This is a genomic window from Paracoccus sp. NIOT.M2S5SZ12 (assembly GCF_057748165.1).
Window position 1 is genome coordinate 220155 of record NZ_JBYLFR010000003.1, and the last position, 42027, is coordinate 262181.

Consider the following 42027-nt stretch of genomic DNA (forward strand, 5'->3'; position numbering starts at 1 on the left):
TCCTGGTCATCACGCATTACCAGCGCCTGCTGAACCACATCCAGCCCGATGTGGTGCACATCATGTCGAACGGCCGCATCATCAAGTCGGGCGGCCCCGAGCTGGCGCTCGAGGTCGAGGAGAACGGCTATGGCGATCTTCTGGCGGAGGCCGGCTGATGACCGAGATGGCCGTCAAGACCAAGGCGCCCGAGCCCGCCGACCGTCCCGCAAGCGCGCTTGACGCGCGGCTGGCCGTGCTGGACCTGCCGCAGGGCGGGTTCGCCGCGGCACGCGCCGACGCGCTGTCGCGCCTGCGTGCGATGGGGCTGCCGGGACCGCGCGACGAATACTGGCGCTATACCGACCCGCGCCCCTTCAACGCGCCTCAGGCGACCGCGCTGCCCATCGACGGCGGACCGGAATCGCCGCTGTTCGCGGAGCGGGACAAGCTGACGCTGGTGTTCGTCGACGGCGTCTTTGACGCTGACGCCTCGGACCCGCTGGCGCTGGAGGGAATCGAGATCGAGACCCTGGCCGCCGCCCGGCCCGGGCATTGGGCCGAGGGCCTGTTCGGCACGCTCGAAGCCGTCGGCCAGACCCCGGTCAAGCGGCCCTTTGCCACGCTGAACACCGCCGCCGCCCGCGACGGCGTCCTGATCCGCGTGACCGGCACGCCCTCCAAGCCCGTGCATGTGCTGCACCGCCGCGCGGCCGAGGCCGCCGACGCCATGTGGCACCATGTCATCCGCGTCGAGAGCGGCGCGGTCCTGACCCTGCTGGAGAGCGGCATGGTCGGGGCGCGGTCGAACGGCGTGATCGAGGCCGATCTGGCCGACGGGGCGACGCTGCACCACATCACCGCCAAGCGCGCCGTGGACCCGAAGGTGGGCCTGTCGCATCTGTTCGCCCGCGTGGGCGCGGAGGCCGTGCTGAAAAGTTTCGCCCTGGTGGTGAACGGCACCACCATGCGTCATGAGGCGGTCGTGGACATCGTCGGCGACGACGCGGTCGCGCATGTCGCAGCGGCGGTTCTGGGCGATGGCGGCGTGGGTCCGTTCCATCACGACGACACGGTCTTCGTGACCCATGGCGCGCTGCGCGGCGAAAGCCGTCAGGTGTTCAAGAAGGTCCTGAAGAACGGTGCCACCGGCGTGTTCCAAGGCAAGATCCTGGTCAAGCCCGGCGCGCAGAAGACCGACGGCTATCAGATCAGCCAGGCGCTGCTTCTGGACGAGGCCAGCCAGTTCCTGGCCAAGCCCGAGCTGGAGATCTATGCCGATGACGTGAAATGCTCTCACGGCTCGACCACCGGGGCGATCGACGAGGATGCGCTGTTCTACCTGCGCTCTCGCGGGGTGCCGCATGACCGGGCGATCGTGTTCCTGGTCCTGTCCTTCCTGGCCGACGCCCTGGAGGAGGTCGAGGACGAGAGCCTGCGCGACGAGATCAACGAACGGCTGGACGCGTGGCTGACCGCCCGACCCCAGATCTAGGTCCGTCGCGCGGCGGCATGGTGCTGCGCGTGCTGGAAAGCTGGTGGGCCCCGCGCCGGGTGGTGCGGGGCCTTGCCGACATGCCCGACCGGGTGCAGCTGCCGGTGCTGATGCTGGCCATGCTGATCACGCTGGTCGCGCAGACGCCGGGCCTGTCGCGGGCCGCGCAGCTGGACCCGTCGGTGCCGCTGGACGCGCGCATCGCGGGTGCGGCCATGGGCACCATGTTCATGATGCCGCTGATCGCCTATGCCGTGGCGGCGCTGTCGGGCCTGCTGATCCGGGCGACGCCCTGGCGGCTTGAGCCGCGGCACGCGCGGCTGGCGCTGTTCTGGGCGCTTCTGGCGGCGGCGCCCGCGACGCTTCTGGCGGGGCTGGTCGCCGGGCTGATCGGCCCGTCGCCCGCCCTGACCCTGACCCGCACCGTTGCGGGCCTGGGTTTCCTGTTCATCTGGGGCGCCGGGATCGCGGCGCTGGCGAGACGCAAATGACCCGTGACGACTTCAAGACCTTGGCGGTCCAGACCCTGCGCCAGCCCGAGGAGGCGGCGCGGTGGCTGATCGCGCTGAACCTGCCCATGCCGGTGCGCTGGATGGCGCTGGTGCTGGCCGTGGCGCTGTCGGGCATCCTGGCCTTTGCCGCGACGGCCATCCTGGGCGCGCCGCAGGACGATGCCGCGCCGGTCATGGCGATCACCGGCCAGCCCCTGGTCCTGGCCGCGACGCAGCTGGTGGCCATCGTGCTGGGCGCGGGGCTGATGGCGGGGGTCGGGCGGATGTTCGGCGGCCGGGGCCGGTTCGAGGACGCGCTGATCCTGACCGTCTGGATCGAGGTCATGCTGCTGATGGTGCAGCTGGCCCAGATCGTCCTGTCGCTGGCGCTTCCCGCGCTGGCGGGGATGCTGGGCATCCTTGCGGTCGCGCTGTTCCTGTGGCTGACGGTCCAGTTCACCAAGGCACTGCACGGCTTCACCAGCGGGCCCAAGGTGCTGCTGGTGATGTTCGGCACGCTGCTGGTGATGGGTTTCATCCTGTCCTTCTTCATGGCCGCGCTTGGCCTCATGCCGGAGATGCCGCAATGAGTTTCGATGTCGAGGCCGTCCGGGCCGATTTCCCGATCCTGTCGCGGCATGTGAACGGCCGCCCGCTGGTCTATCTGGACAACGGCGCCAGCGCCCAGAAGCCGCGCGTGGTGATCGACGCGATCACCCGCGCCTATGAGGGCGAATATGCCAACGTGCATCGCGGGCTGCATTACCTGTCGAACCTCGCGACCGAGAACTATGAGCGGGTGCGCGCGATCATCGCCCGTTTCCTGAACGCCCCGCGCGAGGATGAGGTGATCTTCACCTCCGGCTCGACCGAGGCGCTGAACCTGGTCAGCTATGGCTGGGCCGCGCCCAACCTCCAGGCTGGCGACGAGATCCTGCTGTCGGTGCTGGAGCATCACGCCAACATCGTGCCGTGGCACTTCCTGCGCGAACGGCAGGGCGTGGTGCTGAAATGGGTCGAACCCGAACCCGACGGCAGCCTGCCCGCCGAGAAGGTGCTGGCCGCGATTGGGCCGCGCACCCGCATGATCGCGGTCACGCACATGTCGAACGTGACCGGGACGGTGGTCGACATCGCGGGCATCCGCGCAGGCACCGACCTGCCGCTGGTCGTCGACGGCAGCCAGGCGGCTGTGCACATGCCGGTGGACCTGAGCACCCTGGGCGCCGATTTCTACTGCGTCACGGGGCACAAGCTCTACGGGCCGTCGGGATCGGGCGCGATCTGGATCCGGGCCGACCGGCAGGCCCAGATGCGGCCCTTCTTGGGCGGCGGCGACATGATCCGCACGGTCGGCCGTGATGCAGTGACCTACAACGACCCGCCCCTGAAGTTCGAGGCCGGGACGCCCGGCATCGTCAACCAGATCGGCCTGGGCGCGGCGCTGGAATACCTGATGGGTCTGGGCATGGAGAACGTGGCCGCCCATGAGCGCAGCCTGCGCGACTATGCCCGGCAGCGGCTGAACAGCCTGAACTGGCTGCAGGTGCAGGGCGACGCGCCGGACAAGGGCGCGATCTTCTCCATGACGATGGCGGGGGCGCATGCGCATGACATCTCGACCATCCTGGACAAGAAGGGCATCGCGGTGCGGGCCGGCAGCCATTGCGCCATGCCCCTGATGGAGCATCTGGGAATCACCGCCAGCGCGCGTGCCAGCTTTGCCATGTACAACACGCAGGCAGAAGTGGACGCGCTGATCGAAGGATTGACCTTCTGCCACGAGCTTTTCGCCTGAATCTTGCAAAGATTCGGGCGGTCGCCGAAGAAACCTTGTCCGGATTACCGTTCCGCCGCATCGCTGAGGAAAGATAGCGATGGAGGCGGCGATGGCCGAGGTTCTGGTTCTGGGTGCGGGCATGGTCGGGGTCACGACCGGATTGGCGCTGCAGGCGCGCGGGCATGACGTCACCATCATCGAACGCGGCGTGCCGGGACGCGAGACCAGCTATGGCAATGCCGGCCTGATCCAGACCGAGGCGGTCGAGCCCTATGCGATGCCGCTCGCGCCGGGCGCGCTGTTCCAGATCGCGCTTGGGCGCGGCTATGACGTGAAATGGACGCCCTCGGGGCTGCTGTCGCAGCTGGGCGCGGTCGCGACATACGCGCTGAACTCTCTGCCCGCGGCGCATAAGCGCGCCTCGCTTACTTGGGGCAAGCTGATCCGCCAGTCGACCGAACGCCACGGCCCCCTGATCGCGGCGTCGGGCGCGGACAACATCATCCGCCGCAACGGCTATATCGAGATCCACCGCACCCCCGCCAAGATGGAGAAGGCCCGCCAGACCGCCGAGCGTTTCCGCACCGAATTCGGGGTCGAGGCGCGGCTGATGACCGGAGCCGAGCTGCGCGCGATGGAGCCGTCGATCCGCATCGAGGTCGAGGGCGCGACGCATTGGTCGGACAGCTGGAACTGTGCCGATCCAGGCGGGCTGGTGGCCAGCTATGCGGCCCTGTTCCAGAAGCAGGGCGGGCGGATCGTGAACGGGGACGCGGGCGATCTGCACCGCCACGGTGCCGGCTGGCGCGCCGACGAGGTCGAGGCGGAACATGCCGTGATCGCGCTTGGGCCGTGGTCGCCCATGCTGACGCAGCGCTTCGGCCTCAAGGTGCCGATGGTCTACAAGCGCGGCTATCACCGCCATTACCACACGGAGATGCCGCCCCATCACCCGATCGCCGATTTCGGCAATTCGGTCGTCCTGTCCCCCATGCGCCGCGGGTTGCGCATCGCCACCGCGGCCGAGCTGACCCCCCATCCGCGTCTGTCGCCCCCGCAGCTGAAGCATGGCGAGAAGGCCGCACGCGAGCTGTTTGACATCGGCGCCCCGGTCGAGGCCGAACCCTGGACCGGCCGGCGGCCCTGCATGCCCGACATGCTGCCGCTGGTGGGTCGGGTGCCGGATCAGCCGAACCTCTGGGCGCATTTCGGCCATGGGCATCAGGGCTTCACCCTGGGTCCGGTCACCGCCGAGATCCTGGCGGATGAGCTGTCAGGCGGGGCAGGGTGGTCGGAACTTCAGCCCGCGCGGCTGAAGCGCGGTTGAATTCCGGGCCCGCGCGACACATCTTGGGGGCAAGCCGAACGGATCAGGAACCCCCGGACAGTCATGGGTCACAACAACACCAACGCGCCCGTCGCGCGTCCGATCGAAGTGACCCGCCCCAAGCTTGAGGGCGGGAAGCGCTTTGTCCTGCAGAGCGAATTCGCCCCCGCAGGCGACCAGCCGACCGCCATCAGGGAGCTGGTCGCGGGCGTCGCCGCCGGAGAGCGCGACCAGGTCCTGTTGGGCGCGACCGGCACGGGCAAGACCTTCACCATGGCCAAGATCATCGAGGAGACGCAGCGCCCCGCGATCATTCTGGCGCCCAACAAGACGCTGGCCGCCCAGCTTTACGGCGAGTTCAAGGGCTTCTTCCCCGAGAACGCGGTCGAGTACTTCGTCAGCTACTACGACTATTACCAGCCCGAGGCCTATGTGGCCCGCAGCGACACCTATATCGAGAAGGAGTCGCAGATCAACGAGGCCATCGACCGGATGCGCCACAGCGCCACCCGCGCGCTGTTGGAGCGCGATGACGTGATCATCGTTGCCTCCGTCAGCTGCATCTATGGCATCGGTTCAGTCGAGACCTATTCGGCGATGACTCAGGACATGGTCGTGGGGCAAAGCTATGACCAGCGCGAATTCCTGGGCCAGTTGGTTGCCCAGCAGTACAAGCGTCTGGATACCAGCTTTCAGCGCGGCGCCTTCCGGGTGCGCGGCGATCTGGTCGAAGTCTGGCCCGCCCACCTGGAAGACCGGGCGTGGCGGTTCGACTTCTTCGGCAACGAGCTGGAGGCGATTACCGAGTTCGACCCGCTGACCGGGGTCAAGACTGACAGCTTCAAGCAGATCCGCATCTATGCCAGCAGCCACTATGTCACGCCGCGCCCGACGCTTCAGCAGGCGATCAAGGGCATCAAGCAGGAACTGGCGATGCGGCTGAAGCAGCTGACCGAGGAAGGCAAGCTTCTGGAGGCGCAGCGGCTGGAGCAGCGCACGAATTTCGACATCGAGATGCTGGAGGCGACCGGCGTGTGCAACGGCATCGAGAACTACTCGCGCTATCTGACCGGCCGTGCGCCCGGAGAGCCGCCCCCCACGCTGTTCGAGTTCATCCCGGACAATGCCATCGTCTTTGCGGACGAGAGCCATGTCAGCGTGCCGCAGATCGGCGGCATGTATCGGGGCGACTTTCGGCGCAAGTTCACGCTGGCCGAACATGGCTTCCGCCTGCCCAGCTGCATGGACAACCGCCCTCTGAAGTTCGAGGAATGGGACGCGATGCGGCCCCAATCCGTCTTCGTGTCGGCCACGCCCGCGCAATGGGAGATGGACCAGACCGGCGGCGTCTTCACCGAGCAGATCATCCGTCCCACCGGCCTCCTGGACCCCAAGATCGAGATCCGCCCGGTCGAGATGCAGGTGGACGACCTGCTGGACGAGGTGCGCCGCGTCACCGCCGCGGGTTACCGCACGCTGGTCACCACGCTGACCAAGCGCATGGCCGAGGATCTGACCGAATACCTGCACGAGCAGGGCATCAGGATCCGCTACATGCACAGCGACATCGACACGATCGAGCGCATCGAGATTCTGCGCGACCTGCGCCTTGGCGCCTTCGACGTGCTGGTGGGCATCAACTTGCTGCGAGAGGGTTTGGACATTCCCGAATGCGGGCTGGTGGCGATCTTGGACGCCGACAAGGAGGGGTTCCTGCGCTCCGAGACCTCGCTGATCCAGACCATCGGCCGGGCGGCGCGCAATGCCGACGGGCGGGTCATCATGTATGCCGACCGCATCACCGGCAGCATGGAACGCGCCATGGCCGAGACCGAGCGTCGCCGCGCCAAGCAGATCGCCTATAACGAGCAGCACGGCATCACGCCCCAGACCGTCCGAAAGAATGTCGAGGACGTCTTGGCGGGCCTGTGGCAGGGCGACACGGATCAGTCGCGCGTGACCACCAAGGTGGACAAGCCGCTGATCGGCGCCAATCTGGCCGCGCATCTGGACGCGATGCGCACCCAGATGCGCAAAGCCGCGGAGAACCTGGAGTTCGAGGAGGCCGCGCGCCTCCGCGACGAGGTCAAGAGGCTGGAGGCCGTCGATCTGGCCATCGCGGACGACCCCATGGCCCGCCAGTCGGTGATCGAGGAGGCCGCCGAGGCCGCGGTCAAGTCGTCGGGACGATCGACCGCGGGCAGGGCGGGTCAACGCGGCGGCAACAAGCGCTCCAAGCGCGGCCGCTAGCCGCAGGCGACCGCGACGATCCAGCCCTTCGGATCGAGGAACATGGTCAGCCGCGACGGGCGATAGTCGCGGGTCATCACCCCCTCCGCGCCGCCGTTGGTCGAGGTCACCTCGCGCTTGGGCAGGTTGGGCGGCAGGTAGACCTCGCCGATGTTGCGGCCCACGAGTGCCTGATGCTGTGCCGCGTCGCAGCGCGTCGCGGCGACATCGTACGGGCTGACGCCGCAGGCGCCCAGGGCCAACGACAACGTGAGGGCCCCGAGGATCGGCGCCTTTGCGGCAAGACGGGCAGGTGCGGTCATGATCACGTCCCTCTCATGTGACATCGTGTCGTTTTAAGGCCAACATGCGGCGGCGAAACTGGTTCCGGAAGGTCACCCATGAAGTCTAGGACATTATTTCTGCTTGCGGCAATGATGCTGACCCCTGGCCTGGCTTCCGCCTCCTCGGACGACGCATGGGAGGCCCTGCGCCTGCGCCTGATCGAGACCTGCGGCGAGGCCGCCCGCGCCGCCGCACCGGAGGCCCGCGTCGCCGTCCACGCCAACGAGTTCGGCACCGAGATGACGGCGCTTGCCCTGGTGGTGACCACGCGCGAAGGGCAGGAAGAGCCTGAACTGTCGGTCTGCCTGCACGACAAGCGGACGGGCGCGACGGAACTCAGCGCGCCCTTTGCCCAGATGCCCGATCTGGCCGGTGCCGGCGACGCCGGGCCTTGAAGCGCGGCGCGGTTTTGGCGATATAACGATCAGACCCGATCCGAAGGAAATCCCATGCTCGTGCGCATCTATCAGCCCGCCCGCACCGCGATGCAGTCCGGCACCGCAAAGACCAAAGGCTGGGTGCTGGAATTCCCGCCCTCCGACGCGCGCGAGGTCGATCCGCTGATGGGCTGGACCAGCAGCGGGGACACCCAGAGCCAAGTCCGCCTGCGCTTCGACACGCGCAAGCAGGCCGAGGACTATGCCCGCGAGCGGGGCTTGGAGTTCGTGGTGCAGGAACCGCATCGCCGCGCCGTGAACGTCCGCCCGCGCGGCTATGGCGAGAATTTCGCGACCGACCGCCGCGCGCCTTGGACGCACTGAACGGAGCATGGTTGCTGCGGGGCAGGGGCATCTGCGCCCGGTTCGGCGCAAGCGTTTCGCAAGCCATCGACTTATCGCTGACCGCCTTCGGGCGGTCATCTGCTTTTCAGGACAGGCCATGACCATCGCGCATCTCGTCACCCATTCCGGCGGCTTCCATGCCGACGAACTGCTCTCCTCCGTGATCCTGACCCGGCTTTTTCCGCAGGCCCGGATCGTTCGGACGCGCGATACAGACTGGACCACGCCGGCGCCGGACCGGGTGATCTATGACGTCGGACGCGACTACGACCCCGCGCGGCTGATCTTCGACCACCATCAGAAGAACCCGCCGCTGCGCGACGATGGCCAGCCTTGCAGCTCCTTCGGGCTGATATGGCGGCAGTTCGGCCGGGATTACCTCCGGGCCTCCGGCATCCCCGCGCGGGATGTGGACGCAATCCACGCCGGCTTCGATACCGATTTCGTCCTGCCCATCGATCTGGTGGACAATGGCGCGCTGTCGCCCAACGGGCCACTGGCGGACCTCTCGCTGCCTCTGCTTCTGGAAAGCCTGAAGCCCGTCTTCGACGACCGCACCCCCGAGGCGGATGATCTTGCCTTCGACCGGGCGCTGGTCATCGCGCGCGCCTTCGTCGAGGCGGCGATCGCCCGCAAGGCCGCCAAGCTGCGGGCCGAGGCCGTGGTGATGGACGCCATCGCCGCCGCAGGCGACAGCCCGATCTTGGAACTGCCAATGGGCATGCCTTTCCGCGCGGCCATCGACAAGGCAGGCGCCGATCACCTGCTGTTCGTCGTCCATCCGCGGGAGACGGATTGGGCAATCACCGGCATCCGCCGCGATCCCGAAGGCATCGCACTGCGCACGGACTTGCCGGAGGCATGGGCAGGTCTGACCGACGCGGCGTTCGAGGCCGCATCGGGCATTCCCGGCGCGCGGTTCTGCCACAATGGGCGCTTCATCGCGGTCGCTGCAGATCGGCGGGCAGCGATCCAACTTGCGACTCTGGCGGTCCAGGATGCGGGAACAGTGCAGCAGGCATAATGAGCGCTTATGGCCCAATGACAGCCAGAATTCTGATGGGACTGTTTGGATAGTAGCGCTTTCGGCGATAATAGGCTTTGAAGCAGCGCGGAAGAGCGAAGAACCTGAGGTGTGAAAGCGGTATAACCACTGCGCAGGTATGGTACCAATAATCTGTATTATGTTATATAATACGCGTGTCAAGTTACGCACCATTACCGGACGCCTTGCATCGACCGGTTTGAAACGCCAGAAACGACCAGAACTATGACAGGACATCGCATGGCCGTATCACCTCCAGTCTGCGACTTCGACGCTCCGTGGCACGACTTCGACCTGACGGACCGCGACGGGCGCAGCGTATCGCTGCGCGACGTGGCCGGGCCCAAGGCGACGCTGATCATGTTCATCTGCAACCACTGTCCCTACGTGCGCTCGATCTTGGATCGCATCGTCCGCGATGCTCATGCGCTGATGGACGAAGGCGTGGGTGTGGCTGCGATCTGCGCGAACGATGCCAAGGCCTATCCCGACGACGCTCCAGATCGCATGACGCGTCTGGCACGGGAATACGGGTTCCGCTTCCCGTATCTTCACGACGCGACGCAGGACGTGGCGCGGGCCTATGGTGCGGAATGCACGCCCGATTTCTTCGGATACAACGCCGACGGCCTGCTGCAGTATCGCGGGCGTCTGGACGCATCCTCGCGCGTCGCCGCGGCTCCGGATTCGCGGCGCGACCTCTATCTGGCGATGCGTCAGATCGCCGAAACCGGTCAGGGGCCGCGCGACCAGATCGCGTCCATCGGCTGTTCGATCAAATGGAAGGTCTGATCATGCGCGACCGCTGTCCCATCATCTTCGACCTGGACGGCACGCTGATCGACAGCGCGCCCGACATCCACGCCTGCGTGAATACAGTCCTGCGCCAGCATCAGGTGCCGCCCTTGCCTCTGCCGCGCGTGCGCAGCTTCATCGGTGGCGGGGTCGAGTTGCTGTGGACGCGCATCATCGCCGCCTGCCACATCGACCCGGTCCATCGACCGACGCTGATCGCGGGCTTCATGGCCCGCTATCACGACGCGACCGCGCTGACCCGGGTCTTTCCCGGCGTGGTCGAGGCGCTCGGTGCACTGTCGGATGCCGGCCACCCCTTGGGCATCTGCACCAACAAGCCGCTGGTCCCGACGCGCCATGTCCTGGAGCATTTCGGTCTCGCACAACTGTTCCCGGTGGTCGTCGGTGGTGACAGCCTGCCGCAGCGCAAGCCCGATCCCGCACCCCTGCGGCTGGCGTTCCAGCAGTTCGGGTGCGATCCGGCGTTGCCGCGCGGATTGTTCGTGGGAGACAGCGAATTCGACGCCCATTGCGCGGCGGCCGTGCCCGTGCCGCTGCTGCTGTATTCCGGCGGATACCGGATGACCGCGGTCGAGGACCTGCCGCATCAGGCGGTCTTCGACCGGTTCGAACAGCTGCCCGGTCTGGTCGGTGCAGCGATCGCGGCCTGAGGCGCCCGGCTTGACATTCGGGGCGCGATCGCGCCAGACCGACATCATCCGATCATGAGAGGCCCCACGATGGATCTGCGCCAAATCAACCCCGACCTCGCCGTATCGCCGCAGATCCTGCCGGAGGACGTGCCGGCACTGGCCGAGGCCGGCTTCAAGGTGCTGATCAACAATCGACCCGATGACGAGGTCGGCCCCGAGATCGATCACGACGCCATGGCCGAGGCCGCGCGGCAGGCGGGGATGCGCTATCACTACCTGCCGTTCCATCCGGGCCAGATCACGCCGCAGCTGATCGGCGACTTCGCCGAGGCGACCGCGGGTCAGGGGCCGGTGATCGCCTATTGCCGGTCGGGCAACCGCTCCACTGTCCTCTGGGCGCTCACGCAGGCCGGAAAGCTGCCCGAGGATGAGATCCTGGCCAAGGCGGCGGCCGCGGGTTACGATCTGTCGGGGGTCCGCCCGCTGATCGCCTCGCTGTCCAGCTGCAAGGGCTGAGGCGCAGGGCGCCCTGCCCCGCACCCCCTGCCCCGGCCTTCAGGCCGGAACGACCAATGCCCTCTTGACATTCGCGGTCCACCCGATAACGCGCTGATCGCCCGCGCGAATCGCCGGGCGTTTCATGACGCTCGGCTTGTCGCCCATCATCTGGACCGGATCGGTGGCGCGCTCCTCCTCGGACATGCCCCGCCAGGTCAGGCTGGCGCGGTTGATGATCTTGTCGCCGAAATCATCGACCAGAGCGCGGCGCTCATCGGCGCTCAGCGGCTCCTTCTGGACATCGCGGAAGGCCACGGTCCAGCCATGCTCCTCCAGCGCTGCCTGCGCCTTCTGACAGGTTGAGCAGTGAGAAAGTCCGAACATCGTCAAGGTTTTGGACATGGTTTCTCCAGAATTCAAAGATCAGATCAGCGGCACGAAGGGAACGCCGCAGGCGGTCAGGGCAAGCGTGGCGATCAGGGCAAGGGTCAGGCGCATCAGATCTCTCCCGTTGGTTCTGGGTTGATCTATCTCGAACCGCGGGCCGCTCCACAAGCTACAAATCGTCGCTGCCGTGGTCGTGAAACTGCGCTCGCACGCGTCGCATGGACCACCAGACCGCCAGAACCGTCACCGGAGTCAGGCCCGCGACCATCAGCGCCTTGTCCAATCCGGACAGACCGGCCAGAGGTGCCAGCGCATAGGCCAGCAGCCCGACCGCGTAATAACTGATCGCGACGACCGACAGCCCTTCGACCGTGTGCTGCAGGCGCAGCTGCAGGTCGGCGCGGCGGTCCATGCGGCGCATGATCTTCTGGTTCTGCGCGCTGCGCTCGACATCCACGCGGGTGCGCAGCAGCTCGCTGGCGCGGGCGGCACGTTCCAACATGGTGGCCAGCCGCCGTTCGGCGGATTTCGCCGTGCGCATGGCCGGCTGATAGCGGCGGCGCAGGAACTCCGTCAGCATCTGGCGATCCTGGAACCGCGTCTCGCGCAGCGCGGCGGCGCGGTCCTGCACGATCGCCTCATAGGCGCTGTTCGCCCCGAAGCGGAAGGAATGCTGAACCGCCTGCGCCTCCAGCTGGGCCGAGACCGCCAGAAGATCGTGCAGCAGTTGATCGGCGGGCTGCGCGTCGTCGGTCATGCGCTCTAGGATGGCGGTCAGGCGCGGCTCCAGCTCGTTCAGGCGGCGGCCCAGATCGCGGGCGCGGTCCAAGCCCAGCATTGACATGGCGCGATAGGTCTCCAGCTCCACCAGCCGGTGGATCAGACGCCCGATCCGGGCCTCGCCGGTGCCGGGACGGACGAAGACGGCAAAGCGCATGAATCCGTCCGAATCAATGCGGAAATCCCCGGCGACCAGGGCGCTCTGGTCCAGCACCCAGATCACCGCCAGACTGTCCTGCGCGAACCAGCCATCCAGCTCCGGCAGCAGGTCGGACGGATCGTCGGGCAGCTGGGCCACCTGGATCATCACGGCCGCGACGCGCCTGCCGGGGGCGTCGTCCTGCCAAGCTTCGGGAAAGATCGCGGCCGCGGACGGATCGAAGGGCCGGATCGGCAGACCCGGCACCATCGCCATATAGGTCACGAACTCGGTATGGCTCTCCCATTTCAGGTCGTGCCGGCCCAGCCTGCCCTGATAGTGGATGCCCTGCGGATCGGGGCGCGGCCCGCCATGGCGCGCCACCAGCGCCGCCAGATGCGCCTGATCGCGGTCCCGGTCGCGGTTCGCAGCGTTGCGCGGCTCCTTGAAGGCCAGAAAGACCGCCGTCGCGGGGGCCGCGATGCTGGGCGACGGCCGCGCATGCAGCTCGTTGACCAGGGCATAGCGCAGCGGGTGGTCGGTCGCGGGGTTCACTCGGCTCTCCCTGAAGGGGGGCCGCGCCCCCTGCCCCGTCCCGTCGCGGCGACCGTCACGACCGCCGCGACGGCGTGGATCAATCGATCATCGGCAGCAGCTTGTTGATGCTGTCCTTGGCGTCACCATAGAACAACCGGGTGTTCTCCTTGAAGAACAACGGGTTCTCGATGCCGCTGTAGCCGGTGCCCTGACCGCGCTTGCTGACGAAAACCTGCTTCGCCTTCCAGACCTCCAGCACCGGCATGCCGGCGATGGGGCTGTTCGGGTCATCCTGCGCGGCGGGGTTCACGATGTCGTTCGACCCGATGATGATGACCACGTCGGTGGACGGGAAATCGTCGTTGATCTCGTCCATCTCCAGCACGATGTCATAGGGCACCTTGGCCTCGGCCAGCAGCACGTTCATGTGGCCCGGCAGACGCCCCGCGACGGGATGGATGGCGAAGCGCACCGTCTTGCCCGCCGCGCGCAGCTTGCGGGTCAACTCGCTGACCGCACCCTGCGCCTGCGCCACCGCCATGCCATAGCCCGGCACGATCACCACGCTGTCCGCCTCGTTCAGCGCGGAGGCCACGCCGTCCGCGTCGATGGCGATCTGCTCGCCCTCGATCGCGGCTGCGGGGCCGGTCTCTCCGCCGAAACCGCCCAGGATCACGCTGACGAAGTTCCGGTTCATGGCCTTGCACATGATATAGGACAGGATCGCGCCCGAGGATCCGACCAGCGCCCCGGTCACGATCAGCAGATCGTTCGACAGGGTAAAGCCGATCATCGCCGCGGCCCAACCCGAATAGCTGTTCAGCATCGATACCACGACCGGCATGTCGGCACCGCCGATGCCCATGATCAGGTGATAGCCGATGAAGAAGGCCAGAAGCGTGATCAGGATCAGCCAGAACACCGCCGGACCCACGCCCGTGCAGTAGAGGATGCCCAGCAGCACCGACAGCGCCAGCGCGCCTGCGTTCAGCATGTGCCCGCCGGGCAGCTTCTTCGGCTTGCCGTCGACGCGGCCCGCCAGCTTGCCATAGGCCACGACCGATCCGGTGAAGGTCACCGCGCCGATGAAGACGCCCAGGAAGACCTCGATCTTCAGCATCGCGATCTCGGCCGGGGTCTTGTGGGCCAGAAGCGCGGCAAAGCCGGTCAGCTCGGCCTCGATCCCCTCGGCGCGCAGGCGCAGGACGCGTCCCAGCTCAATCTGGGCGTTGAAGCCCACGAAGACCGCGGCCAGGCCCACCAGCGAATGCATCGCCGCGACCAGCTGCGGCATCTCGGTCATCTGGACGCGCTTGGCGACCAGCCAGCCGCCGGTGCCGCCGATGGCGATCATGACCAGCGACAGGAACCAGTTGCCCGCGCCCGGTCCGAACAGCGTCGCCGCCACCGCCAGCGCCATGCCGACGATGCCGTACCAGATGGCGCGCTTGGCACTCTCCTGTCCCGACAGCCCGCCGAGCGACAGGATGAACAGCACCGATGCGACCACATAGGCCGCGGTTGTGAATCCGTATTCCATGCGCGTGATCCCTTACGACTTCTGGAACATGGCAAGCATGCGCCGGGTGACCATGAAGCCACCGAAGATGTTGACCGACGCCATCAGCACCGCCAGCCCGCCCAGCAGAACGACCCACCAGGAGCCCGAGCCGATCTGCATCAGCGCGCCCAGGATGATGATCGAGCTGATCGCGTTGGTGATGGCCATCAGCGGCGTGTGCAGCGAATGGGCCACGTTCCAGATGACGCGGAAGCCGACGAAGCAGGCCAGCACGAAGACGATGAAATGCGCCATGAAGCTGGCGGGGGCGACCAGCCCGATCAGCAGGACGACCAGCCCGCCGCCGGCTAGCAGTTTGATCTGGTTCGCGGTGTCAGCCTTGAAGGCGGCGGCCTCGGCGGCGCGGCGCTCCTCGGGGGTCAGGTCCTTCTTTTTCTCCTTGGGCTTCTGGGCGGCGATGGCCGCGACCTTGGGCGGCGGTGGCGGCCATGTCACGTCATGGTCATGGACCACCGTCGCGCCGCGGATGACGTCATCCTCCATGTTGTGGTGGATGACGCCGTCCTTCTTGGGCGTCAGGTCCGTCACAAAATGGCGGATGTTGTTGCCGTAGAGCTCGCTCGCCTGCGCGCCCATGCGCGAGGGAAAGTCGGTATAGCCGATGATGACCACGCCGTTCTCGGTGATGAAACGCTCATCCGGGACGGTCAGCTCGCAGTTGCCGCCCTTCTCGGCGGCCAGGTCGACGATGACGCTGCCGGGCTTCATCGCCGCGACCATGTCGGCGGTCCACAGCTTCGGCGCGTCCCGGCCCGGGATCAGCGCCGTGGTGATGACGATATCCATCTGCGGCGCCAGCTCGCGGAACTTGGCCAGCTGCTTCTCGCGGAACTCGGGGCTGGAGGGCGCGGCATAGCCGCCCGTCGCGGCCCCGTCCTGCAGCGTCTGGTCGAACTCCAGGAACACGAACTCCGCACCCATCGACTCGATCTGCTCGGCGACCTCCGGTCGCACGTCGAACGCATGGACCTGCGCCCCGAGCGAGACCGAGGTCCCGATCGCCGCCAGGCCCGCGACGCCCGCGCCCACGACCAGCACCTTGGCCGGGGGCACCTTGCCCGCCGCGGTCACCTGACCGGTGAAGAAGCGCCCAAAATTGTTCGCGGCTTCGATCACGGCGCGGTAGCCCGCAATGTTGGCCATCGAGGACAGCGCGTCCATCTTCTGCGCGCGGCTGATGCGCGGCACCATGTCCATGGCGATGGCGGTAATGCCCTGATCCTTGGCGCGCGCCAGCAGATCGGCATTCTGCGCGGGATGGAAGAACGAGATCAGCGTCTGCCCGTCGCGCATCTGGCCGATCTCGGCCTCGGTCGGCTGACGGACCTTGGCCAGCACGTCCACAGCCCCGATCAGCGCCGCCGCGTCCGGCTCGACCGTGACGCCCGCCGCGCGATAGTCGTCGTCCGAGAAACCGGCCCGGGCGCCGGCGCCGCTCTCGATGTGGATCTCATGTCCCAGCTTGGCCAGATGGCCAGCAGAGGCGGGCGTGATCGCGACGCGCGCCTCTCCCTCGAACCCCTCTCGAACCGCACCAATCTTCATGGCGTCGTCGCCCCCCGACCTTGTTGTATACTCTTGCCCGACACATAGCATCGCGAAAGAAAGTTTCACAAGACCGGCTTGCGTGGTGCCGTAACGAAACCTGCAGGTGCCCTCTTCTTGTCATCTTGAACAATGCCTGACCTCCGCAGCAAAAGACCCCGGATGCAGTGCGCATCCGGGGTCTTGGCAATCAAGCTGTGGCGGGTATCAGTTCGCCGGGGCCGGCGTGGTGGTCGCAGGCGCAGTGGTCTCGGCCGGCTCCTCGATGGTGATGGCGTCATCGACGGCCTCGGCCGCGTCGTTGGCGGCTTCTGCAGCCGCGTCAGCGGCGTCGGATGCCGCCTCTCCGGCGTTCTCCAGCGCGTTGTCGACGGCAGCACCGGTCGCTTCGGCAGCGTTGTCGGCGGCCTCGGCAGCGTCGTCTGCAGCCGATTCGGCGGCGGTGGCCGCGTCGCTGGCGGCGTTTTCGGTCGCCTCGGCAGCGCTGTCGGCGGCGGCCTCGGCCTCGGCGGCGGCGTTGTCGGCGGCGGCTTCAGCCTCGGCCGCGGCGTCCTCGGCGGTGTCGTCGGTCACCACGGCGGGGGCAGTCTCCGGCGTGGGTGCGGTCTCGGTGGTGGTCACGGTGGTCGTGTCACCGTCGACGACGACGGTGTCATCTGCCATGAACCGCTGAAGCACGAAATAGGCCAGTGCCAGAGCCAGCAGCACGCCGATGACCAGAGGCAGGGCCGACGACTTGCGCTCGACCGGTTCGACATAGGTTTCCTTGGGCGCGCCGGGGTTCACTCGGTTCGGGTCGTTGGGATCATAGCTCATGCAGGTCTCCGATTCAGACAGTCTTTTGACCGGGTTAGGTCGCAGGGGTGTGGCGCGCGGGCGACCGGCTGTCAATCGCCACTGCCCACACCCCGCCTTGCGAGCCGGCGTTCAGGCGATTAACACCGGTATCGGGCAGGGGTTCCGCCCATGCCCAATTTTTCAGGAGAGGCCGCCCGCGATGCCCGATCAGACCCCGCAGCCGGTGAAGCGTCTTGCCGACTATCGCCCCTGGCCCTTCACCCTGACCGAGACCCGGCTGGACGTGACGCTGGCCCCGCGCGGCACGGTGGTGCGCAGCGAACTGGACCTGCGCCCCGGTGCCGTGCCGGAGGATCTGGTGCTGGACGGCGGCGCCGGACTGCGCCTGAAAACGCTGCACATCGACGGCCGGCCCGTCGAGGCCGCGCAGATGCGCCGCGACGGCCAGACCCTGACCATCGCCGCGAACGCCCTGCCCCGCGCGCCCTTTTCCCTGTCCGCCGAGGTCAAGATCGACCCCGAGGGCAACACCGCCTTCGAGGGCCTCTACCTCTCCGACGGCATCTTCTGCACGCAATGCGAGGCCGAGGGCTTTCGCCACATCACCTTCTATCCCGACCGCCCCGACGTGATGACCATGTTCCGCGTGACCGTCCGGGGCGATCTGCCGGTGCTGCTGTCGAACGGCAACCCGGTCCGGCAGGAGCCGGGCCTGGCCGAATGGCACGACCCCTGGCCGAAGCCCGCCTATCTGTTCGCGCTGGTCGCGGGGGATCTGGTCGCGGTCAGCGACCGCTTCGTCACCCGCTCGGGGCGCGACGTTGCGCTGAATGTCTGGGTGCGGCCCGGCGATCAGGACCGCGCGGGCTTCGCCATGGAGAGCCTGATCAAGTCGATGCGGTGGGACGAGGACGTCTATGGCCGCGAATACGACCTGGACGTGTTCAACATCGTCGCCGTCGATGACTTCAACATGGGCGCGATGGAGAACAAGGGGCTGAACATCTTCAACTCCAAGCTTGTCCTGGCCTCGCCCGACACCGCGACCGACACCGATTACGAGCGCATCGAGGCCGTCATCGCGCATGAATACTTCCACAACTGGACCGGCAACCGCATCACCTGCCGCGACTGGTTCCAGCTGTGCCTCAAGGAGGGGCTGACGGTCTTTCGCGACCAGCAGTTCACCAGCGACCTGCGCAGCGCCGCGGTCAAGCGGATCGAGGACGTGCAGGTCCTGCGCGCCCGCCAGTTCCGCGAGGATCAGGGCCCGCTGGCCCATCCCCCGCGCCCCGACCGCTACGAGGAGATCAACAACTTCTACACCGCGACCGTCTACGAGAAGGGCGCCGAGGTCATCGGCATGCTGAAGCGGCTGGTGGGGGACGAGGGCTATGCCCGCGCGCTGGATCTGTATTTCGACCGCCATGACGGCGACGCCGCCACGATTGAGGACTGGCTGACGGTCTTCGAGGACGCGACCGGTCGCGACCTGACGCAGTTCGCGCGCTGGTACACCGATGCGGGCACGCCCCACCTGACGATGCAGGAGCATTGGCAGGACGGCACACTGACGCTGGACTTCGCGCAGGCGACCCCGCCCACCCCGGGACAGCCCGACAAGCCCGCCCGCGTGATCCCCATCGCCGTGGGCCTGATCGGCCCAAACGGCGACGAGATCCTGCCCACGACCGTGCTGGAGATGACCGAGGACCGGCAGTCCTTCGACTTTCCGGGGCTGGGCGCCCGTCCGGTCGCGTCGGTCCTGCGCGGCTTCTCGGCCCCGGTCGTGCTGCGCCGGGAGATGGACGACGCCACGCGCGCCTTCCTTTTGGCCCACGACACCGACCCCTTCGCGCGGTGGGAGGCGGGGCGCGAGCTGGCGCTTTCCGCGCTGACCGACCTGGCGCAGGGCCGCGATGCGGGAGAGGGCTTCATCGCGGCCATCGGCACGCTGATGTCGGACGAGGCCGCCGATCCGGCCTTCCGCGCCCTCTGCCTGGCCCTGCCGGGCGAGGAGGAGATCGCCACCCGCCTGTCCGATCGGGGCGTGACCCCCGACCCGCAGGCGATCCACGCGGCGCGCGGCGATCTGGCCCGGCGCATCGCCGAGGCGCATCGCGACGCCCTGGCCGAGCTCTACACTGCGATGTCGGTGCCCGGCGACTACAGGCCCGACGCCGCCTCGGCCGCGCGGCGCGCGCTGCGCATCGCGGCGCTCGGGCTGCTGTCGCGCATCGACGGCGGAGAGCGGGCCGAGGTCCTGTTCGGCACCGCCGACAACATGACCGAGCGCATGGCCGCCCTTTCGGTTCTGGTGCGGCTGGATCGCGCCCAGACCGCGCTGCGCCTGATGGCCGAGGAGTTCGCGGGCAACCGCCTGGTGATGGACAAGTGGTTCTCGGTCCAGGTGATGGCCGCCCCGCCCGACCGGGCCGTGGCGGTGGCGCAGACGCTGGCCGCGCGCAAGGACTTCGACTGGAAGAACCCGAACCGCTTCCGCGCGTTGCTGGGCGGACTTGCGGCGAACCATGCGGGCTTTCACGCAGCCGACGGGTCGGGCTATGCCTTCACCGCCGACTGGCTGGCTCGGATGGACGCCGCGAACCCGCAGATCGCGGCGCGCATGTCGACCGCCTTCGAGACCTGGCCGCGCTATGACGCGGGCCGGAGGGAGCATGCCGTGGCCGCACTGGAACGGATTGCCGCGCTGGAGGGTTTGAGCCGGAACACACGCGAAATGGTCTCGCGCATGATGGCTGCGGGACGGTGAGGGGAACGCGATGGGCAATACCGAGCAGGCGCGCGCCGACATGCAGGCGCGGCTGGACCCGCTGATCGCGGAACGCGCACCATGGCTGTTCTCCGGAAAGCCGCATCACCGGCTGGCGAAATGGGGGATGATGCACCTGCTGCGCTATCCCCGGACCATCGAATTGGGCGCTGAGGTCCGCGACCTGCCCCCGTCCGAGATCTTCCGCCGGATGACCGACCTGATCGTGCGCGACCTGCGTGTCGAGGGGATCGAGCATATCCCCGCCACCGGTCCGGCGCTGATCGTTTCGAACCACCCGACCGGCATCGCCGACGGCATCTTCCTGAACGCCGCCATCTCTCAGGTGCGCGACGACCTGTTCATCTATGCCAATCACGACATGATCCGCGTGCTTCCGCAGATGATCGACATGATCGCGCCCGTCGAATGGCGGCTGGAGAAGCGCAGCCATGCCAAGACGCGCGCCACCATGGACTACACCCGCGACGCGATCGAGGCGGGCCGTCTCGGGCTGATCTTCCCGTCCGGGCGGCTGGCAAAGCGGACCGGCCTGACGCTGAACGAACGCCCCTGGATGGCCAGCGCCGCGATGATCGCGCGCAAGTTCGACCTGCCGGTCATCCCGCTGCGCATCCGCGCGCGCAATTCGGCACTGTTCTATCTTTTTGACAAGATCCACCCGACGCTGCGCGACGTGACTCTTTTCAACGAGGTGCTGAACAAGACGCGCCAGCCCTATCGCGTGACCATCGGCGCGCCGATCAGCCCCGCCGATCTGCCCCGCAGCAGCGACGAGGCGATCCTGGCGCTGCGCCACGCGGTGCTGTCGCTGCCCGAACCCGGCAAGGGGGCCGCCCGCATCCCGCGCCTGCGCGGGGCTGCCGATCCGGTCGCGACCCGGCGCATCGTGGGGGGCTGAGGACGACCGGCGTGCTAGAGCGCCATGTCGTCGCGATGGATCAGCGCGGCGCGTCCCGGGTAGCCCAGGATGCCCGCGATCTCGGCCGACTGGCGACCGGCGATCAGCCGGGCCTCCTCCGCGGTGTACCGGATCAGCCCGGCGGCCAGATGCTGCCCCTCGGGTCCGGCGATGCTGACGGGCTCGCCGCGACCGAAGCTGCCCATGATCGCGGTGACGCCAGCGGGCAGCAGCGACTTGCCCTGCGCCAGCGCCCGGGCCGCGCCGGCATCGACGACGATCGTGCCCTTGGACTTCATCGCCACGATCCAGCGCTTGCGGGCCAGCTGCGGATCGGCCTCGGCCAGGAACCAGCTTGCGCGGGCTCCCTGTGCAACGGCCGACAGCGGGCGGAAGACCGACCCTTCGGCAATCGCCATCGCGCACCCGCCCGCCACCGCGGTCCGCGCCGCCATCAGCTTGGTCTTCATGCCGCCCTTGGACAGGCCCGAGACCGGGTCGCCGCCCATCGCCTCGATCTCGGGCGTGATCGCCGCGATTACCGGCAGATGCCGCGCATCGGGATCGGTCTTGGGGTTCGACGTGTATAGCCCGTCCACATCCGACAACAGCAGCAACTGATCTGCACCGCAGGTGACGGCGATCTGCGCGGCCAGGCGGTCGTTGTCGCCGAAGCGGATCTCGTCGGTCGCCACCGTGTCGTTCTCGTTCACGATGGGCACCACGCCCAGAGACAGCAGCGTCTGCATGGTCGCGCGGCTGTTCAGATAGCGGCGGCGGTCGGCGCTGTCCTCCAGCGTCAGCAGAACCTGCGCCGTGGTCACCCCATGCGGGGCCAGCGCCTCCTCATAGGCACGCGCCAGCCGGATCTGGCCCACGGCGGCCGCGGCCTGCGCCTGCTCCAGCGGCAGCGCGCCGCCGGCCAGGCCCAGCACCCGCCGCCCGAGCGCGATGGAGCCCGAGCTGACCAGCACCACGTCGCATCCCCGCGCCCGCCAGGCCGCCACGTCGTCGCAGAGGCCCCGCAGCCACTCGACCCTGAGCCCTTCCGGCCCCACCAGCAGCGCCGAGCCGATCTTGACGACCAGCCGCCGCGCCGCGGCCAAGTCGGGACCGTGAGCGGGCGCGCTCACGGCTGCCACGTCCCCTGCCCCTCGTCGCGGGCCGGGGCGCGCGACGGCTCGATCTCGGTCCACAGCGCGCGCAGCACATCCGTCACGCCGCTGCCCGAGACGCCCGACATCAGCATCACCGGATGGCCCAGCTCGGCCTCCAGCGCCGCGCGGCGTTCGGCGATCTCGTCCTCGTCCAGCGCGTCGATCTTGTTCAGCGCGGTGACGCGCGGCTTCTCCATCAGCACCGGCGAATAGGCCGCAAGCTCGGTCAGGATGGTGCGCGCATCATCGGCCACGGTCTCGGAGGTGCCGTCCACCAGATGCAGCAGCACGTTCGACCGCTCCACATGGCCCAGGAACTGGTCGCCCAGGCCCCGGCCTTCGCTGGCGCCCTCGATCAGGCCGGGAATGTCGGCCATCACGAATTCGCGCCCGTCCACGCCCACGACGCCCAGGTTCGGGTGCAACGTGGTGAAGGGATAATCCGCGATCTTGGGGCGCGCGTTCGACACGGCCGCCAGGAAGGTCGACTTGCCCGCATTGGGCAGGCCCACCAGACCGGCATCCGCGATCAGCTTCAGCCTCAGCCACAGCGTGCGCTCGATGCCCTCCTGTCCGGGGTTGGCGTTGCGCGGGCTGCGGTTCGTGGCCGACTTGAAATGCAGGTTGCCCCAGCCCCCGTTGCCGCCCTTGGCCAGCAGCACGCGCTGCCCGACCTCGGTCATGTCGGCGATGACGGTCTCCTCGTCCTCGTCCAGGATCTCGGTGCCCACCGGCACGCGCAGCACGATGTCATCGCCCGACTTGCCGGTCATCTGGCTGCCCATGCCGTGCTGGCCGGACTTGGCGAAGAAATGCTGCTGATAGCGGAAGTCGATCAGCGTGTTCAGCCCCTCGACCGCCTCGGCCCAGACATCGCCGCCACGGCCGCCGTCGCCGCCATCGGGGCCGCCATATTCGATGAACTTCTCGCGGCGGAACGACACGCAGCCCGCGCCACCCCCGCCCGAGCGGATATAGACTTTGGCGAGGTCGAGAAATTTCATGTGAAAGGCTCCTTTTGCGGGATGCGGATACGCCCTTGACGCCTGCGGTGCAAGGGTCGCGGGCTGGCAAAGCCGCCCTGCGCCCCTATCTTAGGGTCAAAGGAGACCCCGATGATCCGTTTCGACAACAGCTATGCCCGGATGCCGCAAGGGTTCTACGCCCGCGTGGACCCGACCCCGGTGACCGCCCCGCGCCTTCTGGCGCTGAACGGCGCGCTGGCCGACAGGCTGGGGATGGACCGCGACGCCCTGACGGTCGAGATGCTGGCCGGCAACGCCATCCCCGACGGCGCCGTCCCCTTGGCCCAGGCCTATGCGGGGCACCAGTTCGGCGGGTTCGTCCCGCAGCTGGGCGACGGCCGCGCCGTCCTCCTGGGAGAGGTCGTGGCCCCCGACGGTGCGCGCTTCGACATCCAGCTGAAGGGGTCGGGTCCCACGCCCTTCTCGCGCCGCGGCGACGGGCGGGCCTGGATGGGGCCGGTGCTGCGCGAATACTTGGTCAGCGAATTCATGGCCGCGATGGGCGTGCCCACGACGCGGGCGCTGGCGGCGGTGGCGACCGGTGATCAGGTCTGGCGCGACCATGGCGGCCTGCCCGGCGCGGTGCTGACCCGGGTCGCCGCCAGCCACATTCGCGTGGGCACCTTCCAGTACTTCGCCGTGCGCGACGACCGGGCGCGGCTGCAGGCGCTGACCGATCATGTCATCGCGCGCCACTATCCCGATGCAGACGGCCCGCTGGCGCTCTTGGAGCGCGTGGTCGCGACCCAGGCCGAGACCATCGCGCAATGGATGGCCCTGGGCTTTATCCACGGGGTCATGAACACCGACAACATGGCGATCTCGGGCGAGACGATCGACTATGGCCCATGCGCCTTCATGGACGGCTATCACCCGCAGACGGTGTTTTCCTCGATCGACCGGCAGGGGCGCTATGCCTGGGCGAACCAGCCCGACATCGCGGTCTGGAACCTGGCGCAGTTCGCGACCTGCCTGATCCCCCTGATGGGGGAGGAGGAGGCCGCGGTCGAGGCCGCGACCAAGGCGGTGCACGGCTTTGCGCCCCTTTATCAGGCCGCGTGGCAGCGCCGCTTCGGTGCCAAGCTGGGCATCGACGGGGCGGCCCATCAGGCGCTGATCGAGCGGCTGCTGACCCTGATGGCCACCGAACGCGCCGATTTCACGCGCGTCTTCGCGGGGCTGTCGGACGGCACGGCGCGGGACGAGTTCACCGACCGCGCGGGCTTTGACGCCTGGTCGCGCGACTGGCAGGCGCTGTCGCCCGACCCGGCGGTCATGGAGCGCGCCAATCCGCGCCGCATCCCGCGCAACCATCGGATCGAGCAGGCCATCGCCTCGGCCGTTGCAGGCAACATGGCCCCGTTCGAGCGTCTGTTCCAAGCCGTGACCCATCCGCACGATCTGCATGCGGATTGGGCAGACCTGGCCCTGCCCCCCGCCCCCGCGGAAGCGGTTCGCCAGACATTCTGCGGCACCTGACGCGGAATTGCGCGCGCCCCCTTGCGGGCCGCGCGTTCCCCGTGACCATGCGCCCAAGGATGTAGAGACCCCATGCTCAAGATCGCCAGCTACAACCTGCACAAATGCCGCGGCATGACCGGGCCCCATGCGCCGCTGCGCAACCTCGCCGTCATCCGGGCGCTGGACCCCGACATCATCGCCCTGCAGGAGGTGGACTTCCGCCTCGGCGCCCGCCCCGAGGCCCTGCCCCGCAAGCTGATCCAGGCCGAGACCGGGCTGGTTCCCGCCGACATCTACGGCACGACCGAGAGCAGCCTGGGCTGGCACGGCCAGACCATCCTGATGCGCCCGCATCTGGCGGCCCAGGCCAACCTGCGCCGCCTGCCCCTGCCGGGGCTGGAGCCGCGCGGCGCGGTGGCCCTGCGCCTGCCGGGGCTGACCGTCATCGGCGCGCATCTGGGCCTCGCGCGGTCCTCGCGGCGCGCGCAGCTGGCACGCATCACCGCGCAGGCCTCGCGCATCGCCGAGGATCAGATCGTGATGATGGGCGATTTCAACGAATGGCGCGACGACCGGGGGCTGGAATCGCTGGCCGGGTTCCGCGTGGTGGCGCCGGGACCGTCCTGGCCCGCGCCCCTGCCTAGGCTGCGGCTGGACCGCATGGCGCTGTCCACGAACCTGGAGGTCCTGGAGACCGGCGTCTTCACCGAGGCGGGCGCGCGCGACGCCTCCGACCACCTGCCGATCTGGGCGCGCATCCGCCTCCCGTGAGCGTTGCGAAACCGGTCTGTCGGCGCTAACAAGGCGCCAAGCATCAACCGGAGTGTGCTCATGACCGCCATCATCGACATCTATGCCCGTGAAATCCTGGACAGCCGCGGCAACCCGACCGTCGAGGTCGACGTGACGCTGGAGGACGGCACCATGGGCCGCGCGGCGGTGCCCTCGGGCGCCTCGACCGGCGCGCATGAGGCGGTGGAGAAGCGCGACGGCGACAAGGCGCGCTACATGGGCAAGGGCGTCCTGGAGGCCGTGGCCGCCGTGAACGGCGAGATCGCCGAGAACCTGGTGGGCGAGGACGCGACCGAGCAGCGCGCCATCGACGCCATGATGATCGAGCTGGACGGCACGCCCAACAAGGGCCGCCTTGGCGCGAATGCCATCCTGGGCGTGTCCATGGCGGTGGCCAAGGCCGCGGCGGACGCGACGAACCAGCCGCTGTACCGCTATGTTGGCGGCACGGCCGCGCGCATCCTGCCGGTGCCGATGATGAACATCATCAATGGCGGCGAGCATGCCGACAACCCGATCGACATCCAGGAATTCATGATCATGCCGGTCGCGGCGGAGAACATCCGCGAGGCCGTGCGCATGGGCTCCGAAATCTTCCACACGCTGAAGAAGGAGCTGTCGGCGGCGGGCCTCTCCACCGGCATCGGCGACGAGGGCGGCTTTGCGCCGAACCTGTCGTCCACCCGCGACGCGCTGGACTTCATCCTGAAGGCCATCGAGAAGGCCGGCTACAAGCCCGGCGACGACATCATGCTGGCGCTGGACTGCGCCTCGACCGAGTATTTCAAGGGCGGCAAGTACGAGATGAAGGGCGAGGGCAAGTCGCTGTCCCCCGCCGAGAACGTCGACTATCTGGCCGCGCTCTGCGACGCCTATCCGATCCTGTCGATCGAGGATGGCTGCGCAGAGGATGACTGGGACGGCTGGAAGATGCTGACCGACAAGCTGGGCGGCCGCATCCAGCTGGTCGGCGACGATCTGTTCGTGACCAACCCGCGCCGTCTGGCCCAAGGCATCGAGAAGGGCTGCGGCAACAGCCTGCTGGTCAAGGTCAACCAGATCGGCACCCTGTCCGAGACGCTGGACGCCGTCCGCATGGCCGACCGCGCGGGCTTCACCAGCGTGATGTCGCACCGTTCGGGCGAGACCGAGGACGCGACCATCGCCGATCTGGCCGTCGCCACCAACTGCGGTCAGATCAAGACCGGCTCGCTGGCCCGCTCGGACCGGTTGGCGAAGTACAACCAGCTGATCCGCATCGAGGAGATGCTGGGCGCGACCGCCGAATACGCCGGCCGCAGCATCCTGCGCTGACGCCTCAGTCCGGCCCCACCCCGGGGCCGGACCTCGCCATCTGGCCAAGGGTCCGCAGCGCCGCCATCAGCCGGTCGCGCGGCATCCGCCCGTTCAGCGCGATCCGCACCCCCTGCAGGGGCGCCTGCCCCGGCCCGCAGAAATCCGATGACGGCCGCACGATGACCCCCGCCGCGGCGGCGCGGGCCACGAAATCCGTGGCCGACCAAGGCGCGGGCAGCGGCAGCCAGATCATCGGCACCCCGGCCTGCCCGCGCGCGTCCAGCCCCGCCAGCGCCTCCTCGGCCATGGCCAGGCGATGCTCGACCTCCGCCTGGACCTCGCGCGCGATGCGTGACGCGTCACCCGACCGCATCAGCCGCGTCACCAGCCCGGTGATCGGCTGCGACAGGCCCATATGGCTGTGCTGGGCGGCCACGCGGCCCGCCTGCCCCATCCCCTCGGGGCAGATCAGCATGCCGAAGCGCAGCCCCACCGCGATGATCTTGGACAGGCTGCTGACATGCCAGACCCGCTCAGGCGCCAGCGCGCGCAGGCTGGCGGGCGCGTCGGGGCGCGGGCTGGGGGCATAGCACTCGTCCTCGATGATCTGCAGATCGTGGCGCCGCGCGATCTCGACGATCTCGGCGCGCCGCGCGGCACCCATCCCGGCCAACGTCGGGTTCTGGGCCGAGGGCGTCAGGCAGACCAGCCGCGCCCCGCTGGCCCGCGCCACGCGGTCCAGATCGTCGGGCCGCACGCCCTGATCGTCCAGCGCCACGGGCAGGGTCTGGGCGCGCATCAGCCGGGCCGCGTGACTGATGCCGGGATAGGTCAGCGCCTCGACCATGACCTTGGCGGGCTGATCGGCCAGGCACAGCGCCATGACCAGCGTGATCGCGTGCTGTCCGCCATGGGTCAGCACAAGATCCGATCGCGCGACGGTGCCAAGGGGACGCACCGCCATCCAGTCCAGCACCGCGTCGCGGCAGTCCTGATCGCGGCTGAGGGGCGTATAGTCTAGCACGCTCGCGTCCAGATCCTCGGCCAGCGCCGTCAGATGCGCGGCGATGCGCTGCACCTGGCCGCAATCGGGCAGCTGCGGGATGCGCAGGTCGGCCGGCCCGCCTGGCACGGTCGCCTGATCGACGCTCTCGTACAGCAGCGGCTGCGGCACCGGCTGGCGCGGGCGCGGTGCCGCGATGAAGCTGCCGCGGCCAACATGGCTCTCGATCACGCCCTCGGCGGCGGCGACCTGATAGGCGCGCGCGACGGTGCCGGTGGTGACCTTCAGCCGCCAGGCCAGGTCGCGCATCGGCGGCAGCCGCGTGCCGGGGGCCAGAAGCCCCGACCGTGCGGCCTCGCGCAGCGCGTTGGCCAGGGCGCGGAACTTCGGTCCGGGCTGCGCGGACAGATCGGGATGCCAGTCGTCGATGCGCATGGGGGGACTCCTTGTCGCACCGTCCCTGATAATGCGCCGTTTTTGCAGGCACAATCGTCCACGCGCCGGTGCCGCACCCGACAGGCAAAATAACTTGACCAATCGATCACAGAGGTCTCGACAGGTCTGAATCCCGGGCTAAACTGTCGGCCATGCAGGGTGGGACATTGCGGGCCGAGGGGGCCCCCCGACCCAAGCGGAGGGAGACAGAATGAAAGATTCCAAAGCGTTGGACCGGCGGTCCTTCATCACGCGTGCGTCCATCGGCGGTGCCGCCGCAGCGGCGGTCAGCGTCCTGGCGGCCCCGGCGATCGCCCAGGAAGCACCGCAGATCAACTGGCGCCTGGCCTCCAGCTTCCCCAAGTCGCTGGACACCATCTATGGCGGCGCCGAGGAGATATCGCAGCGCCTGTCCGAGGCGACCGACGGCCGCTTCAAGATCCAGGTCTTCTCGGCCGGCGAGATCGTGCCGGGGCTGGACGCGATCAACGCGACGACCGACGGGACCGTCGAATGCTCGCATTCGGTCGGCTACTACAACTGGGGCAAGGACCCGGCCTTCGCCTGCGGCGCCGACCTGCCCTTCACCTTCTCGGCGCGTGCCAAGAACGCCTACAACTATCAGGGCGGCGGCATCGACAACTACAACGCCTTCCTGGAGCAGTATAACCTGGTCAGCTACCCGGGCGGCAATACCGGCGTGCAGATGGGCGGCTGGTACCGCAAGGAGATCAACAGCCTGGCCGACCTGCAGGGCCTGAAGATGCGCATCTCCGGCCTGGCGGGCCGGGTGGTCGAGAAGCTGGGCGTGGTGCCGCAGCAGATCGCCGGCGGCGACATCTATCCCTCGCTGGAGCGCGGGACGATCGACGCGGCCGAATGGGTCGGCCCCTATGACGACAGCAAGCTGGGCTTCCAGAAGGTCGCGCCCTACTACTACTATCCCGGTTTCTGGGAGGGTGGCCCGACGGTCAGCTTCTTCGTGAACAAAGGCCAGTGGGACGCGCTGCCTGAGACCTACAAGTCGCTGTTCCGCACCTGCGCGCAGGCCGTGGACCAGAACATGCTGGCCAAATACGACTATCTGAACCCGACCGCCCTCAAGGAGCTGGTCGGCACCGGGGCGCAGCTGCGCTCGTTCAGCGAGGAGATCCTGACCGCGTCCTTTGCCGCGGCCAATGAGGTCTATGCCGAGGTCTCGGCCGAGAACGAGGCATTCAAGACCCAGTACGAGGCCATGCTGCAGTTCCGCGACGACTGGTATCTGTACCAGCAGACCGCGGAATACACCTTCGACACGTTCATGATGATCCAGCAGCGCAACGGCACCCTGGCCGTCGGCGGCTGATCCTCGGGCAGGATCGGAACGGGAAACCCCCGCGCAGAGACTGCGCGGGGGTTTTTCTTTGTCCGGTAAGCGGGGCGGGCCGGGGTCCCCGGCCCGCCCCGATCAGTTGCCCGACAGGCCCGGCGGGGGCGCGCCGAAGCCCAGACCCATACCGCCCGAAGGCGCTGCCGGCGTTTGGGCGGCAGGTTCAGGCGCAGTCGGCGCCGTCCCTGCCGGAGCGGGGCTTGCGGGGGAGGGAACCGCAGGTGCAGGAGCGGTCGGCGCGGGCTGCTGACCGAAGGGCGAGCCGCCCAGACCGCCAAGCGAGCCGAAGCCGCTGCCGCCCGACTGTCCGGCATCGCCGCCGCCCAGCCCACCGCCAAGACCTCCGCCCAGGCCACCGCCCATCGGGATCTCGATCCGCATGTTCGAGGTGTCCACGACCGGTCCCCTGTAGTGCATGACCATGCCCGGGAAGGCGATGACCGCCGCGATCATCAGAACCTGAAGCCCGACGAAGGGCACCGCCCCGCGATAGATGTTCAGCGTGGTGATCGGGTCCATCATCAGGCCCGTGACCTTGTCCCGATAGGATTTTCGCGGCGCGACCGAGCGCAAGTAGAACAGCGCGAAGCCCACCGGCGGGGTCAGGAACGAGGTCTGCATCGTCACCGCCAGGATCACCCCGAACCAGACCAGATCGATGCCGAGCGCGTTCGCCGCCGGGATTAGCAGCGGCACGATGACGAAGGCCAGTTCGAAGAAGTCGAGGAAGAACCCCAGGAAGAAGATGATCACGCAGGAGACGATCAGGAAACCCGTGACCCCGCCGGGCAGCGCCGTCAGCAGGTCGCGCACCCAGATATGGCCGTTGACCGAGTAGTAGGTCAGCGAGAAGACCGTTGCCCCGATCAGGATGAACATCACGAATGCCGACAGCTTGACGGTGGACAGCAGTGCCTGGTTCAGCACGTCATAGCTGAGCCGCCCCTTGACGGCCGACAGGATCAGAGCGCCCATGGCGCCCATCGCGCCGCCTTCGGTGGGCGTGGCGATACCCAGGAAGATCGTGCCCAGCACCAGGAAGACCAAAGCCAGCGGCGGGATCATCACGATGATGACCTCGCGCGTCATCGGCGACAGCCAGCGACCGCCCAGGGCGCGGTCGGTGACCGCGAGGACCAGAAGGACGGCAACCGCCAGCGTGGCCGCCCAGATGGCCGCGTTGGTGACGCCATTCGCCTCCATCCAGCGGCTGGACAGGTAGAAGATGCCCGCCGCCAGCAGGCTGACCACCAGAAGCGACCAGCCGCCGCCGCCCAGGCTGCGCGCCTCCAGCGGCAGGGGGGGCATTGACCTGGGACGCAGGATCGACAGGATCAGGACGTAGACGATGTAGACACCGGTCAGGGCCAGCGCGGGCACCATGGCGGCCCTGTACATGTCGCCCACCGACCGACCCAGCTGGTCGGCCAGCACGATCAGCACCAGCGAAGGCGGGATGATCTGCGCCAGCGTCCCCGAGGCCGCGATCACGCCCGTCGCCAGCGGCTTGTCATAGCCGTAGCGCATCATGATCGGCAGCGAGATCAGCCCCATGGAGATGACCGAGGCCGCGACCACGCCCGTCGTCGCCGCCAGCAGCGCGCCGACCAGGATCACCGCATAGGCCAGGCCTCCGCGCACCGGTCCGAACAGCTGGCCGATGGTGTCCAGCAGTTCCTCGGCCATGCGTGACCGTTCCAGCACGATCCCCATCAGCGTGAAGAACGGGATGGCCAGCAGCGTGTCGTTGCGCATCACGCCGAAAACCCGGTCGCCAAGAGCGCCCAGGAGGTTCCAGCCCAGGTTCACCTGGTCCGACAGCGGCGTCAGGAACACCCCGAAGAAGAAGAACAGCAGCCCGTTCGCGGCCAGCGCGAAGGCGATCGGATAGCCGAACAGCAGGAAGGCCACCATCGAGAAGAACATGATGGGGGCAAGGTTGTGGGCAATGAGGTCGATCACGCGCGGCGCTCCGGTTCGTCGGTCAGGTCGGTGCGGCCTGCCAGCATCAGCTCGGCCTCGTGGATGGCGGCCTCGTTCGGGCCTGTCGACAGGTGCGGATCGAGGATGATGCCGCGCATGACGGCGATCTTCTTGACGATCTCGGACAGCCCTTGGGCGAACAGCATGCCGAAGCCCACGACCAGGATCGCGCGCGCCGGCCACAGCGGCAGGCCGCCCGCGTTCATCGAGATCTCTCCGCTGCGGATGCTGCCCATCAGCGCGGGCCAGGTCAGCCACAGCATGATCGTGGTGAAGGGCATCAGGAACAGCACGGTGCCGATCAGGTCAATCCAGTGCTGCACCCGGCGCGACCAGCGGCCATAGATCACGTCGATGCGGACGTGTTCGTTCTCGAGCAGGGTCCAGGCCGAGGCCAGCATGAAGGCGGCGCCGAACAGGTACCACTGCGCCTCCAGCCAGGCATTCGACGACATGCTGAACAGCTTGCGGACGACCGCGTTGACGGCGCTGATGACCACGGCCAGCAGGATCAGCCACGCGACGCTGCGGCCGACAAGCGACGTGACGCGGTCGATGCCGCGTGAAAGGGCCAAAAGGCCACCCATGATATGCTCCTCCCTCAAGGCGCGGCCTTGGGGCCGCGATCCGGTTGACCCGGTCGTTCTGTCGGGCAGGATATGCGGCAACCCGTCCGGCCCGGTCAAGTTTTTCCGCAGGCTTCCCCTAGGTCAATGCGGCCATGCCGACCAGCGCCGCACATTCCGCCAGCACCGCCGACGCGCCCAGCACGTCGCCCGTCTGCCCGCCCAGCAGGCGGCAGGCGCGGCGCGACACCGCCACGACGCTGACCGCGGCCAGCGCCATGGCCAGAGCGGCGGCCCCCGGCCCCGGCGCGGTCAGCAGAAGGGCCAGCGCCCCGGTCAGACCCGCCGCCAGCACCGCGCGCCGCGACGGGCGTCCCGCACCCTGTCCCAGCCCGTCGCGGCGCGCGGGCGGCAGGGCGCGCATCAGCACCACCGGCGCGACGCGCCCGGCCGCGACCGCGCCGATCAGCGCCACGGGACCAAGAGCCGCCACCGCCGCGACGCGCACCAGTATCGCGGCCGTCAGCGCCGCCGCACCATAGCTGCCGATCGTGGGTTCGCGCATGATCCGCAGGCGGTCCTCCCGGTCGCGTCCGCCCCCCGCATCGGCGAAATCGGCCAGCGCATCCTCGTGCAGCGCCCCGCTGAGCCAGACCGCCAGCGCCACGGCCAGCGTCGCGGGCAGCAGGCCCGGCCCCATCAGCCACAGCGGCAGCCCGGCCAGCGCGCCCAGCACCGCCCCTGCCAGCGGAAAGGCCCATGCCGCCTCGGACAGCGGCATCGCGCGCGGCGGCAGCTGGCGGCCAAGCGGCAGCCGCGTCAGGAAGACCAGCGCCAGGATCAGCTGGCGGGGCCTAGACAATCCCGGCCTCGGCGAAGGTCGCCATGCCGTTGTGACATTCCAGCGCCGCGCGCAGTACCAGAAGCGCCACGGCCGCGCCCGATCCCTCGCCAAGCCGCATGTCCAGCGACAGGACAGGCCGCATGCCCAGGGCGGCGATCAGGCGGCGGTGGCCCGGCTCGGCGCTCTCATGGCCGATCAGGCAATGGGCCAGCGCGGCGGGGTCATCACGGATCAGCACCGCGGCGGCGGCCGTGCAGATGAAGCCGTCCAGGATGACCGGAATCCCCAGCTCTCCCGCGCGCCGCACCGCGCCGCAGATCGCCGCCTGCTCGCGCCCGCCGAACGCCGCCAGCGTGTCTGCGGTGCCGGTCACGGAATGACGGGCCAGCCCTTCGGCCACGACGCGGGTCTTGGCCGCCAGCATTGCACCCTGCGCGCCGGTGCCGGGGCCGACCCAGTCCTCGGCCCGGCCCCCGAAGGTCGCCGCGGCCAGCCCGGCCGCAACGGTCGAATTGCCGATCCCCATCTCTCCCAGCAGCAGGACATGCGCCTCGGGATCGACGACCTCGCCCCCCCGCGCCATGGCCTTGGCGACCTCGGCCGGGGTCATGGCGGGGCCTTTGGTAAAATCCGCGGTGGGCCGGTCCAGGTCCAGATCCACGACCGACAGCGCGGCCCCGGCCACGCGGCACAGCTGATTGATCGCGGCCCCCCCGGCGCGGAAGTTCGCGACCATCGCCGCCGTGACCGCCGGGGGGAAGGGCGTCACGCCCTGCGCCGCGATGCCGTGATTGCCCGCAAAGATCAGCGCCTGCACGCGCTTTAGCACGGGCCGGTCGGTCCCCTGCCAGCCCGCCATGAACACCGCCAGCTCCTCCAGCCGGCCAAGCGATCCGGCAGGTTTGGTCAGCTGCGCCTGCCGGGCCAGGGCGGCATCGGCGGCGGTCGCGTCAAATCGGGGCATCGGGGTCGGTCTCCGTGGGTTTCAGGCGAAAAGGCATGCCGCTGATGGACATCCAGACCTCGTCGGCGACCTGCGCGACGGCCTGGTTCATGCGGCCGTGATCGTCCCGGAACCGCCGCGCCAGCGCATTGTCCGGGACGATCCCCTGGCCAAGTTCGTTGGTAACAAGGACGACAGGACAGCATTGCTGACGTAACGTCATGCACAATGCGCCGATATCCGCCGATCCCAGACAATTGGAGAGCCACAGCGTCAGGCAGTCGATCAGGCGCACGCCCTGCCCGTCGGTGGCCATCAGCGCGGCGACCAGGTCGACCGGCTCCTCGACCGTGTGCCAGCCCGCGCCGCGATCGTCTTGATGCGCCTTGATTCTTTCGGCCATCTCCGCGTCGCGGCCCTGCGCGGTCGCGATGTAGATGCGCGGCATCGCGTGCCGCGTCACCAGACGTTCGGCCAGCGCCGACTTGCCGGACCGCGCGCCGCCGGTCACAAGGGTGATATGTCCGCACCGTGTCATGCGGGACTGTTTTCCACAGGGCGGGACGGTTGGAAAGCGCGAAACGCCGCTTGCCCAGCCCCGCGCTTTCACTAAACCTCGCGCCATTCCGGTGCGAGACGACACCGATACACAACTTGGAGGAGTTGGGATGACCAAGCTTTTCGCGACGACCGCCCTGCTGACCGCGCTGGCTTTGCCCGCATGGGCCGTGCAGCCCGCCGAGGGCGAGACCCTGGCCGAGAACCAGACCTATACCTACTGGCTGCTGGACGCGATCAAGTCGCTGGACCCGGCCAAGAACACCGATGTCGAGGGTTCGGACGCGCTGCGCTCGCTGTTCGAGGGTCTGATGATCCAGGACGCGCAGGGCGAGATGATCCCCGGCATGGCCGAGAGCCACGAGGTCTCCGAGGACGGCCTGACCTACACCTTCAACCTGCGCGAGGCGAACTGGTCGAACGGCGATCCGGTCACCGCGGATGACTTCGTCTATGCCTGGCAGCGCGTCGTGACGCCCGAGACCGCGTCGGAATATGCCTGGTACCTGGAGCTGATGAACATCCAGAACGCCACCCAGATCATCGCCGGAGAGATGACCCCCGACCAGCTGGGCGTCACCGCGCTGGACGACCGCACCCTCCAGGTCCGCCTGACCACCCCGACCCCCTATTTCATCAAGACCCTGTCGCACACCACGACCTATCCCGTGCCGCGCGCCGTGGTCGAGGAGCTGGGCGATGCCTGGGTCCAGCCGGGCAACATCGTGGGCAACGGCGCCTATACCTTGGCCAGCCACAATCTGGGCGTCGAGATCGTCTTCCAGAAGAACCCCGAATACTGGGACGCCGAGAACGTGATCATGGAGACCGTGCGCGGCGTCACCGTGAACGACAACAACGTCGCCCTGACCCGCTATCAGGCCGGAGAGCTGGACCGCGTCCAGATCCCCGCGGGCCAGTTCCCCCGCCTGTCCGAACAGTTCCCGGACGCGGCGGTGTCGGTGCCGAACGGCTGCTCCTATGCCTATGTGTTCAACCTGTCGGAAAAGGGCCCCGAGGTCCTCAAGGACGTCCGCGTGCGCGAGGCCATTGCCCTGTCGCTGAACCGCGAGGTGATCGTGGACCAGGTCCTGCAGGGCGGCCAGGAGCCGGCCTACACCTGGACGCACTGGGCGATCGATGGCTTTGCCGCGCCCGAGGGCGGCATGAAGGACATGCCGATGGAGGCCCGCCTGGCCCGCGCGCAGGAGCTGTTGGCCGAAGCCGGCTACGGTCCCGACAACCCGGTCAAGGTCCAGCTGCAGTACAACACCGATGACAGCCACCGCCTGCTGGCCATCGCCGCCCAGCAGTTCTGGCGCCCCCTGGGCATCGAGGTCGAGCTGAACAACGTCGAATGGGCCGTCCACACCGACCGCCTGCAGAACCAGGACTTCGAGATCGCGCGCTATGCCTGGTGCGCCGATTACGACGAGGCCTCGACCTTCCTCGACTGGTTCCGCACCGACGGCTACAACAGCGGCAAGTGGTCGAACGAGGAATACGATCAGCTGCTGGTCGACGCCCGCACGGCCGAGGACACCGCGCCCCTCTATCGCCGCGCCGAGGAGATTCTGGCGGAGGAACACCCGGCGGTCTTCGTCTATCACTACGCCGATGTCGACATGATAAACCCGGCGATCAAGGGCCTGCCGCGCGAGAACCTGCTGAACACCTGGTACGCCAAGGACCTGTATCGCGTCGCCGAGTAAGGTGGCATCCTGACCGGGGGCCGGGGTGGCGCAGGCTGCCCCGGTCCCGTTCGTTTCAACCCTCCCGCAGGGAAGGCCCCACGCGATGTTCGCATTCATCCTGCGACGGCTGGCGGTGGCGATACCCACGCTGCTGCTGCTGATCGTCCTCTCCTTCGTCCTGATGCAGCTGGCACCGGGCGGACCCTTCACGGGCGAACGCGCCCTTCCCCCGGCCGTCCTAGCCAACCTGGAGGCGCAGTACGGCCTGAATGACCCGCTCTGGCTGCAGATCTGGAACTATCTGGTCAATGTGGTCGTGCATTTCGACTTCGGCCCCAGCTTCGTCTATCCCGACCGCACCGTGAACCAACTGATCGCCAGCGGATTCCCGGTGACGCTGACCTATGGCGGCCTGTCCTTCGTGGCGGCCGTCGTCGTGGGCGTGGCCCTGGGCGTGGTGGCGGCGATCTGGCACAACAGCTGGGTCGATTATCTGGCGGTCGGCGTGTCCATCGGCGCGCAGGTGCTGCCGAACTTCGTGATGGCGCCGCTGTTGGTCCTGGTCTTCACGCTGTGGTACGGGCTGCTGCCGGGCGGCGGCTGGAGCTTCAACGATCCCAGCTTCTGGATCATGCCGGTCATCGCGCTCTCGACCAGCTACATGGCCTCGATCGCGCGCATCACCCGGTCGTCGATGCTGGAGGTGCTGGGCTCGAACCACATCCGCACCGCGCGGGCCAAGGGGATGCCCGAACATCGCGTCATCATCCGCCACGCGCTGAAGCCCGCGATGCTGCCGGTCATCAGCTATCTGGGGCCGGTCTTCGTGTCGATGATCACCGGGTCGGTGGTGATCGACATCTATTTCTCGACCGGCGGCATCGGCAAGGCCTTCGTCGATTCCGCGCTGAACCGCGACTATGCCGTGATGATGGGCGTCACCATCCTGGTGGGCGCGCTGACCATCCTCTTCAACCTCGTCGTCGACGTGCTCTACGCATGGATCGACCCCAAGATCAGGTACTAGGTCATGGTCATCGATCAATCCAAGATGCAGTCCCTCTCGGCCCGCATGGTCGAGGCAGAGGTCCGCGGCCGCAGCCCCTGGGCAGACGCGCGCCGCCGCTTCTTCCGCAACAGGGCCGCGATGCTGGGCCTGACGATCCTGGTGCTGGTGTCGCTCTTCGCGATCTTCGGCGGCCAGTTCGCCCGGTGGTCGAATGAGGAACTGGATTTCAGCGTCATGGGACAGGTCGCCCAGATGGGCCAGCCCTCTCTGGAGAACGGGCATTTCTTCGGCACCGACGATCTGGGCCGCGACCTCTATGCCCGCGTAGTGCAGGGCACCCGCATCAGCCTGATGGTGGGCGTCGTGGGGGCGGCCATCGCAGTCATCGTCGGCACGCTCTATGGCGCGACGGCGGGCTATGTCGGCGGGCGCACCGACCAGATCATGATGCGCGCGGTCGATATCCTGATGTCGATCCCCTACATGTTCGTGCTGATCCTGCTGCTGGTCATGTTCGGACGGTCGATGTCGATGCTGTTCCTGGGCATCGGCCTGATCTCCTGGCTGGACATGAGCCGAATCGTTCGCGGTCAGACCCTTAGCCTCAAGAACCGAGAATTCATCGAGGCCGCGCGCGCCACCGGAGTGTCGTCCTTCCGGATCATCATCCGCCATATCGTCCCGAACCTGCTGGGCGTGGTCGCGGTCTATGCGACGCTCTTGGTGCCGCTGATGATCCTGACGGAAAGCTTCATCAGCTTCCTTGGCCTGGGCGTGCAGGAACCCCTGACCAGCTGGGGGGCGTTGATCTCGGAAGGCGCGGGCACGATGAACTATGGCACGTTGTGGCAGCTGGCCTTTCCGCTGTTCTTCTTCGTGATCACGCTGTTCGGCTTCTTCTTCGTGGGCGACGGCCTGCGCGACGCCCTCGACCCCAAGGAGCGCTGAGATGGCCCTTCTCGAATTGCGTGACCTCTCGGTCCGCTTCCAGACCAACGATGCCGAGGTGCGGGCCGTCAACGACGTGACCCTGTCGGTCGATGCGGGCGAGACCCTGGGCATCGTCGGCGAATCCGGCAGCGGCAAGTCGCAGCTGTCCTTTGCCATCATGGGCCTTCTGGCGCGCAACGGCGCGGCCTCCGGCAGCGTCCGTTTCGACGGACAGGAGATCCTGAACGCCCCGGTCAAGGTGCTGAACCGCATCCGCGCCGAACAGATCGCGATGATCTTTCAGGACCCGATGACCTCGCTGAACCCCTATATGCGGGTGGCCGACCAGATGGCCGAGGTGCTGACGCTGCACAAGGGCCTGTCGAAACGCGATGCCGTCACGCAAGCCGTGCAGATGCTGGACGCGGTCAAGATCCCCGACGCCAAGGGGCGCATCCGCCTCTATCCGCACGAGTTTTCGGGCGGCATGCGGCAGCGGGTGATGATCGCCATGGCGCTGCTGTGCCGCCCCAAGCTGCTCATAGCGGATGAGCCCACCACCGCGCTGGACGTGACGGTGCAGGCGCAGATCATGGCGCTGCTGTCGGACCTGCAGCGCGATTTCGGCATGGCGATGATCCTGATCACCCATGATCTGGGCGTGGTCGCTGGGTCATGCGAACGGGTCGCGGTCATGTATGGCGGCCGCATCCGCGAGACCGGGCCGGTGCGCCCGATCTTTGCCGAACCGACGCATCCCTACACCCAGGGCCTTCTGGACGCGATCCCGCGTGTCGATCAGGACGATGAGGACCTGCGCGCCATCCCCGGTCAGCCCCCGAACATGAGCCGCCCGCCATCGGGCTGCGCCTTCGAGCCGCGCTGCCCCTATCGTCGCGAAGGCTGCGACCGCATCGACCCCGCGCTGGAGGTCTTTGCCCCCGGCCGCGCCCGCGCCTGCCACGCGCCTGTGGCCGAGGTGCTGGCGCGACGCATGATCGACGACCCGCAGCCCGACCTGATCGCGGCGGGCGGCGACGTGCTGGCCGACGCCCTGCCCGAGGGCGCCGTCGCCGGTGCCGGTGCGGCCGGCGCCACCCAGACCCCCGGATCGGAGGCCAAGCCATGAGCGATCTTCTGAGCGTGCGCGACCTGCGCGTGACCTTCCAGATCCGCCCCGAGGGCGCGATGCCCTGGACCCGCCCGAACCCGCTGCGCGCGGTGAACGGCGTCGATTTCGCGCTGGCACCCGGAGAGACCCTGGGCGTGGTGGGCGAATCCGGCTGCGGGAAATCGACCCTGGCCCGCGCGCTGATCGGGCTGGTCCCGGCCACGGGCCAGGCGGAATGGATCGACGGCAGGGACCTTCTGGCGCTGACCCCCCGTCAGATGATGGCCTATCGCCAGGACATCCAGATGGTGTTCCAAGACCCGCTGGCTAGCCTGAACCCGCGCATGACCGTGGGCCAGATCATCGCCGAACCCCTGACCACGCATCGCCCCGACCTACCCCGCGCCCAAGTGCGCGAGCGGGTCAAGGCGATGATGGAGAAGGTCGGCCTGCTGCCCAACCAGATCAACCGCTATCCGCATGAATTCAGCGGCGGCCAGTGCCAGCGCATCGGCATTGCCCGCGCCCTGATCGTGGAGCCGAAGCTGATCATCTGCGATGAGCCGGTCTCGGCGCTGGACGTGTCGATCCAGGCGCAGGTCATAAACCTGCTGATCCGGCTGCAGAAGGATCTGGGGCTGGCGCTGATCTTCATCGCGCATGACCTGTCGGTGGTGAAGCATATCAGCGACCGGGTGATGGTGCTCTATCTGGGCCGCGTGATGGAGATGGGTCCGGTGCAGGCGCTCTATTCCGACCCCCGGCACCCCTATACGCAGGCGCTGCTGTCCGCCGTGCCGGTCCCCGATCCGACGATCGAGACCGCCAAGACCATCGTGCCGCTGGCAGGCGACCTGCCCTCGCCCATGAACCCGCCATCGGGTTGCGTGTTCCGCACGCGCTGTCCCCGAGCGCGGGCCGAATGCGCGGCGTCGGTGCCGGTGCTGACGGTGGGCGACCATCAGGTCGCCTGCCATTTTCCGGGGCCACTGACGGAGGCCGAGATCGCCCACGCCCGCCGGACCGAGGCCGCCTGAGATGCCGCCCGACGCGCCCGCATCCCCCGATTATGCGGCGCGTTGGGCGGCGCTCAAGAACATCCCGCCCTTCCTGGTCATGGTCTGGCGGGCCAGCCCCGCGCTGACCCTGGCCATGGTGGCGCTGCGGCTGATGCGGGCGCTGATGCCGGTCGCGATGCTGTGGGTCGGCAAGCTGATCATCGATCAGGTCGTGGCCCTGTCGGCCGCGGGCGGCCCGGATACGCTGGCGGGCTGGTGGGACAGCGGGCTTGCTCATCCGCTGATCGGGCTGGTGGCGCTTGAGCTGGCGCTGGCGATCGCACAGGACGTGCTGGGGCGGCTGGTCGCCTATGTCGATGCGCTGCTGCAGGAGAGGCTGGTCATCGACATCTCGATCCGGCTGATGGATCACGCGGCGGATCTGGACCTGGCCTCCTTCGAGGATGCCAGCTTTCAGGACCGCCTGGACCGCGCCCGGCGCCAGACGATGGGGCGCATCCCCCTGCTGAACCAGCTGATGCAGCAGATGCAGGACAGCGTCACGGTCATCAGCTTTGGCGTGGGTCTGGTGGTCTACAATCCCTGGCTGGTGCTGCTGCTGGCGCTGGCGCTGATCCCGTCCCTGATGGGAGAGATGCACTTCAACGCCCGCACCTATGCGCTGAACCACGCCCGCGCCGCCGACCGGCGCGAACGCGACTATCTGCGCATGATCGCGGCCACCGCCGAGACCGCGAAAGAGGTGAAGATCTTCAGTCTAAGCCCCTGGCTGCGCGACAGATATCTGACCCTGGCCCGGCGGTTCTATCTGGAGAACCGGGTGATCCAGCGACGGCAACTGTCGGTGATGGCGGTGCTGACCGCGCTTGGCACGCTGGCCTATTACGCGGCCTTCCTGTGGATCATCGCGCGCACCCTGACGGGGCAGCTGTCCATCGGCGATCTGACCTTCCTGTCGGGCAGCTTCCTGCGGCTGCGCGGTCTGCTGGAGGGGCTGCTGTCGGGGTTCTCCAGCATGGCGGGTCAGGCCATGTATCTGGACGACCTGTTCGATTTCTTCACCGCACGCCCGGCCATCGCCAGCCCCGCCGATCCGCTGCCGGTGCCCACGCCCATCGCGCAGGGCTTCCGCTTCGAGAATGTAGGCTTTCGATATCCGGGCCGCGAGGATTGGGCGGTCCGCGGCATGACGCTGGAGCTGCGCGCCGGAGAGACGGTCGCCTTGGTCGGAGAGAACGGCGCGGGCAAGACCACCATCGTCAAGCTGCTGGCGCGTCTCTATGACCCCGACGAAGGCCGCATCACGCTGGATGGGCGCGATCTGCGCGACTATGACCTGGACCAGCTGCGCGGCACGGTGGGCGTGATCTTTCAGGACTTCGTGCGCTATGCGGTGACCGCGGCGGAGAACATTGCCATCGGCCGGATCGACGCGCGCGACGACCGCCCCCGCATCGTGACCGCCGCCGAACGGTCCCTGGCCGATCAGGTCATCGCCAAGCTGCCCAAGGGCTATGACCAGATGGTCGGCAAGCGCTTTGCCCGCGGCCTGGACCTGTCGGGGGGCGAATGGCAGAAGCTGGCCATCGCGCGCGCCTACATGCGCGACGCGCAGCTGCTGGTCCTGGACGAGCCGACGGCGGCGCTGGACGCGCGGGCGGAATACGAGGTTTTTCTGCGGTTCCGCGACCTGACCCAGGGGCGGACGGCGCTGCTGATCTCGCACCGCTTCTCATCCGTGCGGATGGCCGACAGGATCATCGTGCTGGAGGGCGGCCGCGTCCAGGACCAGGGCAGCCACGCCGAGCTGGTTGCCCGGCCTGGCCGCTACAAGGAACTGTTCGAGCTGCAGGCGCAGGGGTACCGTTAAAGGGCGTTGTTGCAGAAAGGCGGCTTGAGGCGTGACTTCCCCTTTCCCCTTTAGGTTCAGGCGACGCGGGCGACCCC

39 protein-coding genes (1 of these 39 cut by a window edge) are annotated in these 42027 nt (G+C 68.0%); 25 read left to right on the forward strand and 14 right to left on the reverse strand.

Features of this window, described 5'->3' with window-relative positions:
• From sufC to uvrB, 7 genes are all read left to right on the forward strand, one after another.
• Positions 1-158 carry the end of a Fe-S cluster assembly ATPase SufC gene (gene sufC / locus AC2SGK_RS04605; RefSeq protein ID WP_488322413.1) on the forward strand. 598 nt of this gene lie to the left of the window's left edge, so only the last 158 of its 756 coding nucleotides appear in the window; the start codon falls outside the window, past its left edge; its stop codon occupies positions 156-158.
• An 8-nt stretch (positions 159-166) separates the two neighbouring features.
• On the forward strand, positions 167-1474 hold the full coding sequence (locus tag AC2SGK_RS04610) for a SufB/SufD family protein (protein ID WP_488322452.1): 1308 nt from the start codon (positions 167-169) through the stop codon (positions 1472-1474).
• Between the two features lie 17 nt (positions 1475-1491).
• A complete protein-coding gene (locus tag AC2SGK_RS04615) occupies positions 1492-1965 on the forward strand; it encodes a hypothetical protein (RefSeq protein WP_488322414.1) in 474 nt (157 codons plus the stop codon).
• Positions 1962-2555: a Yip1 family protein gene (locus AC2SGK_RS04620; protein ID WP_488322415.1), complete on the forward strand. Its 594-nt coding sequence runs from the start codon at positions 1962-1964 to the stop codon at positions 2553-2555. The genes AC2SGK_RS04615 and AC2SGK_RS04620 overlap by 4 nt, the downstream gene beginning before the upstream one ends.
• On the forward strand, positions 2552-3763 hold the full coding sequence (locus tag AC2SGK_RS04625) for a cysteine desulfurase (RefSeq protein ID WP_488322416.1): 1212 nt from the start codon (positions 2552-2554) through the stop codon (positions 3761-3763). Before AC2SGK_RS04620 ends, AC2SGK_RS04625 begins: the two co-directional genes overlap by 4 nt.
• A 91-nt stretch (positions 3764-3854) precedes the next feature.
• Positions 3855-5072 carry an NAD(P)/FAD-dependent oxidoreductase gene (locus AC2SGK_RS04630; protein WP_488322417.1) on the forward strand — a complete coding sequence of 406 codons (1218 nt, stop codon included), beginning with the start codon at positions 3855-3857 and terminating at the stop codon, positions 5070-5072.
• Positions 5073-5135: 63 nt separating this feature from the next.
• Positions 5136-7322 carry an excinuclease ABC subunit UvrB gene (gene uvrB / locus AC2SGK_RS04635; RefSeq protein WP_488322418.1) on the forward strand — a complete coding sequence of 729 codons (2187 nt, stop codon included), beginning with the start codon at positions 5136-5138 and terminating at the stop codon, positions 7320-7322.
• Here the strand turns inward: uvrB and AC2SGK_RS04640 are convergent.
• Complete coding sequence (locus AC2SGK_RS04640; protein ID WP_488322419.1) at positions 7319-7624, reverse strand: I78 family peptidase inhibitor; 306 nt, start codon at positions 7622-7624, stop codon at positions 7319-7321. The genes uvrB and AC2SGK_RS04640 overlap by 4 nt on opposite strands.
• 114 nt (positions 7625-7738) lie before the next feature.
• Between AC2SGK_RS04640 and AC2SGK_RS04645 the strand changes: the two genes are divergently transcribed.
• From AC2SGK_RS04645 to AC2SGK_RS04670, 6 genes are all read left to right on the forward strand, one after another.
• Positions 7739-8041, forward strand: coding sequence for a hypothetical protein (locus tag AC2SGK_RS04645; RefSeq protein WP_488322420.1), 303 nt, complete (start codon positions 7739-7741; stop codon positions 8039-8041).
• 54 nt (positions 8042-8095) lie between these two features.
• Entirely contained in the window at positions 8096-8407 is a 312-nt protein-coding gene (locus tag AC2SGK_RS04650) for an ETC complex I subunit (protein WP_488322421.1), read from the forward strand.
• A gap of 118 nt (positions 8408-8525) precedes the next feature.
• On the forward strand, positions 8526-9452 hold the full coding sequence (locus AC2SGK_RS04655; protein ID WP_488322422.1) for an MYG1 family protein: 927 nt from the start codon (positions 8526-8528) through the stop codon (positions 9450-9452).
• Positions 9453-9713: 261 nt separating this feature from the next.
• Positions 9714-10265, forward strand: coding sequence for a thioredoxin family protein (locus AC2SGK_RS04660; RefSeq protein ID WP_488322423.1), 552 nt, complete (start codon positions 9714-9716; stop codon positions 10263-10265).
• A gap of 2 nt (positions 10266-10267) precedes the next feature.
• Positions 10268-10939, forward strand: coding sequence for a phosphoglycolate phosphatase (gph, locus tag AC2SGK_RS04665; protein WP_488322424.1), 672 nt, complete (start codon positions 10268-10270; stop codon positions 10937-10939).
• 69 nt (positions 10940-11008) lie between these two features.
• Positions 11009-11437 (forward strand): protein tyrosine phosphatase family protein, encoded by a 429-nt coding sequence (locus tag AC2SGK_RS04670; RefSeq protein WP_488322425.1) that lies wholly within the window; start codon positions 11009-11011, stop codon positions 11435-11437.
• Between the two features lie 39 nt (positions 11438-11476).
• On the opposite strand, the gene AC2SGK_RS04675 is transcribed toward AC2SGK_RS04670, so the two are convergent.
• From AC2SGK_RS04675 to AC2SGK_RS04695, 5 genes are all read right to left on the reverse strand, one after another.
• Positions 11477-11803 (reverse strand): arsenate reductase family protein, encoded by a 327-nt coding sequence (locus tag AC2SGK_RS04675; RefSeq protein ID WP_488322426.1) that lies wholly within the window; start codon positions 11801-11803, stop codon positions 11477-11479.
• 172 nt (positions 11804-11975) lie between these two features.
• On the reverse strand, positions 11976-13280 hold the full coding sequence (locus AC2SGK_RS04680) for a DUF3422 family protein (protein ID WP_488322427.1): 1305 nt from the start codon (positions 13278-13280) through the stop codon (positions 11976-11978).
• A 79-nt stretch (positions 13281-13359) separates the two neighbouring features.
• Entirely contained in the window at positions 13360-14802 is a 1443-nt protein-coding gene (locus AC2SGK_RS04685) for an NAD(P)(+) transhydrogenase (Re/Si-specific) subunit beta (RefSeq protein WP_488322428.1), read from the reverse strand.
• Between the two features lie 12 nt (positions 14803-14814).
• A complete protein-coding gene (locus tag AC2SGK_RS04690; RefSeq protein ID WP_488322429.1) occupies positions 14815-16389 on the reverse strand; it encodes a Re/Si-specific NAD(P)(+) transhydrogenase subunit alpha in 1575 nt (524 codons plus the stop codon).
• A gap of 207 nt (positions 16390-16596) precedes the next feature.
• Positions 16597-17205 carry a hypothetical protein gene (locus AC2SGK_RS04695; RefSeq protein WP_488322430.1) on the reverse strand — a complete coding sequence of 203 codons (609 nt, stop codon included), beginning with the start codon at positions 17203-17205 and terminating at the stop codon, positions 16597-16599.
• Between the two features lie 181 nt (positions 17206-17386).
• Between AC2SGK_RS04695 and pepN the strand changes: the two genes are divergently transcribed.
• Positions 17387-19960, forward strand: a complete 2574-nt coding sequence (pepN, locus tag AC2SGK_RS04700) for an aminopeptidase N (protein ID WP_488322431.1) — start codon at positions 17387-17389, stop codon at positions 19958-19960.
• A 10-nt stretch (positions 19961-19970) separates the two neighbouring features.
• Positions 19971-20882: a 1-acyl-sn-glycerol-3-phosphate acyltransferase gene (locus tag AC2SGK_RS04705; protein ID WP_488322432.1), complete on the forward strand. Its 912-nt coding sequence runs from the start codon at positions 19971-19973 to the stop codon at positions 20880-20882.
• Between the two features lie 14 nt (positions 20883-20896).
• On the opposite strand, the gene proB is transcribed toward AC2SGK_RS04705, so the two are convergent.
• Both proB and obgE read right to left on the reverse strand, forming a co-directional pair.
• The gene (gene proB, locus AC2SGK_RS04710) at positions 20897-22015 is read right to left on the reverse strand and encodes a glutamate 5-kinase (RefSeq protein WP_488322433.1); all 1119 of its coding nucleotides are present in this window, start codon (positions 22013-22015) and stop codon (positions 20897-20899) included.
• Entirely contained in the window at positions 22012-23043 is a 1032-nt protein-coding gene (gene obgE, locus AC2SGK_RS04715; RefSeq protein ID WP_488322434.1) for a GTPase ObgE, read from the reverse strand. Before obgE ends, proB begins: the two co-directional genes overlap by 4 nt.
• Positions 23044-23154: 111 nt before the next feature.
• Here obgE and AC2SGK_RS04720 point away from each other — a divergent pair, with 111 nt between their 5' ends.
• The 3 genes from AC2SGK_RS04720 (at position 23155) to eno (ending at position 26631) form a co-directional block, all read left to right on the forward strand.
• Positions 23155-24543 carry a protein adenylyltransferase SelO gene (locus AC2SGK_RS04720; protein ID WP_488322435.1) on the forward strand — a complete coding sequence of 463 codons (1389 nt, stop codon included), beginning with the start codon at positions 23155-23157 and terminating at the stop codon, positions 24541-24543.
• A 72-nt stretch (positions 24544-24615) separates the two neighbouring features.
• The gene (locus tag AC2SGK_RS04725) at positions 24616-25296 is read left to right on the forward strand and encodes an endonuclease/exonuclease/phosphatase family protein (protein ID WP_488322436.1); all 681 of its coding nucleotides are present in this window, start codon (positions 24616-24618) and stop codon (positions 25294-25296) included.
• A 60-nt stretch (positions 25297-25356) separates the two neighbouring features.
• On the forward strand, positions 25357-26631 hold the full coding sequence (eno, locus tag AC2SGK_RS04730) for a phosphopyruvate hydratase (protein WP_488322437.1): 1275 nt from the start codon (positions 25357-25359) through the stop codon (positions 26629-26631).
• Between the two features lie 4 nt (positions 26632-26635).
• Here the strand turns inward: eno and AC2SGK_RS04735 are convergent, their stop codons facing one another.
• A complete protein-coding gene (locus tag AC2SGK_RS04735) occupies positions 26636-28051 on the reverse strand; it encodes an aminotransferase-like domain-containing protein (RefSeq protein WP_488322438.1) in 1416 nt (471 codons plus the stop codon).
• A 229-nt stretch (positions 28052-28280) separates the two neighbouring features.
• Here AC2SGK_RS04735 and AC2SGK_RS04740 point away from each other — a divergent pair, with 229 nt between their 5' ends.
• A complete protein-coding gene (locus AC2SGK_RS04740; protein WP_488322453.1) occupies positions 28281-29399 on the forward strand; it encodes a TRAP transporter substrate-binding protein in 1119 nt (372 codons plus the stop codon).
• A gap of 102 nt (positions 29400-29501) precedes the next feature.
• Here AC2SGK_RS04740 and AC2SGK_RS04745 read toward each other — a convergent pair whose 3' ends face one another.
• From AC2SGK_RS04745 to cobU, 5 genes are all read right to left on the reverse strand, one after another.
• Positions 29502-31385, reverse strand: coding sequence for a TRAP transporter large permease (locus AC2SGK_RS04745; RefSeq protein WP_488322439.1), 1884 nt, complete (start codon positions 31383-31385; stop codon positions 29502-29504).
• On the reverse strand, positions 31382-31993 hold the full coding sequence (locus tag AC2SGK_RS04750) for a TRAP transporter small permease subunit (RefSeq protein ID WP_488322440.1): 612 nt from the start codon (positions 31991-31993) through the stop codon (positions 31382-31384). Before AC2SGK_RS04750 ends, AC2SGK_RS04745 begins: the two co-directional genes overlap by 4 nt.
• A 118-nt stretch (positions 31994-32111) precedes the next feature.
• Positions 32112-32834: an adenosylcobinamide-GDP ribazoletransferase gene (gene cobS, locus AC2SGK_RS04755; protein WP_488322441.1), complete on the reverse strand. Its 723-nt coding sequence runs from the start codon at positions 32832-32834 to the stop codon at positions 32112-32114.
• Positions 32827-33780, reverse strand: coding sequence for a nicotinate-nucleotide--dimethylbenzimidazole phosphoribosyltransferase (gene cobT, locus AC2SGK_RS04760; RefSeq protein WP_488322442.1), 954 nt, complete (start codon positions 33778-33780; stop codon positions 32827-32829). Before cobT ends, cobS begins: the two co-directional genes overlap by 8 nt.
• A complete protein-coding gene (gene cobU, locus AC2SGK_RS04765) occupies positions 33767-34297 on the reverse strand; it encodes a bifunctional adenosylcobinamide kinase/adenosylcobinamide-phosphate guanylyltransferase (protein WP_488322443.1) in 531 nt (176 codons plus the stop codon). Before cobU ends, cobT begins: the two co-directional genes overlap by 14 nt.
• A 130-nt stretch (positions 34298-34427) precedes the next feature.
• Here cobU and AC2SGK_RS04770 point away from each other — a divergent pair, with 130 nt between their 5' ends.
• The 6 genes from AC2SGK_RS04770 to AC2SGK_RS04795 all read left to right on the forward strand — a co-directional run bounded on the left by AC2SGK_RS04770 (position 34428) and on the right by AC2SGK_RS04795 (position 41950).
• The gene (locus tag AC2SGK_RS04770) at positions 34428-36029 is read left to right on the forward strand and encodes a peptide ABC transporter substrate-binding protein (protein ID WP_488322444.1); all 1602 of its coding nucleotides are present in this window, start codon (positions 34428-34430) and stop codon (positions 36027-36029) included.
• An 85-nt stretch (positions 36030-36114) separates the two neighbouring features.
• Positions 36115-37038 carry an oligopeptide ABC transporter permease OppB gene (gene oppB, locus AC2SGK_RS04775; protein ID WP_488322445.1) on the forward strand — a complete coding sequence of 308 codons (924 nt, stop codon included), beginning with the start codon at positions 36115-36117 and terminating at the stop codon, positions 37036-37038.
• 3 nt (positions 37039-37041) lie between these two features.
• Positions 37042-37968 (forward strand): ABC transporter permease subunit, encoded by a 927-nt coding sequence (locus AC2SGK_RS04780; RefSeq protein ID WP_488322446.1) that lies wholly within the window; start codon positions 37042-37044, stop codon positions 37966-37968.
• Between the two features lies 1 nt (position 37969).
• The gene (locus AC2SGK_RS04785; protein ID WP_488322447.1) at positions 37970-39079 is read left to right on the forward strand and encodes an oligopeptide/dipeptide ABC transporter ATP-binding protein; all 1110 of its coding nucleotides are present in this window, start codon (positions 37970-37972) and stop codon (positions 39077-39079) included.
• Positions 39076-40098 carry an oligopeptide/dipeptide ABC transporter ATP-binding protein gene (locus AC2SGK_RS04790; protein ID WP_488322448.1) on the forward strand — a complete coding sequence of 341 codons (1023 nt, stop codon included), beginning with the start codon at positions 39076-39078 and terminating at the stop codon, positions 40096-40098. Before AC2SGK_RS04785 ends, AC2SGK_RS04790 begins: the two co-directional genes overlap by 4 nt.
• A gap of 1 nt (position 40099) precedes the next feature.
• Positions 40100-41950: an ABC transporter ATP-binding protein gene (locus tag AC2SGK_RS04795; RefSeq protein WP_488322449.1), complete on the forward strand. Its 1851-nt coding sequence runs from the start codon at positions 40100-40102 to the stop codon at positions 41948-41950.
• The last annotated feature ends 77 nt before the right edge of the window (positions 41951-42027 follow it).

Bases quoted from the DNA above. Each gene is read 5' to 3' on its own strand.
- AC2SGK_RS04625 (WP_488322416.1), top strand. From the start codon at position 2,552: ATGAGTTTCGATGTCGAGGCCGTCCGGGCCGATTTCCCGATCCTGTCG.
- oppB (WP_488322445.1), top strand. From the start codon at position 36,115: ATGTTCGCATTCATCCTGCGACGGCTGGCGGTGGCGATACCCACGCTG.
- AC2SGK_RS04725 (WP_488322436.1), top strand. From the start codon at position 24,616: ATGCTCAAGATCGCCAGCTACAACCTGCACAAATGCCGCGGCATGACC.
- AC2SGK_RS04685 (WP_488322428.1), bottom strand. From the start codon at position 14,802: ATGGAATACGGATTCACAACCGCGGCCTATGTGGTCGCATCGGTGCTG.
- gph (WP_488322424.1), top strand. From the start codon at position 10,268: ATGCGCGACCGCTGTCCCATCATCTTCGACCTGGACGGCACGCTGATC.
- AC2SGK_RS04630 (WP_488322417.1), top strand. From the start codon at position 3,855: ATGGCCGAGGTTCTGGTTCTGGGTGCGGGCATGGTCGGGGTCACGACC.
- AC2SGK_RS04750 (WP_488322440.1), bottom strand. From the start codon at position 31,993: ATGGGTGGCCTTTTGGCCCTTTCACGCGGCATCGACCGCGTCACGTCG.
- pepN (WP_488322431.1), top strand. From the start codon at position 17,387: ATGCCCGATCAGACCCCGCAGCCGGTGAAGCGTCTTGCCGACTATCGC.
- AC2SGK_RS04660 (WP_488322423.1), top strand. From the start codon at position 9,714: ATGGCCGTATCACCTCCAGTCTGCGACTTCGACGCTCCGTGGCACGAC.
- AC2SGK_RS04720 (WP_488322435.1), top strand. From the start codon at position 23,155: ATGATCCGTTTCGACAACAGCTATGCCCGGATGCCGCAAGGGTTCTAC.
- eno (WP_488322437.1), top strand. From the start codon at position 25,357: ATGACCGCCATCATCGACATCTATGCCCGTGAAATCCTGGACAGCCGC.
- AC2SGK_RS04615 (WP_488322414.1), top strand. From the start codon at position 1,492: ATGGTGCTGCGCGTGCTGGAAAGCTGGTGGGCCCCGCGCCGGGTGGTG.
- AC2SGK_RS04770 (WP_488322444.1), top strand. From the start codon at position 34,428: ATGACCAAGCTTTTCGCGACGACCGCCCTGCTGACCGCGCTGGCTTTG.
- AC2SGK_RS04620 (WP_488322415.1), top strand. From the start codon at position 1,962: ATGACCCGTGACGACTTCAAGACCTTGGCGGTCCAGACCCTGCGCCAG.
- AC2SGK_RS04790 (WP_488322448.1), top strand. From the start codon at position 39,076: ATGAGCGATCTTCTGAGCGTGCGCGACCTGCGCGTGACCTTCCAGATC.
- AC2SGK_RS04675 (WP_488322426.1), bottom strand. From the start codon at position 11,803: ATGTTCGGACTTTCTCACTGCTCAACCTGTCAGAAGGCGCAGGCAGCG.
- obgE (WP_488322434.1), bottom strand. From the start codon at position 23,043: ATGAAATTTCTCGACCTCGCCAAAGTCTATATCCGCTCGGGCGGGGGT.
- AC2SGK_RS04640 (WP_488322419.1), bottom strand. From the start codon at position 7,624: ATGACCGCACCTGCCCGTCTTGCCGCAAAGGCGCCGATCCTCGGGGCC.
- AC2SGK_RS04780 (WP_488322446.1), top strand. From the start codon at position 37,042: ATGGTCATCGATCAATCCAAGATGCAGTCCCTCTCGGCCCGCATGGTC.
- AC2SGK_RS04695 (WP_488322430.1), bottom strand. From the start codon at position 17,205: ATGAGCTATGATCCCAACGACCCGAACCGAGTGAACCCCGGCGCGCCC.
- AC2SGK_RS04650 (WP_488322421.1), top strand. From the start codon at position 8,096: ATGCTCGTGCGCATCTATCAGCCCGCCCGCACCGCGATGCAGTCCGGC.
- AC2SGK_RS04655 (WP_488322422.1), top strand. From the start codon at position 8,526: ATGACCATCGCGCATCTCGTCACCCATTCCGGCGGCTTCCATGCCGAC.
- AC2SGK_RS04735 (WP_488322438.1), bottom strand. From the start codon at position 28,051: ATGCGCATCGACGACTGGCATCCCGATCTGTCCGCGCAGCCCGGACCG.
- cobT (WP_488322442.1), bottom strand. From the start codon at position 33,780: ATGCCCCGATTTGACGCGACCGCCGCCGATGCCGCCCTGGCCCGGCAG.
- AC2SGK_RS04610 (WP_488322452.1), top strand. From the start codon at position 167: ATGGCCGTCAAGACCAAGGCGCCCGAGCCCGCCGACCGTCCCGCAAGC.
- AC2SGK_RS04690 (WP_488322429.1), bottom strand. From the start codon at position 16,389: ATGAAGATTGGTGCGGTTCGAGAGGGGTTCGAGGGAGAGGCGCGCGTC.
- AC2SGK_RS04645 (WP_488322420.1), top strand. From the start codon at position 7,739: ATGCTGACCCCTGGCCTGGCTTCCGCCTCCTCGGACGACGCATGGGAG.
- AC2SGK_RS04670 (WP_488322425.1), top strand. From the start codon at position 11,009: ATGGATCTGCGCCAAATCAACCCCGACCTCGCCGTATCGCCGCAGATC.
- uvrB (WP_488322418.1), top strand. From the start codon at position 5,136: ATGGGTCACAACAACACCAACGCGCCCGTCGCGCGTCCGATCGAAGTG.
- AC2SGK_RS04785 (WP_488322447.1), top strand. From the start codon at position 37,970: ATGGCCCTTCTCGAATTGCGTGACCTCTCGGTCCGCTTCCAGACCAAC.
- AC2SGK_RS04705 (WP_488322432.1), top strand. From the start codon at position 19,971: ATGGGCAATACCGAGCAGGCGCGCGCCGACATGCAGGCGCGGCTGGAC.
- AC2SGK_RS04795 (WP_488322449.1), top strand. From the start codon at position 40,100: ATGCCGCCCGACGCGCCCGCATCCCCCGATTATGCGGCGCGTTGGGCG.
- cobU (WP_488322443.1), bottom strand. From the start codon at position 34,297: ATGACACGGTGCGGACATATCACCCTTGTGACCGGCGGCGCGCGGTCC.